Source organism: Brumimicrobium sp., from assembly GCA_023957385.1.
In the GTDB taxonomy this organism is placed as follows: Bacteria; Bacteroidota; Bacteroidia; order Flavobacteriales_D; family Crocinitomicaceae; genus Brumimicrobium.
On the sequence record JAMLGZ010000001.1, the window covers coordinates 634,386 to 692,056 of the forward strand.

The following is a 57,671-nucleotide window of genomic DNA, read 5'->3' on the forward strand; positions in this document are numbered from 1 at the left end:
TTTTGGGAAAAACCAAAAGAAGAGTTGCAACAATTATCAAAAGTAAAAAATAGAGATTTAAAATATCTTAATAATTCTTTGGGTGTAGCATTTCTTTCCTTAGAATCTTTAGATTCTGCAGAATATTATCTTCGTTTAGAAATACAAAATGGAGGCAATCTATCGGAGGCTTATCCTTATTTAAGTTACTTGCTTTATTATCTAAATCGCTTAGATGGAATAGACTCTCTACTTCGAGAATCACCCCAAGCAAAAGAATACATAACCAATGACTTACAGAGCGCTGTTTATTTCTTGAATGGTAATGTTTCTGGTTATATAGGCGCAGTATTTTATTATGTATTCCATAATTTTAATTTTTGGGGTTTTCTGGCAGCGATTTTAATTATGGGGAGCTGGATGATGTATCTACGAAAAGTAGATATCTATGAACCTGAAAAATGGGGTTATGTTTTGTTTACCCTCGGATTAGGGATGATTTTTTCGTTCTTAGTTCATCCAATAACAGATTATTTGAATTTAGTTGAAGGCTTTACTCTAAATGGAGAAATTGTCAATGACTTTTTATATTGTGTGTTTGGTATTGGAGCTATAGAGGAGCTTGTAAAAATCATTCCATTATTCATTATGCTACGCTATACGAAAGAAGTGAATGAACCTTATGATTATATCTTGTATGCATCAATCTCTGCTTTAGGTTTTGCTTTTATAGAGAATTTAATTTATTTGGATTCAACAAGCCTTACTAGTATTCATGGAAGAGCCTTGACTGCTGTTGTCATGCACATGTTTTTATCATCCATAATTGCATATGGAATTATTCTCAATAAGTATAAGCTGAAAAAAAATCCAGCATTCATGTTTATAATTTTCTTCCTTATAGCCAGTATTGCTCATGGTTTCTATGATTTCTGGTTGATTAATTTGAAAGTTGACGATTTTTCATTCTTATCAATAGTCTTATTAATTATAGGAATTATAATCTGGAATTTCTTTAAAAATAATGCATTAAATAACTCTCAGTTTTACGACGAAGAAAAAATAATTGAATCTGATAAATTAGGGAATTACCTCTTTTATTCTCTTGCGGGTATCTTTGCTTTTGAATATGTTGCAATCGCTCTAAAATATGATGCGGAATATGCGAACGATGCCTTGGTTGAATCGATTTACTCAGGGCTCTATTTAATTGTGTTTATTTCAGGTAAGTTAAGTCAAACACATGTAGAACCGGGTAAATGGTTACCGCTAACGAGTGCTTTTAAGGAAAGGCTTGTGGATCAATCTATTGTGGGTACAGAGTTGCAGTTACAAATGATTACAAACAATGACATCACGACTCATTTCCTCCCAAATAACGGCACTATAGCAAAAGTATTTTTCCTTTCTAAAGAACCTTATTATGTAGTAGCTTTAGAAAAGATTCAGCTCAATTCTGAAATCCTCGGAGATAGATTAGTAGTTCGTTTAAAAGATGACCTAATCTTTGAGCAAGATAAAGTTCAGGTAGTAGCAGTCTACACCGCTTTGAAAGATGTATCCTTCAATAATAAGATTCAGAAACGTAATTTCAAATTTGTAGGTTGGGCCAAATCAAAATTAATTACTAAAACTGAGTAAAGATGGATGAAATCTATGTAATTTGGATGAGGCGTTGTATTGAGTTGGCAAGGATAGCTAAAGCAAGAGGCGATAGCCCGGTAGGTTCTATTATCATTAAAAATGGAGAGATTATCGGAGAAGGAGTTGAGGCAGGGAAAACAAGTAAAAATGTTACCCGTCATGCAGAAGTAGAAGCAATCCAAGATGCTATCCAGAAAGGAGTTCAAGATTTTACAGATTGCACCATAGTCACAACTCATGAGCCTTGTATAATGTGTTCCTATGTTATTCGTCACCATAAAATCAGTAAAGTAGTTATGGGTTTGCGTGTAGGAGAAATTGGTGGAGATAGTTCTAGTTATCCTATTCTGCGAGATATATCGATTTCAAGCTGGGGAGAAGTACCAATAGTGGTAAGTGGTATACTAGAAGAGGAGTGTAAATTAATATAATAAAAAAAGGGTTGTCAATTCGACAACCCTTTTCTTACCTTATCTCTTTGAAATTAAAACTTCATAATTTCATTTAATGTAGCACTTGGACGCATAACCTGAGAAAGTGTAGCTTCCGGTGCATGATAATAACCACCTAAATTAGCTGGTGAACCTTGAACACCGTTAAGTTCTGCAACGATTTTAGCTTCATTTTCAGTTAATGCCTTAGCAATAGGTTCAAACTTAGCCTTTAAGTCTGCATCCTCATTTTGTTTTGCTAACTCTTGAGCCCAATATAGAGCCAAGTAGAAGTGACTACCTCTATTGTCTAATTCTCCAATTTTACGTTGAGGAGACTTTTCATTCATTAATAGAGAAACAGTTGCATCATCTAGGCAGTTTGCTAATACTTTTGCTTTTGTGTTTCCAGTAACTTCTGAAAGATGTTCTAGAGAAACTGCTAAAGCTAAAAATTCACCTAATGAATCCCAGCGCAAATAGTTTTCTTCTATTACTTGTTCAACGTGTTTTGGCGCAGAACCTCCGGCTCCTGTTTCAAATAAACCACCTCCATTCATTAATGGAACGATAGAAAGCATCTTTGCACTTGTTCCTAATTCCAAAATTGGGAAAAGGTCTGTTAGATAGTCACGTAACACGTTTCCAGTAACAGATATAGTGTCTTTTCCATCTTTAATTCTCTGTAAAGAATGTTTACAAGCATCATAAGGAGTCATAATGCGAATATCTAAACCAGTAGTATCTAATTCTTTTAAATAAACATTCACTTTTTTAATTAATTCAGCATCATGAGCTCTGTTCTCATCTAGCCAGAATACCGCAGGAGTGTCGCTAGCTTTAGCTCTTTTAACTGCTAGTTGTACCCAGTCTTTGATAGGAGCATCTTTCACTTGACACATTCTCCAGATATCACCTTTTTCTACGTTGTGTTGCATCAATACATTTCCGTTTGCATCGATCACGCGTACAATTCCGTCTGCAGGGATTTCAAATGTTTTATCATGTGAACCATATTCTTCTGCTTTTTGTGCCATTAACCCAACGTTCGGAACACTTCCCATCGTAGCAGGGTTAAATGCACCATTTGCTTTACAGAAGTCAATAGTTGCTTGGTAAATACTAGCATAACTTGAATCTGGAATAACCGCTTTTGTATCGCGTTGAGCACCAGTCTTATCCCACATTTGTCCTGATGTTCTAATCATTGCAGGCATAGAAGCATCTACAATTACATCACTAGGAATATGTAAATTAGTAATTCCTTTATCGGAATTTACCATTGCTAAATCAGGTCCGTTTTGATAAGTAGCATCAATATCTTTTAGGATAGCTTCTTTTTCAGCAGTAGGTAGATTTTCAATCTTATTTAATAAGTCGGCAAAACCGTTATTGACATTAACTCCAAGCTTCTCAAACGTATCGTTATATTTTACAAATAAATCTTTAAAATACGTTTTCACTGCATGACCAAAGATAATTGGATCAGATACCTTCATCATGGTTGCTTTCATGTGTAAAGAAAGCATAATCCCAGAAGTTCTTGCATCGTTGATTTGTTCATTTAAGAAATTTATCAATGCTTTTTTACTCATTACTGTAGCATCAATAATTTCTCCATCCAATAATTTTATCTCTTTTAAGACTTGTTTGCTGCCATTTGAATCTAACTCAATCTTTACAGTAGTGGCTCTCTCAACAGTAACAGATTTCTCATTATGCATGAAATCCCCATCATTCATGGTTGCCACATGTGTTTTAGAATTAGCAGACCAAGCTCCCATTTTATGAGGATGTTGTTTAGCATATTCTTTAACTGCCTTTGGTGCACGTCTATCAGAATTTCCTTGTCGTAAAACTGGGTTTACTGCGCTTCCTTTGGCTACATCATATTTTGCTTTAATTTCTTTTTCTGCCTCTGTTTTTGGTTCTTCAGGATACTCAGGTAAAGGATAACCTTGGGATTGTAATTCTGCTATAGCTTTTTTGATTTGAGCTACAGAAGCAGAGATATTTGGTAACTTAATGATGTTGGCTTCAGGTTTATTTACTAATTCACCTAATTCTTTTAAATCATCGGAAACTCTTTTGTCAGCTGATAGAAGTTCAGGGAATTGAGCTAAAATTCTTCCAGAAAGAGAAATATCTCTTGTTTCAAATTTCAAATCTGCTTGCTTCCCAAATGCTTTAATAATGGGTAGAAGAGAATATGTAGCCAACATAGGCGCTTCATCAGTGATTGTATAAATAATATTTGATTTAATAGCCATATTTTAAATTTTAATAATTGTATTCTTTTCAATTGTCGCATGCAAAGATAATATTTTCTTATAGATTGTGAGGTAAGTAAAAAACTGATTTAAGCTAGTTTATAAAAAAAGCAAGGCTACCCTTTCGAGTAGCCCCACTTTGCACACTATGAAAACTCATCTATTTAATAATCTCAAGTTTACGAATAGAGTTCTCTCCATTTTTAAACTGTATCGTTATAAAATAAGTACCTTGTGTTAGATGTGATACATCAATATTATTAATATTTTCTTGTGATAGCATGAGATCTCCTACTATATTGTAAATAGAAACAGCTTGTACATCATCGCTTCCATTATTTTCAATGATAACTTTATCTTTTGCTGGATTTGGATAGATTTTTAAAATAGTTGTATTTTGTTGATTTATATCAGATGTTCCACATTCAGTACTAGGCTTTAAATTTACTGTCAATGTATTTGAAGTAGAATTATCAGATGTTGGAGTACAAGTGGTTACTAATCTATAATCTGTATTATCTGTAATACCACTTACGGTTAATGTAGTCCCTGTTGCACCACTAATATCTGTCCATGTTCCAGTTCCTGCTGGAATTCTTTGTTGCCATTGAAGTGTAACCCCTAAATCATTAGAAGACCCAGTTGCTGAAAGGATAAAATCTTCATCTGGACATAAGTCTAATGATTCATTAGAAGAAATGATTCCTGCATCTGGCGCGCCATTACAAGTAGGAGTCGGTGTATATGTGCCTATGTGAATCATATAGTCTTCACTTTCACCAAACATATATTGTGTGCAGGCATCCATTGTGCTTACTTGAGTTGAATTATAGAGTAATCTGATTCTCATTCTATAATCTCCAGTAGGTGTACTAGCCGGTACGGTATAGTTAAAGCTAGTATTGCTTCCAGCCATTCCGTTGGAAGTTCCATAAGTTGGTGCTAAATTCTGACCAAACGTAGTTAATATTTCTTCGCTTTCCTCAAATGTTCCGTTGTTGTTTAAATCTAACCATCCTCTTACATCAATCTGCCAGTATAAGTTATAGTCAGTTCCTATCTGAATTGCATACGTGTTTCCTTGCTCCAAATCTGGTGCGGTCAAACTAGTAAAATCCCCATAAGAACCAGAACTACATCCAGAGTTGCTATTATCTAATAAAGTGGTTTCACCTTGAATATTTACAGTTTTGATAGTGATATTTGGCGAACATCCGTTACTGAAATCCGGAGTGCAATAACTTTGTGCGTTTATACTAGATGGTAAGAAGATAAATCCTCCAATTATAATTTGAGAGGCAAAACAAAAAGCATTAAGTCTCCTTAATAATTCCATAATGATGCATTTTTAACAAAATTAAATGAGTAATAATAATAAAATATAATATTTACATAATAGGTAAATATATATTACAAAAGGTTATTAATGATGATTATCGGTAGTGAAGCAAATTCCAATAAAATATACTTGTATATTCCATATTTAAGTATAAATTTGTCATGCTATTTATATGAAACTTAATCTTTTACTATGCTTATGAAAAATATTTTTTTTAGCTTATTACTTATAGTGCTATCTAGTACGCTATATAGTCAATTAACCACCACCTTTCGAATTAACTACAATCAGGGATTGATGAATTTGCCAGGACAAACCATTGAAGGATTAACTCCTGAGACTTATCTAATTGCCGGTACAAATATGTCCTTTTTACCAATTTATGGGACCATTTTACAGTTAGATGCGGATGGTAACTTGATGTGGGCAAAAAGATATTTAGATAATTCTATTGCTTTCCAATTGAGTGATATTAAAAAGGATGTACCAAATAGTCAATATTATGCGTGTGGAGGCAGTTCTTCCAGTGACGCTGTTTTTATTAAAACAGATGCTAGCGGTAATTTAGTTGCTTCTAAAAGATTTGGAATATCCGAGGCTACAGGAGCTTATTTCAATAGAATTGTGAAAGCATCCGATGGTGGATATGTTGCTGTAGGGTATGTTACTGGATATGATCCTGATGGAGTTGGACCTGAACCAAAGTTTAATGCACAAACTTATACAGATGGAGATGGGAATCAACAAACTGAGTCTATCTATTCTCCCTTAATTGTAAAGTTAGATGTGAATGGGAATCATGTTTGGCATAAAGTTTTTCGCTATTATAATAACGCTGCTAAAACACCTCCAGGACATGTGATTTTCAATAGTGCTTCATTTGCTGATATTGTTGAAACAGCAGATGGATATGTAGCGGTTGGGAGATATAAGGTGGCTAATTATGGTTCGAGCACTAATAGTGATGGAGAAGATAACACTGCAACTGATGCACTTGTTTTAAAGACCGATTTTAACGGTAATGTGACCTATCATGTACAGTATGATGCGCTTAATTTTTCTGCTACGCAAGATAGTAAAAGTCTGTATGCAATAAATAAAACATCAGCTGGAACTCCCATAGCCGTTGGAACTTCTAAAACGGATGAATGGATTGTAAAGTTTGGAGCAACTGGAAATTCCTTTAACTCTACCTTTAGTCAAAGTTTCTATATTAGTGGACTGTTATCACGCCATGTTTTTGATGCGGCTAATATATATGAGGTATCAGGAACTACTGATCTCGCGATCACAGGTTTGTACATAAATATGTCTAGTCTTATTCCATCTTTTGGTACTTATACTCATAGAATAAATAGCACAGCAAATACAAATGTGTTTGCAAAATCGTATTCAGCTGGTTTGATAAGCGGTATTTTAGCTAATGGCTCATTAACACAAGATAATAGCTTTATCCTGTGTTCTACAAGCATGGGGATGACTGGATATGATTATCATGTTATAAAGACAGATCCCAATGGAGATGTCCCTTTAGATGCTTGTGCACCAAATAATATTAACCCAAAATCTGCTACAATTTCCCCTACCAATCCATCACCTTATTATAATAGTTGGTCTGGAACAGTAAAAAGTCAGAGCATCAGTATTGTTGTCTCTAATATATCTCCAACACAATCTGTTCAATGTAGAAAAATTATCTGTACCCCACCTCCTGCACCAACAGCAACTGTGGCTTCTCAGCCGGGTTGTGGACAAACAACAGGAAGCGTTACAGTATCAGGGCTGCCTTCTAGTGGAACTTGGACAGTAACTACTTATCCGGGAGCAACAACTGTAACAGGTTCAGGAACTTCTACAACAATCTCAAATTTACCTCCGGGGACATATACTTTTACCGTGACTGTGGCAGGATGTGAGTCTAACGCATCAAATCAAGTAACTATTAATAATCCGCCTGTAACTCCAGTGGCAAATCCATCAGCTACTCCAAGTTCAGTTTGTGAGGGAGAAAATGTGCAATTAAACGCTGGATCATTTAGTTCATATTCTTGGACAGGTCCTGGTGGCTTTACAAGTAATGTACAGAATCCAGTAATTACAAATATTACAAGTACGGGAACATATACCTTGACAGTTACTGCGAATGGATGTACATCTGCGCCTGTTACTGTGACGGTTACTGTAAACCCTAAACCAGCTCCTCCAACAGCTTCAAATCAGAGTTTTTGTGCTTCTGCAACCGTAAATGATTTAACGGCAACAGGAACGGGTGTTCAATGGTATTCTTCGGCTTCAGGTGGAACCGCTCTTTCGTCAGGACAAGCCTTAACAACAGGTACATATTGGGTATCGCAAACATCTGGAGGATGTGAGAGTGATCGAGTGAGTATAAATGTTACGATTAACTCATTGCCAAATGTCAATATCTCTTCTCAAAGTAATGTTACATGTAATGGAGATAACGATGGCTCAGCTACGGTAACCGCTACAGGTGGTGGATCTTTATCTTATTCTTGGAGTCCTTCAGGAGGAAATGGTGCAACAGCATCAGGATTAGCACCAGGTACTTATACCGTAACTGTAACTGATGGGAATACCTGTCAAAACACTGCTTCTGTAACAATCACAGAGCCTTCAGTAATAGCCCTTACTACAAGTTCTTCTACTTCGGATTGTTCAGTGAATAATGGAACAGCAACGGTATCTGTAACTGGAGGGAATGGAGGTAATACTTATTATTGGGATGATCCAAGTCATCAAACAACTTCAACTGCTATTGGCTTAGGTGCAGGAACATATAACGTAGTAGTAACAGATAGTAAGAACTGTTCTCAAACAGCATCTATTGTTGTAAATAATCCAAATGCTCCCGTAATTTCAAATGTAGCTGTAACAAATGCAACCTGTGAAGATGGAACGGATGGAAGTATTGCTATTACTGTTACTAGTGGAACACCAGGTTATACTTATTCATGGTCTCCTAGTGGAGGTACTTCAGCATCAGCTACTAATTTAGCATCTGGTACATATACAGTTACTGTAACAGATAATGCTGGTTGTTCGAAGGATTCAACAATTGCAGTTTCATTCAATAATCCTAAACCTGTGGTTACAGCTAGTGCATTGACTACAACTTTATGTGAAGGAGATGATATAAATCTTGAGGCAAACATTGTTGTAGGAAATAATATTACTTATAATTGGAATGGTCCTGGTGGTTTTACAAGTTCAGACCAAAATCCAACTATTACAGGAGCATCTACAAGCGCTTCTGGAACTTATACAGTGACTGTAACAGGAGATGGGTCTTGTAGTTCAGATCAAAGTTCTGTTGTAGTAACGGTAAACACAACTCCGTTAGAGCCTACTGCATCGAGTTCACAAAGCTTCTGTGGTTCTGCAAGCGTTAGTGATTTATCAGCAAGCGGTTCAAATATTCAGTGGTATTCTTCTGCTTCTGGAGGTACTCCTCTAGCTGGAAGTGATGCATTAGTAGATGGAGATACTTATTATGCTACCCAATCCAATGGAACATGTGAAAGTAATTCAACTGCTGTTACTGTTTCAATTGATGCGTCTAGTGATGCAGGTACAATTAGTGGAGATAATTCAATTTGTGAAGGTGAGTCTATTCAGTTAACAAGCGATGGTGATGCGGGAGGAACATGGAGTTCTAGCAATAATGGGACAGCTTCTGTAGATGGTTCAGGTGAAGTTATCGGAAACGATGTAGGAAGTACCACCATTAGTTATACGGTAAGTGGTTCAGGCGTTTGTCCAGATGTGAGTGCTCAGTTTGTGGTTACTGTTAATCCAAAGCCAATCATCAGTCTAGCAGGTTCATCTAGCTCAGTTTGTGAAGGTGATAATATTCAGCTTTCTGGGGATGTAACTAATAATGTAACAAATCCTGATTATTCATGGACTGGACCAAATGGATTTACTAGTTCATCTCAAAATCCAACTATTCCAGATGCATTTTCATCAGATGGGGGTACTTATACTTTGATAGTTACTTCAGCTGAAAATTGTGGATCGGATAACGGTACTGTAGAAATTATAGTAAACCCTATTCCAGTAATTAATAACGTTGATGAATATACATTAGGTGGATGTGCGGGCAATCCTCTCGAATTAGAAGTTACTAATCCTAATAGTAATTATACCTATCATTGGGTATTTGATAATAATGAGGTGCATAATGGAATCAATTATACACTAGAACCTGTAACAACTCTAAATGCAGGGACTTATTACGTTTATGCACAAACAGATCAGAATTGTGAGGCTTTAGCTGAAATAATTACAGTCAAGGTTGATAATTGTGGCGTTGAAGTTGTCGAAACTTTCTCACCGAATGGAGATGGTGTAAACGACTTCTTCAACATCTCTAATTTAGATGCATATCCTAATACTGAAGTTTGGATTTATACACGTTGGGGCTTTGAAGTTTACCACAGTGAAAACTATCTGAATGACTGGGATGGTACTTCTCAAAGTAAATTAAATGTTGGAAAAGATATTCTTCCGGAAGGTACTTATTACTATATGATTAAATTAGGTGGAGGAGAAGGTATTCCAAAATCTGGTGAAACTCTGAAAGGATTTGTATATTTAAAAAGATAATTATAATTCTTAACCCGTTGTGCATTTAGAATAAAATATAAATGAATAGTATTAGACCCCGACACTCCTTCGTCCGTCGGAGTGACAATTCCTAGGGTGAATAAGGCGGTCGGCTTTGCCGACCGATAGCCTTACCTCACAATTGTCACCCCGAGAACCTTGGTTGCTCGGGGTCTATCTTTTTAAATAATTCTTATTTCTTACATTCTCGCAGATTAAACACAATTCATAAATATAGTATAAATTATTGATTTTATTTATCTTTTGTAAATGTACAACGGGTTATTCTTGCTAGAATATTAAGGAGGTCTTTATAAGATCTCCTTTTTTATTTCTTATAGGAATGATATATGTTAAAAAAATGATATATTTATGACTTAAAGATATTTTAAAACAAACTACTTATGAAAAAGATAATTCTATTTGCGTGGATTCTAATAACTTATGTCATTTCTTATGGGCAATTTGTTGAAAATAGAGGACAGGTTGTTGATTTTAATCAGGATTTTCATCCAGAGGTAAAATTTTATTATGGTGGCTCAGATGCTTCTGTATATTTCCAAGATGATCGGGTTGTTTATAATTTTATTGAAAAAGAAACTATTGATTTTGTCAAGTACGATAATGACAGAGCTGGATATGAAGAAGCTTTGCGCCAACAAAAAGCTACTTATCACCGTATGGATATGGTTTTTCAAAATGCTGAGCTAAATCCAAATTTTTCTACAGGAAAACAAATGCAGGGTGTTACCCATTATTATTTGAATAAACGAAATGGTATCAGAGATGTTCGTTCCTTTGAATCATTTCGATATGAGAATATATATCCAAATATTGATGCGGTTTTTTATTATACTGCGAATGGATTAAAGTATGATTTGGTACTTCAATCGGGTGCTAATATTAATGATATTCGCTTGAAGTTTGAAGGTGCAAATGTTCAAATCAAAGATGAGAAATTAGTTATTTCTACAAGCTATAAGGATTTAACAGAAGAAATCCCCCTCTCCTTCATTAATGGTGATTCCAAGAATGCTGTTGCCGTAGATTATATCTTGAATAATGATGGAACAGTTGGTTTTAGGTTGAAAAATAAAATTACTTATTCCACATTGACCATTGACCCTGTTTTAGAATGGAGTACTTATTATAATCAGGGACCAGGAGGAAGTGGTTATATAGATTACATTTCTAATCACTTAGATGACAATGGAAATTATTTTAGTTATGGAATGGCTCCTAATGCAGCAAATGCTTATCCAGTTGTAGGACCAGGGACTGCTTATACATCTAATCTCAATGGAACAGCTGATGCATATTTAATGAAGTTTAAACCCAATAGGAGTTTGGAATGGGCAACGTATTTAGGTGGTTCTGATTACGAACAAATATATGGAGATTTTCAAATTACTTCTTCAGGGAACATCCTTCATGTTGTCGGAGAGAGAATAACTGCTGGTGCACCCTTTACCAATGGAGGAGGGTATTATGCCAATACAGCAAATCGAAACTTCTGGGCGCGATTTAATATTTCAACAGGTACTTTATTACATTTAACTAGTCTATCTAGTGGCTATCGGCCAAATATTGCTGTAAGTAAAAACAGTGGAAATGTGGCTATTATTAATGACGCTTATGATTTTAACAACCTACCAGTTATGAATCGTACTGGAGCGTATTATCAAGCTACAAGTGGTGGCTCTAGAGATATGGGATTACTAATGTTTAATTCCTCTTACAATCAAATATGGGGTACTTTCTTAGGAGGACCTGGCTCACAAGAAGGATATATGTGTACTTTTGATAACAATGACAACCTTTACTTTGCAGGTGGTTCGGATTGGCTTACAGCCTCAAATCCAACCACCGAAAAATTGCAAAACCTAGCAGGCGCCTACAATAAAACAATTGCTGAGGGAGGAACAAATGTTTCTTTTGGAAAATTTGATGCTAATGGAGCCTTAGTTTGGCATACACTGTATGGTGGTAACGTTAGTGATGGACGAGTGGGCCAGCAAGGAATACGTCCACAAATAACTATTAATCCTTATACCAATGATGTGATTCTTGCTTTTAATACAACCAGTAATAATCTACCCTTGCAAAATATGGGGGGAGGAGCTTATTATAAAGGCGTTCCTACAGATCCAGATTTTAGTGGGGGTGGTAGTTATTGGAATTATGCTGCATATATCGCCATTTTTAATACCAATGGAGTTCGAAATCATGGTACTTATTATTATACAGGAAATGGAGGTGGTGATTTGATTCAAAATATTGCTTTTGGAGGTTGTAATAAGATGTATGTTGGTAGTACAGGAATGTCAACAAGACCTCTTACAGGAGCTTCTTCAGGCTATAACTTACTACTAGGAACCTCAAGTTCAAGAAGTGGGTATATCACGATGTTAGATGCAACTAATTATGGTTTTGAATGGGATAGTTATATAAATACTAATGTATCTTACGAAGCTTTTGTTGCAGCAAATACCAACTTCGCTCCATTTTATACAACAACTAAATTATGGTACAACAATCTACCTACAGTTGATCCAGGGGGTGGAGCATATTTTGAAGGAACTTCTTCCGACCCTACATCAAGTGGTTTAGATATAGCTCAATTCCATCCTTCCTTACCGCCAACTTTAACCGATCAAACAATTTGTGCCGGACAATCGGTGAATTTAACAGCATCCAGTGGTATGGGAGCACCTTATAATTGGTACACTTCACCAGGATCTACAACTCCTGTGCATACTGGATCAACTTATAATGTTTCTCCAGGAAGTACTACTACCTATTATGTATCATCGGGAACAGGCATGTGTGCAAGTCCTAAAGCCCCAGTGACTGTTACAGTAAATCCTGGTCCCAATGCTGGAACTATGTCTGGAACTCCTAGCATGTGTGTAGGAAGTACTTCTAATTTTAGTATTACAGGAGGTGATAGTGGAGGTACTTGGGCATCATCAAATCCAACAGCCGCATCTGTGAATGGTTCAGGTGTTGTAACTGCAAATGCAACAGGTACAGCTACTATTACTTATACTGTAAATGGTACGGGAGGATGTCCAAATGCTGTGGCCCAAATTACCGTTACAGTAAACTCAATTCCTGCAGCGCCAACTGCTTCGAATCAAAGTTTTTGTGGCTCTGGAACAGTTGGTAATTTAGTACCATCTGGAACTGGTTATACGTGGCATGCGAATGCCTCTACACCTGGTATTTTATTACCTGGAACTGCCCTTACAAATGGGAATACATATTATGTACAGCAAACAGTTAATGGCTGTGCAAGCCCTAGAACTCCTGTAACAGTTACTATTACACCAATTCCATCTGCACCAATGGCTGCTAATCAAAGCTTCTGTGGTAGTGCAACAGTTGCTAATTTGACTGCTAGTGGAAGTAATATACAGTGGTATTCAAGTGCTTCAGGAGGTACTCCACTTTCTAGTGGAACAGCCCTTACAAATGGTGGAACATACTATGCCTCTCAGACGGTGAGTGGTTGTGAAAGTACTAGAACTCCTGTAACAGTTACTATTACACCAATCCCATCTGCACCAATGGCTGCTAATCAAAGCTTTTGTGGTAGCGCAACAGTTGCAAATTTAACTGCAAGCGGAAGTAATATTCAGTGGTATTCAAGTGCTTCTGGAGGCACTCCACTTTCCAGTGGAACAGCTCTTACAAATGGAGGAACATACTATGCCTCTCAGACAGTGAGTGGTTGTGAAAGTACTCGAACTTCAGTAACAGTTACTATTACACCAATTCCATCTGCACCTACAACTACTAGTCAAAGTTTCTGTGGTAGTGCAACAGTCGCTAACTTGACTGCTAGTGGAAGTAATATTCAATGGTATGCAAATGCCTCAGGCGGTTCTCCACTTTCCAGTGGAACAGCCCTTACAAACGGCGGAACGTATTATGCTACTCAAACTGTGGGCGGTTGCGAGAGCCCTCGTATCGCCATATCAGTCACTATTACACCAATTCCATCTGCACCAACTGCAACTAACCAAAGTTTCTGTGGGGGGGCTACAGTTGGGGATTTAACTGCTGGTGGAAGTAATATACAATGGTACTCTAGTGCCTCAGGCGGCTCTCCACTTTCCAATGGAACAGCTCTTACAAATGGAGGAACATATTATACATCACAAACGGTGAACGGTTGTGAAAGCACAAGACAATCTATAACAGTTACTATTAATACTCCTGCAAATGCAGGAACAATTAGTGGTTCAACTGCTGTTTGTCAAGGAGGAACTATAAATTTGAGTACAAATGGTGATACGGGTGGTAGTTGGTCTGTAAACAATGGAAACGCTACTGTAAGTAATGGAGTGGTTACTGGAGTGAATTCAGGAAGTGTAACCGTGACTTATACTGTTAATGGAAGTGGTGCTTGTCCAAATTCTACAGCGAATTATTCGATAACTGTGAACTCACTTCCAACTGTTAGCGTAACTGGTGATAATATAACTTGTAATGGTCTAAACGATGGATCAGCTTCTGTTACTGTAACAGGGAATGGTGGATATACATATACTTGGTCACCTAATGTTAGTACTGGATCTACAGCGACTGGGTTAGCACCTGGATCTTATTCTGTCACAGTTAATGATGTGAATGGATGCTCCGAAACTAAATCAATTGTGATTTCTCAACCAGCTGCTATTGTATTAAATGCTAGTGTTGTTTCGGATGCAACATGTGGAGGAAATGATGGAAGCGTTACAGTTAACGCTTCTGGAGGTACGGGAGGATTCACCTATTCTTGGAATGATCCTAATAATCAAACTTCTGCAACAGCTAGTAACTTAGGAGCTGGAACATATATTGTTACCGTAACAGATGCTTCTGGCTGTTCAAATACTGCAAGTGTTGTAATCAGTAATACTAGTGGTCCTTCTGTAACTCTTAATTTACTACAAGCATTATCTTGTAATGGAGATTCAGATGCGATTCTTGAAAGTACAGTTACTGGTGGTCAAACTCCATATACTTACTCATGGAGTAACGGAGCAAATTCGGGTACGGCTATTAATTTAGGAGCTGGAACTTATACATTGTCAGTTACCGATGCTGACGGTTGTTTAACAGCTGAATCTTATACTGTTACGGAACCAGATCAAATTGCGATGACTTTTGCAACTACAGACGCAAATTGTGGAAGTTCAGATGGTTCAGCTACTGTCACTCCTACTGGTGGAACAGGCGCTTACACCTATTCTTGGAATGACCCTAATAATCAAACTACGGCAACTGCAACTAACATGGCTGCTGGAACTTATACAGTAGAAATTACTGATGCAAATGGATGTTCACAAACGGATGATGTTACTATCGCTAATCCAAGTGCACCAACGCTGAATATCTCTACTCAACAAAATGTAAATTGTGATGCAGATGAAACAGGAAGTGTAACTGTTTCTGCAACTGGCGGAACAGGTAACTATACTTATTCTTGGATGCCTAATGTAAGTACTTCCAATAGTGCAACAGATTTAGGTGTTGGGACTTATGAGGTGACAGTAACAGATGATGCAGGTTGTTCTACACCAATTACAATTAATATTACAGCGAATAATCCAACTCCAACAGTTATAGCAAATGCTGTTACATCAGTACTTTGTGAAGGAGAAGACATCTTGCTTCAAGGAGCGGTAGCTAATGGTGGTAGTAATCCAACTTATATCTGGACTGGACCTAATGGATATACTGGAGTAGGACAAAATCAAACTATTCCTAATGCAACTGTAGATGCAGATGGCGAATATAGTTTTGTGGTTATAGGTGCGGGTGGTTGTACTTCAGATACAGCTACCGTTGATGTTACTGTATACGCTAAACCAGTTGCAATTGCTTCAGCTGATGAAACATCTGTTTGCGAGGGAGGAACACTTACTCTTATAGGTGATGGTGGAGCTGCTTATCTATGGACTGGACCAAATGGGTTTACAAGTAATGAACAGAATCCAACTATCTCAAATCTTACTTTGAATGAAGGAGGAACTTATACGCTAACTGTAATCTCTAGCGATGGATGTGAATCTGATGCAGCTACAGTTCAAATTGTTATAACTCCAGCCTCAACTTCATCTGGATATATAGAAACAACAATGTCAGTTTGTGTAGGCGAGAATGTTACTTTACAGGTTACTAATCCTGATAGTTCAATGATATATACATGGATTTTTGATGATAATAGTATTGGGCAAGGAACGAGTATGACGTTCTCTCCTATAAGTCTAGATGATAGAGGAGCTTATCTTATTTATGGAGCTGAAAATGGTAATTGTAGTGCTGTAGTGGAAATCATTAAATTAAATGTAGAGGCATGTAATGTTACAATTTCAGAAACATTCTCTCCAAATGGTGATGGAACAAATGATTATTTCTTTATAGATAATATTGAATTATATCCGAATACTGAATTATGGATTTACAGCCGTTGGGGTCTTGAAGTGTTCCATAGTGATAATTATAATAACGATTGGGATGGTACTTCTCAGAATAAATTAAATATTGGGAAAGATATTGTTCCTGAGGGCACTTATTATTATTTCTTAAAATTAGGAGGAGCTGAAGATAATCCAAATGCTGGTAAAGAATATAAAGGTTTTGTATATTTAAAAAGATAATATTAATACCTCATTTTTTAGGGAAATAAATTTGTATTTCATACGTTTGTACTTATATACTACTTATAATAAAATACACTATGGATTCATATGGATATAAATTATTGAGGAATCTACCACTCATTGTACTATTAATATTATTTTCATTTACCTATAAGAGTTACGCACAAAGCGTAACGGTAATAACAGGTCCAGGTACTGCAAATGTTGGTGATACCAAACAATATAAAATTAGTGGATTTGTTTGTCCTGACGATCCACCCGGTTCTCCAGCACCTTATTATTTAATTCAAATAAGTGGACCACCTGTTACGATTACTAAGCCTAATCCAATTGGTGCTCCCGATATCTATGAAGTTACTTTTCATGGTTGTGGAACTGTTGTTCTAGAAGGCCTTAGACCTTGTCAAAACTTTGTTCCTGGAACAAAAACTATTGTAGTCTCTGGAACTGCAACGAATGCTTCTATATCTTCGGCTCCAACCGCATTGTGCTCAGGTTCTACTTATAATTTTAGCGCTACTCCAACAGGAGGAACTTGGAGTGTATCAGGTGGTGGCTCTATAAATTCATCAGGAGTCTATACAGCTCCAACTGTTGGTACACCAACTAATGTTACAGTTACTTATGACTACCAACCTTCGGATCCCACTTATTGCGCTTCTCAAGATGTTGTAAGTTTTGTAGTAAATCCTAGTCCAGCTGCACCTACAGCATCTAGCCAAAGTTTTTGTGGTTCTACAACAGTTGGTAATTTAGTTCCTTCTGGGGGAGGAATTCAATGGTATTCAGGATCAACAGGAGGAAGTCCATTAGCTGGTGGAACTTCTATTACAAGTTCAGGTACGTATTATGTACAACAAACAGTCAATGGTTGTGATAGTCCTCGAACTCCAGTATCCATTACTATTAATCCTATACCCGTTGCACCTACAGCCTCTAACCAAAGCTTTTGTGGTAATGCAACAGTTGCAAATCTAACTGCTAGCGGAAGTAATACTCAATGGTATGCAAATGCATCAGGAGGTTCTCCTCTTTCCAACGGAACAGTACTTACAAATGGAGGTACATACTACGTTCAACAAACAGTTAATGGTTGCGATAGTCCTCGAACTCCAGTTACTGTGACTATTACACCTATCCCTCCTGCACCCACAGCTTCTAACCAAAGTTTTTGTGGTTCTGGAACGATTGGTAATCTAACACCATCTGGAGCAGGCTATACTTGGCATGCAGATGCGTCAACCCCTGGAATATTATTGCCTGGAACAGTACTTACAAATGGAAGTACATACTACGTTCAACAAACAGTCAATGGTTGTGCTAGTCCTCGAACTCCTGTAACGGTTACTATTAACCCTATCCCTGCAGCCCCTACAGCCTCCAATCAAAGTTTTTGTGGTTCAGGGACAGTTGCTAACCTAACACCGTCTGGAGTTGGTTATACTTGGCATGCAGATGCGTCAACCCCTGGAATATTATTGCCTGGAACAGTACTCATAAATGGAGGAACTTATTATGTTCAACAAACAGTTAATGGTTGTGCTAGTCCTCGAACTCCTATAACAGTTACCATTGATAGCCCGGTGAATGCAGGTGTAATTAGTGGCTTAACAGAAGTATGTGTTGGTCAATTAATTAATTTGTCATCAAACGGAGATTCAGGAGGAACATGGTCAGTTAATAACGGAAATGCCTCTGTTAATAATGGAAATGTAACAGGAATTAACGGTGGTAGTGTTGTTGTTAGTTATACAGTAAATGGGAATGGGGCTTGTCCTAATGATGTAGCCACTTATACAATCACTGTTAATACTTTACCAAATGTTACTCTCTCTAAGAATGATATCACTTGTAATGGTATGAATGATGGCTCTGCAACAGTTACAGTAACTGGTAATGGTGGATTTAGTTATGTGTGGACTCCAAATGTTAGCACTGGTTCAACTGCAACTGGATTAGCAAGCGGATCATATACTGTTTTGGTCACTGATATAAATGGTTGTTCTCATGCTGAATCAATAAATATAACAGAACCTACAGCAATTGTTTTAACTCCAACAAGTACACCGGCATCATGTGGGAATTCTGATGGAACAGCAACAGTTTCAGCTACTGGTGGAGCTGGAGGATACACATATTCATGGGATGACTCTATGAGTCAATCAACTTCAACTGCCGTAAATTTAGCAGCAGGAACATACCAAGTAACTGTAGAAGATGCAGATGGATGTACAAACACTCAAATAGTTGCAGTAGCAAATATGAATGGACCAACAGTTAGTATTTCTACTCAACAGAATGTAAATTGCTCTGATGATACAAATGGCAGTGTAACCATTCAAGCAACGGGAGGTACAGGTAATTATACCTATACATGGCTACCTAATGTAGGTACTACAAATAGTGCGAGTGATTTAGGAGTAGGAGATTACCTTGTTACCGTTATTGACGATGCTGGGTGTGAAACCCCAATTACTATCTCTATAATAGCAAATAATCCAACTCCAACAGTGAGTGCTAATGCTCTTTCCACATCTATTTGTGAAGGTCAAGATATTCAATTACAAGGAAGTGTGTCTGATGGTGGTAGTTCACCTATTTTCCAATGGACAGGACCCAATGGTTTTTCAAGTTTATCTCAAAATCCTATTATAACTAACGCTACTCCGAATGCAAGTGGTGACTATAATTTTGTGGTAACTGGTGATGGAGGATGTACTTCTTCTAGCACACAAGTTACAGTTACTGTTAACGCTAAACCTACTGCGAATGCTTCTGCAAATGAAATATCCGTATGTGAAGGGGGAACAATCATGCTACAAGGTTCAGGTGGAGTATCTTATCAATGGACAGGACCTAATGGTTTTACAAGTACGGATCAAAATCCCACAATTTCAAATGCAGCCATTTATGAAAGTGGAACTTATACATTGATTGTAATATCAGGTAATGGATGTGAATCTGATTCTGCTAGTGTTAATATTATAGTGAACCCCTCAGCTCCATCCACAAATTATATTGAAACAACGCTAACTGTTTGCGCTGGTGAAACGGTTGTTTTAAGTGTCAATAACCCTGATAGTACCCTAATTTATTCATGGGTCTTTGATGAAAACAATATTGGACAGGGTTTAAGTATGACACTCTCTCCAGTGACACTGGATGATAGAGGTGCTTATCTTATATACGTAGCAGAAAATGCTGGTTGTAATTCACTCGCAGAGGTCATTAAATTAAATGTAGAGACTTGTGACATTGTTATTCCAGAAGCTTTTTCACCAAATGGAGATGGTATCAATGATTTCTTCCATATTGATAATATTGAATTATATCCGAATACTGAATTATGGATTTACAGCCGTTGGGGACTTGAGGTATTTTATAGTGATAATTATAAAAATGACTGGGATGGTACTTCTCAGAATAAATTGAATGTAGGAAAGGATATACTACCTGAAGGTACTTATTATTATTACCTTAAATTAGGAGAAGTTAATGGAGAGTCAAATTCCGTGAAAGAATTCAAAGGGTTTGTTTATCTGAAGAGATAGTGTTTCTTTTTGGTAATATCAAATTTATTCTTGATATTCGCGCAAATTTAAACTATGAACATGAAATTGAAAATAGGAATCCTTGTAATGGCTATGATAGTATTGGTAGCTTGTAGCACAAACACAAATGAAGTAGAAACCACAGAAGAAAACGTAGCTGAACAAATAGACTTATCTCAGTACGAAAATTTTGGAGCAAGCTTTACAGCAGATGAATATTTAACTATGCAAGAAATGCAAGAGAAATATCATGCTTTAGAGGTTGGAGATTCAGTAGAGGTAACTTTCTTAAGTACTGTTAATTCCGTTTGTCAAAAGAAAGGTTGTTGGATGAAATTGGATTTGGGCGGAGAAGATGAGCTTTCATTTGTACGTTTTAAAGACTATGAGTTCTTCGTTCCGAAAGATGCAGAAGGAGCAAATGCAGTTGTGAAAGGATGGGCTCATAAAGAAGAAATTTCAGTTGAGGAATTAAGACATTACGCTAAAGATGCTGGTAAATCAGATGAAGAAATCGATGCCATCACTGAACCAAAAACAGAATATACTTTCTTAGCTGAGGGTGTTTTCTTGAAAAAGAATGAGGATGCTGAATAAACTATTCACAGCGTTATTAATTAGTTCTATCCTGTTTTCTTGCTCTTCGGATAAAGAAGTACAAGATGATCCAATTGTTGAAAAAAAGAGTGCTTTTGGTGAGGTGTATCAATATTCGGAGATGGCAGCACTTATGGAGGGAATGTATGAACGCCTGAAATTGGATAGAGAACAAGTTCTTAAAGGAGATACGCTTAAAAATTATCCCAAAGATTTTGAAAGGATTCGTACAGCTGAAATGACGGAAGATTTTGAACACAATGATTTGTTTAAACAATTTTCAGAAGTGTATTTAAATGATCTTCATAATTTATACAATCAGCCGTATAGTCAAATGGAAAGTAAGGAGCAATTTAATACTGTGGTTAATTCGTGCTTGACTTGTCACAAATCTGATGCAGGTTGTGCTGGACCTATTTCTAGAATTTCTAAATTATTGATTCATTAATTAGAAACGTTCAATCACAATTTGTTCTTCTGAAACACCTAGTTCTTCTAAATATTTTTCTATCATGTTGGTCATAGGAAGTGGACCACATAAATAGAAATATTGTGAGTTATCCGTAAGAAGTCGTTCAATTAATTCTTTGGAAATAAAACCAAATTCATAGCCATCTCTTTTTTCTTCGGAAAGTATGCCAATATATTGCTTACCTAAAATAGATTGAAGAGTATCTTCCTCGATAATATCAGCTTGTGTACGATTGGCATAAATTAAATGATTATTTCCAATTTTCCCTTGTTTCTGTATAGAGCGTAGCATGGATATGAATGGCGTAATTCCTGCGCCACCAGCAATAAATACTCCTTCACCTTGATAGGTTACAGTTCCACAAATACTATGAAAGAGAAACTCATCACCTACTTGTAATTGGGTGATTTGATTTAGAAAACCCATTCCATTTTGCTCCTGATAGATCTTTATATTAAATTCAAAGTGATCATCTTCTGGAGTGGATGTAATTGCATAGGTGCGTATTTCATGTTCCCACCCAGTTTTGTGTATGGAGATATTAGCAGCCTGACCTGCTAGAAAATCTATTCCTATTGGTTTTTCTGTTAATATGTTTATGACATCACGTGTAGTATATCTAATAGATAATACTTTAATGACCTGACTCATCTTAGTTTTTTAAATTTTGTACAAAGATGCAAAAATTATCGTTTCAGGTTTAATTCATTTACCTTTTCGAGTAATTCTTCTAATCCTTTTGGCTTATATATGATGTGTTTATCCGAGTCAAGAATAAAAAAGGCAGGAGTTGCTCGCACATCATAATCTTCGGTAAACTTAGCGCGCACGCCAAACATAGCCATTACATGAGTGAAGTTTGGCATCTTTTCAATTTCTTTAAAATATGTGGTGCTATCAGATTCGAATCCTATGGCTATAGTTCTAAAATTAGTTTCGGGGATCTGTTTCATATTCCAATATAGTTCAGGCATCTGCTGTAAACAATGTGAACATTTTGAGTTCCAGAAAGCTAAAATATAATAGTTCGACCCTTTTATGTCGTATAACGTTTTTGTTTGTGGAGAGATACTGTCACCTAAGAAAAAATTAGGAGCTTTAGCCCCAATTGCTAGACGAACATACTTTCTCAACTTTGCAAGTTGATGTAAATCATTTTCTTCTTCTGCCAATGGAATAATTTTATTAGCAAGATATATAGCAGATTTTATCTCTTCCCGTCTAACTAATTCATCCCATAATTCAGACAGTATTTTCTTCTGAAATGTGTGCGTACAATTATTCATGGCAAGCATAATTTGGTCAATAGCATCAATGCCATCCATTTCTTTTGAGTTAATTGCAAAATTATTGTAGAAGTCTTTTGATAATTCAATGGGTAGGTAAGATGCTTGAAAAAAAGAATTGCTAAAATCAAATTGAGAAAAAAAGTGATCTGCTCTGTATTTTTGAAATTCAGATTTAGTGGTAAAATGTGCTGGCAACTTCTGATACAATGATTTTATAAAGAGAGATGCAAAAGTATTTTCTGCTTCTTTTTCGAAAGACTCCTGCATTTGATTGTATTGCTGAATTAAATTATCGATTTGTTTTTTTTCTATTTTGTCTTGAGCAAGATAATAGTCGAATCCATTATAAACAGCGCTCCGTTTCTTTAAATAATCAGCCAAAAGTTTATTTTCTTTATCCTCAAATTGTACTCCCTTGTCTTTGTCAAAGGTGAATGAGATGTCATCTTTTCCATTATATATGATATAAAAGAAGTTTTCATCCATCGGAGTACCATAAATCAATTTATAAACGCCTTTTTCTTTAGTTTTATCTAATTCTGTAATATATACCCCATCGGAATCTCCTTGACTAGAAACATTATATACAATGGCATCTGGTTTTATTTGATACAATAAATTAAAATGAAAACTTTCTTTAGGTGTAAATTTTCCTGTGATAGCATGTTGCGCAAATGCGATATTATACAGTGAGAATAAGATAATAAATAAAAATCTATACATGTTACTTAAATAAATACACTCATTTTGTTGAGCAGGATATAAACAAAAATAATAAGAAATAGTTCTATGTGAAATTGCTTAACAAAATTTAGACCTTTTCATGTAAAAATGAATAGATTTGTATAATACATAAATTGGTATGTCACATTTATTCTCGCCTTATACAATCAAGTCAATTACATTTAAAAATCGAATCGTCACTTCTCCTATGTGTATGTTTTCTGCTGTGGATGGATACACCAATGATTGGCATTTCGTACATTACGGCACAAGAGCTATTGGAGGTTCCGGAACAGTTATTGTCGAAGCAACAGCTGTTACTGCACAAGGTAGAATTGCTAGTGGAGATTTGGGGATATATAAGGAGGAGCATGTTCCAGGGCTAAAACGTATTGCAAATTTTATAAGTGAGAATGGGGCAGTGCCAGGAATTCAATTAGCACATGCAGGAAGAAAGGGGAGCACTTGGATATCAGGAAGAGATAGAGGAGTGCTTTCCAAACAAAAAGATGGATGGGATGTAATTTCTCCTTCTGCTATAAAGTTTGATTCAGATATGCCATTGCCTATTGAAATGACTCTGTCTGATATACAAGAAGTCCAAGAGGCATTTGCGATAGGGGCAAAGCGTGCATTAGAAGCTGGCTTTCAGTTGATAGAAATACACAGTGCTCACGGATATCTCTTGAACCAATTCTTGTCTCCCATTAGTAATCAAAGAGAGGATGAATATGGTGGAAGTATAGAAAATCGTGCACGCATGTTATTGGAGACCGTTCAAGAGGTGAAGCAGGTATGGCCATCTGATTTACCCATATCAGTGCGTATCTCTGCTACAGACTGGGTAGATGAAGGTTGGGGTATCGATGATTCTATATGGTTGACTCACAGATTAGCTGAAGTTGGAGTAGATATTATAGATGTTTCGACGGGAGGAACCTTACCTCATGTGAAGATCCCTGTTGGCCCTGGGTATCAACTTCCTTTTGCAAGTCAGATTAAACGTTCAAATGGAAATAAATTAGCTGTTGCGACAGTTGGAATGATTACAACAGCAGAGCAAGCTGAGTCTATTCTGGTTAATGGTGATGCAGATTTCATTGTTATGGCTAGAGAGTTATTAAGGAATCCATATTTTCCATTAGAAGCAGCTCAAAAACTTCGAGAAAATATTGATTATCCGAAACAGTATGAACAGGCTTATCCCAAGAAAAAATAGAAAGGATTATTATCCTAACTCATTTAGATTACGACCATTCACGATCGGAGATATGAACAGTCCCTTTAAATAAAGCAACGAGTTTTTCCTCTTGGTTATGAATCACTACCTCATAAATTCCAATCGTTTTTCCACGGTGTAATTCTGTACATGTAGAGATTAATGTATCTCCAATTTTTACTGGACGTGTATGGGAAATGGATGTTTCTATACTTACGCACTGTTTTCCGTAAGAGTTTGACGCAAATGCTAATGCAGAATCAGATAAGCTATAGGTGATTCCTCCATGTGCAATGAGAAAACCGTTGACCATTTCAGGAGAGACAGTCATTTTTAATTTGCAATAACCTAGGCGGATTTCAAGAACTTCCAGTTGCATCCATTGTGAGAAGGCATCCTTTTCTAACATTCTTTGAATAATCGCCTCGGGTGTCATGCTTCTGCTTTTATAATAGCTTTATTGATTAATCCGATCATTGCTACGCTCATTACAAAAACCTGGGTAGCCATTTCATCTGAGAATAGCTGTCCCTCTTCATCTGTAGCTTGTATCTCTTGGGCTATAAATGAAAGTAATACGGGTTGATTACAAATAGCGGCAATGAGATCTTCATCATCGGTTTCCATAAATTCATCAAGTGCAGGTATATATTCTTCTTGAAAAGTATCAATCATTGCTTCGTCGATAGTGTTTAATTTAACACCTTGTAAAGAACAAGTTTCTAGAAATAAGTTAAAGTAATAAACTAAGTATTCTCCAAGTTCTTCATTTTCAGACTCAATCACTGAAGCAAAAATGTAACCCATTAACGCTTCTTGTGATAATGTGTGTTTTTCAGAAACCTGCATAGCTTCTTCTTCACTAATAGTATTAAGTTTGTTGATAGCTTCGAGAAGGTATTTTTCTTGTATTTGTATCATATAGAGAGTTATAAATAAACAGCTTTTAGACTAAGATCTAGAGATTTCACCGAATGGGTAAGTGCGCCTGAGGAAATAAAATTAATTCCTGTTTCTGCGTATGCCCGGATATTTTCTTTGGTAATTCCACCAGATGCTTCTGTTTCGATGTGAGATGGAATAGAATGAATTACTTTCTTAATTTGTTCAGGAGTGAAATTGTCAAGCATAATTCTGTCAACTTCAGGCAGTGCTAATACTTGTTTTAATTCATTTTCATCCCTAACTTCAATTTCAATTTTAATAGCTAGCTTACGATCTTTTCTGTATTGATTTGCTCTCCGAATAGCATTTTCAATACCACCCGCATAATCAATGTGATTATCCTTGAGCATAATCATGTCGTAAAGACCCATACGATGATTGTGTCCTCCGCCTATCCGTACAGCCCATTTTTCTAATGCACGTATTCCTGGGGTTGTTTTACGGGTATCTAATAATTTAGCGTTGGTTCCTTGGATAAGTTGTACGATTTCGTGTGTTAGAGTAGCAATACCACTCATGCGTTGCATGAAATTGAGGATTAATCTTTCTGTCGCGAGAATAGAACGAGAAGCACCTTCTACTTCAAAGGCGATATCTCCAAATTTTACATATTCACCGTCTTTCTTATAGATATTAACTTTTAGTTCAGGATCGTAGTAGTGAAATAGTTGTTGAGCGAATTCTACTCCAGCCAATATCCCATTATCCTTTACTAATAACTTAGCTTTTCCTTGTGCTTCTTCTGGAACGCAAGATAAAGAAGAATGATCTCCATCTCCTAAGTCCTCTTTAAATGCTAATTCTATTATTTCATCAATCATGTGTCAAAGGTACTTAGATTTATGAATCACTGTGAAAGATAAATTTATTTTTTCCATGAAATGTCTGTCAAAACTCTAAATTCAGGTTGGTCATTTCCTCCGATTACTTTAAATGAAATATTAACAGGTCTAAATTTATATTTGTCTAGATTCTTTAATAAATCTTCAATAAAAGGGGTTTTTTGTTCTACCATTACTGCAGTAGTATATCGATTCATGGTTTCGGGTTTGTTTTCCCCTAATAATAGAAACAATTGGTCTCCTTTTACAATACTTATAAAATGAGTCTGGAATCTTCCAGTTCCAGAAAGAATTTGTTCAACCTTTTCAAGTGAGTGACTTTCAGTAGGTATTTTCTTCCAAATTGAATCTTGAATAGACTCATAGTAACTGGAACTTCTTTCTTGAGTTAATACTGATTCACCATTTTCAAAGACAGTTCGCTTCTCAATATATTGGGTATTGTATTCATCTACCCAGATATCTTTTTTTTCCAGAAAAGCAATTATCTTGTTATTCTCTAAATAATAGATTCTAGTTCCTTCTGGCTGACCTTCCCCATCTCTAAAATATTCATTAATTTTTATAGGATTTCCATTTTCATCAAGAAAAGCTTCTATTTGCGTAAATTCTGAACCATACTCGGGAGTTTGTCTTTCCCAGCTTAGAGATTCAATACGAGTCATAGAAGTTGCTCTTTCATCTAGATAGGCCATTTTTTTGGCATTCTCATAGTGAATAAAAGGATCCATTAATTCCGTAGTATCTTTTGGATTTTCTTTTACTTCTGTAATGGTTTTAACTTGTTGTTCGCATCCACTTGCAACTATAAAAACTAAAAATATATATATGATATTTTTCATCATCGTGATTTTATATAAAAAAATGCCCATGCACTAACATGGGCATTAAAAGTAATAATTCTTCTTTTATTTAAAAATAATTGTCATTTCCACACGTCTGTTTCTTTGTCTGCCTTCAGGCGTGTCATTTGAATCAATTGGTTGTGTATCTCCAAAGTAAAGCACATTAAATCTCTTCATGTCAATTCCTTGAGCTGATAAGAAATCACGTACAGCTTCGGCACGTTTCTTAGAAAGTACCATGTTGCTTTGTGAGTTACCTACATTATCTGTGTGACCAGAAATTTGAAGATTCCATTCTTCTTTCTTTTTCAGCACTTCTGCTAGATCAAGTAATGAAGGGAATGATGAAGGCCTAATAATAGCCTTACCTGTTTCAAATTCAAGATTATCAAATGCAGTTTGTAACACTTCCTCTACTTCTTTTTCGATAATTGGACATCCATCATTTTCTTTTGGTCCAGGAGTCTCAGGACACTTATCATCTTTATCAGGAACACCATCTCCATCGGTATCAGTATAAGGGCAACCATCATTTTCCTTTGGTCCAGGTATATTCGGACATTTATCGTCTTTATCTAATACACCGTCACCATCTGTATCTTTCCAAGGACAACCATTGTTTTCTTTTGGTCCTGGTTCGTGTGGACACTCATCTAAGAAATCAAGTATGCCATCTCCATCTGTATCTGGACAGCCATCGTATTCTTTTGGTCCAGGAACATCAGGACAAGCATCTTCATAGTCAGGGATACCATCTCCATCTGTATCTGGACAGCCATTAAATTCCGCTAAACCAGCTTCTTCAGGACATTTATCATCTTTATCAGGAATGCCATCTCCGTCTGTATCTGGGCAACCGTTGAATTGTGGTAAACCAGCCACATCTGGACAATCGTCATTCTTATCCGGAATACCATCCCCATCTGTATCGGGACAACCATTGAATTCTTTTAATCCTGGAGTCATTGGACAATCATCTTCAGAATCAGGAATGCCATCCCCATCTGTATCTGGGCATCCCAAAAAGTCCCATACACCTGGCACATCTGGACATACGTCTTTCTTATCCGAAACATTATCTCCATCTCTGTCACTAGGATGTCCATAAGGAATTGGTACACGTAAACCAGCATAAATACCAGCTCCGTTAACTTTTCCAAATGGTATTAACGTCCTAAAATCAGGAACTCCAATAGTTAATGGACCTAATCTCAGACCTAAACCAAACATGAATTTGCTATATGGGCCGTATGAAATAGGGATTCCTATACCGAACCATCTAAAATCATAAGAAGGAGTGATAGAGAAACGGGTTGCATTTCTAACATTGTGTGGATTTTTCTTATTATTCACATTGATAAACGCTGTTGCATTTACATAGAAATCATTCCAAATATGATAATCTACTTGAAAACTTAATGTAGTTGGAGTATGCATATAATAGGTCTGTGCAGTGTCTTCACTTGCTTTCCATTGTGGATCATTTGCTATTAAACTGTCTATAACTTCTCCAAATTTTTTAAGATCATTTGTGCCATCAAATATTTTTAAATCTACATTTTTTGCATCTACTGTAAAATCTCGACTCTTATCTGCCTTGGTAAATCTCATTCCACCTAAATCTAATAAAGAAACTCCTACACGTAACTCATAGGCATTGCGATCCCTTCTCCATAGATTTATTTTTCCATCCATATCATACTTATAATCTTTCCATTTTGGGCGCCATTCATAGACAACTCCTAAATCTCCTCCTACACCAATTTTAGAAGTCATTTTAAAGAAATTATTAAGAGAGAAACCGTCGTCGTCATCCCCTCCGACAAACTTGGTAAAGTTATCAGAATAGCCAAAACTTGCTCTTCCTTTGATATCGGCAGCTAACTTTTTATCGTGTAAATTAAAAGATAAATCCCCTGCATTGATGTAAGAAGAGAAGATTCCTTGATTAAACTTTAATCGCCCTCCTATTTTTAAGAAATGCTCATCCTTATCCATTACAACCTGTGCATAGTTGATACCATATTCCATCCAAGCCAAAGCATTCTGGGAAAGTAAAGAGCCATTGATATCTGTATGCCAAAGTTGTTCATAATCTAACTCTTCTTCAGCTAATTTGAGTACTTTAGGGTGCACATTATCGATGTTATTGATAACTCGAAGCTTAGAAGAAAAACCTAAAGCAATTTTTCGATTAATATGGAACATAAAGTTCAATATATCTAATTGGAAGTTTACATAAGCACCTGCTGGTTTTGCAAGTGGACTATTATAATCTTGATAATTATGAAAATATTTCTCATATAGATTTTTGTCATCCATCCATTTAGTATCCTTTCTCAAGGAATATGGCCAATTTCTTTTTGGAAGGGCTGAAGGGTCAAAATACTTTGCATTTTGAAATGCTTCAAAACTGAAGCTAAATAGATTAACATCTACAATAAATCGACTATCAACAATAGACGCAGGTTGTAGGTCAGCTCCCATGATACCAGCATAGTTGCTATTAATTACCCCTAAATAGTTTTGTGCATTAACTTTTTTTGTTGTTATAAAAAGTAGACTATTTATTCCTAGTAGATATAGTAATATTTTTCTTCTCATAAGAATGTAAAATGTAGTTCAGTCGTAAAAATAGATTTTTTTTTCGAAAAACATTCATATTTATTGGAAAATAGCCTAATGGTCGTGCCCTCCTTCTCCTTTCTTTAATTCCATAAGTAGGGTGTAGGCTCCTTCTAAAACAATCTCTTTTCCTTTTAATTTATCTATATTCTTAATGCTTGTTCTACCATTTCCTATAAGACCTGTTTGTACCTCAATCATTTCAAATGTATGCGCATCTATCTTCTCAAAAACATAATTTTTTCCTTCATAGGATAGAATGGATTTATCAGGTAACACATACGAAGAGTCTCCAATAATTTCAATATTTGCATTCATGTACATTCCTGGAATTAGGTTGTCGTCATATTCATTAAATTTAGCTAGTACTTCAATTGCTCTATCTCTAGAAATATTTTTTCCTACCATAATAATCTGTGCATCATATTTCATGTCGGGGTTACTATTTGTAAAAGCGATAACATTTTCTCCTATTTTTACTTTGTCCCAATCTTTTTCAAAAACAGTTAAACTCAATTGAATATCGTTCGGATTTACTAATTCAAAAATGACGTCAGAAGGAGATACATATTTCCCCACATTCACAAAAATTTCTGTTACATATCCATCAAAAGGCGCATAAATATTACTAGTTCTTTGCAAAGATTCAGCAGAAACAGTAACTGGATTAATAGAGATAGATATGAGCTTTTGTTCTAATCCCTTAACTTGAACCAGGAGTGCAGTATAATTTGCTTTTGCTTGCTGAAAATCTTTATCACTACTTGCTTTACTCTCATTTAATGCCTTTTGACGGTTATATTCAGAAGTGGTTCGTTCTAGTTCAGCTTTGCTTGCTAAATAATCTTCTTGTAACTGTATAAATTGATTATCTTCTATTACAGCTAAGATTTCACCTTTCTTGAATCTTTTTCCAGGCAAGACATGAATCTCTTTGATATATGCTCCATAAGGACTACTCACTGAAACTAAACTTTGAGGTGGTATTTCTACTTTCCCATTCAATTTTAAAGTTTGTGTTACTGTTTGTTGATCTAATTCTGTATAACTAATTTGAATGGTTTCTATCTGTTTTTCAGTTAATACAAGTCTATTTGTATATTCTGAATCATTGGTGTGATCAGATTCTTGATTTGATTTACAGCTTATTAAAAGGAATGAGCATATAAAGAAAATGATGTAATTTTTCATATTTAATTTTATTTTGCTAATAAATAATTGAGTTCAATAATAGTTTGATTAAGTTGGGTTGCTGCCTCAAAATAGTTATTTTGAATTTCAATAGCTTGGTTATTGAGTAACACCCATTCCATAAAACTGATTTCACCACTATCTAATTGCAGTTTGGATAATTCCAAGATTTGTTGTGCTTTTGGCAATTGTAATGATTGATAGCGTTCTATAATTGCACGTTGCGTGTTCAAACGTTCCATTTGAGTTTGTAATTCACTGTTCAGTGTAGCTTTTTTGAGCTCGATTTCATTCTCATATAAAGCTATTTTTTGTTTTGCACCACGCACTTGTGCGCGTTGATTGCTAGTGAAGATAGGAATACCGACTCCAATCTCAATAGAATTATAGCGCTGATTATTTAAATCTCTAAAACTCTGGTTGTAATAACCCAAAGAAAGCTCTGGCCAAAGTTTAGATTTTTCTAATTTCACTTGTGTTTTTATCATTTCTATTTCTTGTTGTGACACCAAAATAGAAGGGTGATTTTCTAAGCTGCTTGTTTTGTCAATAAGCCCGAGTGGTGCAATAATAGAATCGGAAAGAGGTTCGTATCTTATTTGTGAATTTAGCACAAGCTGGAGCTGAATTTTAGTTAATTCTATTTCGCTTTCTAATAAATTTAGCTGATTTCTTACGTTTTCTCGTTGTATTTCTGCGCTGGTTTTTTCTAGAAGATTACTTGCTCCTTTTTCATACTTTAAATTACTTTTTGCAAGAAATTCAGCGTAAATGGTATCAACCTTTATGAGATTTTCTTCTTGATATCTCAATACAATCACATGGTAAAACAATTGACTTATTAATTTATGGGTCTCCAGTTTGTTGAGATTGCTTGAAAGTACAGCAGTCTCCCATTCTTGAGCATATAATTTCTTTTGTTGTCCATAAAAAGTTGGGAAGTTAAATGCCTGAGAAATACCAAGTTTATTATCTATGCTGGGACTGTTAATTTGACCAATTTCAGCAGTTATTTGAGTTTGAGGCATGCTCAAGAAAGCCTTTTTCTGCTTAGCATAATACTCTGCGAGTAATTCACTGCTTTTAATGGAAAGATTATTCTTCTCTGCCATTTTCTGGGCTTGTTCTAGTGTAATAGTTTGTCCAAAAGAATGCATTGTAACAGTCAAACTAACTAAGACAAGAATTATGGGAACTGGTGTTTTCATCTTTTTAAAATTGATTTTCTCAAATTGAATAAAAAGGATTGGTAGAACAATTAGGGTTAAGAATGTAGCTAATAGTAAACCGCCAATTACTACAGTGGCAAGAGGGCGTTGTACTTCAGCACCATTTCCATTACTTAAAGCCATAGGTAAAAACCCAAGAGAAGCTACAAAAGCAGTCATGAGTACAGGGCGTAAACGCGTCTTAGCTCCTTGTAAGGCGATTTTGATTAAATCTGTTTCTCCGTGTTTTTTGAGTCTGTTGAACTCAGAAATCAATACAATTCCATTTAAAACGGCTACACCAAATAGAGCAATGAAGCCAATACCTGCACTAATACTAAAGGGCATGCCACGAAGAGTAAGCAGTATAACTCCACCAATTGTTGATAAAGGAATGGCGGTATAAATTAATAAGCTTTCTTTGATGGAACGAAAGGCAAAAAACAACAATATAAATATGAGCGCTAAGGAGATTGGAACTGCAATCAGAAGTCTTGATTTTGCTTGATTAAGATTCTCAAAAGCACCTCCATAGGTAGTATAATATCCAGTAGGTAATTTGATTTCGGCTTTTACTTTTTGTTGTAATTCTTGAACAATACTTTGTACGTCTCTTCCGCGCACATTGAATCCAACGATAATACGTCTTTTTGCATCTTCACGCTGTATCTGAGCTGGGCCAGAAACGACATCTATATCTGCTACCTGATATAGTGGAATGCGAGATCCGTCTGGAGTTGAAATGAGTAAATTTCGAATGTCTTCAACATTTGTTCGTTGCTTTTCATCCATTCTGAGTACTAGCTCAAAGCGTTTTTCTCCTTCATAGACGAAGCCAGCGGGTTGGCCAGCAAAGGCAGTATTTACGATTGTGTTTACATCCTGAATATTCAGATTGTATTGTGCCATGCTTGACCGGTTGTATTTTACGACAATTTGAGGAAGCCCTGTTACTGGTTCTACGTAGATATCTTCTGCACCATGAACCGTACTGGCAATAGCTCCTAATCGTGTCGCATAGGCAGCTAAGCTATCAATGTTTTCACCGAATATTTTACATACAACATCTTGTCTTGCTCCTGTCATTAATTCATTAAAACGCATTTGAACAGGATACATAAAACCAATGCTTAAGCCAGGAACAGTCTCGAGTTCTTTACTCATTTTTTGAATTAATTCTTGTGTTGTCTCGGCAGAAGTCCAGTCTGTTTTATTTTTTAGAATCACAATCATGTCACTAGCTTCCATAGGCATAGGGTCTGTGGGCACTTCACTATTACCTATTTTGGTTACCACCTTTTCTACTTCGGGAAATTTCTCTAATAAAATCTTAGAAGCTTTCTGCGTGTATTCAATGCTGGTTTTAAGATTACTACCTGGCAGAACACGTGCCTCTATCGCAAAGTCTCCTTCATCTAAAGATGGGATAAATTCCCCTCCCAAACGAGAGAATAAAAAGAGCGCGAAAATAAAAAATACAATTACAGTAGTAATGATAGTTTTCGGATAGTTGATCACCTTCTTTAGCACACGTTGATGAATGTTTTCCAATTTTTTCATGATTTTATCAGAAAAAGTATCCTTGTGCTTGATTCTTTTACTGAGAATAAGCGAACTCATCATAGGAATGTATGTTAACGATAGAATAAAAGCTCCTATTAAAGCAAAGGTCACTGTTTGAGCCATAGGTTTAAACATCTTCCCTTCGATACCCTGCAATGTGAAAATAGGGATATATACAATGAGAATAATGATTTGTCCAAAAACTGCACTGTTAATCATTTGAGAAGCGGAAGTGCTTACTTGCTGATTCATCTCAGCTTGGGTGATTTTATCTTTAATTTGATATTTCCTGTCTAAATGGAGATGATGTAAAACAGCCTCTACTATGATGACAGCACCATCGACAATCAACCCGAAGTCTAAAGCTCCTAAACTCATTAGGTTACCGCTTACACCAAAAATATTCATCATAATAATGGCAAAAAGCATAGATAGAGGGATCACAGAAGCCACAAGAAAACCAGCACGGAAATTTCCTAGGAAAAGCACTAAGATAAAGATGACAATTAGAGCCCCTTCGGATAGATTAACTACAATTGTATGAATAGCGTGATTTACCATCTTAGTGCGATCGAGAAAAGGTTCAATAACCACGCCTTCAGGAAGAGATTCTTGAATCTGCGCTATTCTTTCTTTTACCTTCTTAATTACCTCATTAGAGTTTTGCCCTTTTAGCATCATGACAATAGCCCCGGCAACTTCTCCTTCATCGTTATAAGTTAAAGCGCCGTATTGTGTTGCATGTCCAATTTGTACAGTAGCAACATCTTTGATTAAAATAGGAATGCCTTCTGAAGTAGATTTAACAGGGATGTTTTCTATATCTTCTTTTCCACTAATTAACCCTTCACTTCGTATGAAAAGAACAGTTGACCCTTTTTCGATATAAGTTCCACCTGTGTTTTGGTTATTTTTTTCAAGGGCATCGTAGATTTCATTAACAGATAAATCAAAAGACTGGAGTTTATTGGGATTAATAGCAACTTCAAATTGTTTGAGATAGCCACCAAAACTGCTGACTTCTGCCACTCCTTTTACACCCAGGAGTTGGCGGCGAACAATCCAATCTTGAATCGTTCTCAATTCCGTTAGACTGTACTTATCTTCATATCCTTTTTTGGGTCTAACAACATATTGGTAAATTTCACCCAATCCCGTAGTGATAGGTCCCATTTCTGGTTTGCCTACTCCTTCAGGGATTTCATTGGAGATAGTTTGAAGACGTTCTGAAATTTGTTGTCTTGCCCAATACACATCTGTATGTTCTTCAAATACTATGGTGACTACAGATAATCCAAATCGAGAAAAACTACGAATTTCTTTGATGTCTTTAATGTTACTTGTTTCTTGTTCAATTGGAAATGTAATAAGACGCTCAATATCAGTAGCACCTAAATCTGGAGCAAGTGTTATTACCTGCACTTGATTATTTGTGATATCGGGAACGGCATCAATGGGAAGTTTTGTTACCTCAAAAATCCCGTAAATGATAAGAGCCAATGTAAAAAGCCCGATAATAAGTTTATTCCGAATGGAAAAGTCAATAAATCTATTTAACATATATAAAAAGTTAATCAATAATTAATTATCACCTGAGGGTGAAAGAATAAGCGTGAATGAAAGCTTATAATATGATTAACTTAAACGGGGTGGCTGCCAAATTTTAGTTAGAAAGCTATTGGAGTATTGACTAGGGATATACAAGATATTTCCGTATTCATTATCTATGAACTCATTTTTTTCTATTCCATTAAATAATATAGGGATATCAATGGCTGATTGTGCAAAGTTATGTTGAATAGATTTAAATGGTAATTTATCATGTTCATGACTCGTGTTTTCTTTGTTATGATGAGAGTCAGAATAGTGCATGGCTATGAAATCAATGATGGATTCACCTCCTTCCTCCTCCAAGTGTTCTACATAATGATGTATCAACATGGGGAATTTAGCTAATTCTCTTAGATCTGTATTTCCTGTGAGAAATACGAAAAGAAATGATATGGCTAAAAATTGCTTCACAAATACAAAAATAATGAAAAAACAATTATTATATCACCAAATTTCACATTTACTAATTGAACTTACTATGAACTTACTATGAATTTAGTCTCTAAATCATTGAATATCTTACCATATAACCGCAAAAGGCACTAAGATTTTTGACACAAAGTGCTCAGAGCCTTGCAACTTTCGCGTTAACTTCGTGACCTTTGCGGTTAATCTTTAAACACATCATTCTCTTTCAACCACCAACTTTCTGCTCACCTTCAACTCTCCGTTGTTATAAATGGCAATAATATACACCCCCTGTTTGAATCCTCTAGTGTCTATCACCTCTTCACCTTGATTGGATGAAAGTTTACCTTGTAGTTGCTCCCTACCACTTAAATCCACTACGCTATATCCAGCATCTTTTAAGTTGTCGTAGATATCCCACGATATACTTGTGTAGGAACTTGCTGGATTAGGATAAACTTTTACATTATACAAGATGTTGTTTAATTCTGCTGTGTTTGACGTAAATGATGTAGGTTTTTGTTGTGACGTGTTTGGTAAGAGATTCTTCTCATAGCAGATGCCGTAGAAGAAACAGAGAATGTTTTGAGCATAACCTGCCACTCTTCCTTCCTCGCCTGCTAGAATTTGTAGATAATCAATTTCGGAAACGGTGAGTTGTGCTAGATTTCTGCTGCCAAGGCTTGCTCTAAAGGTGATGTAATTATCCATCTGATTGATAAATGAAGTATTATCTTTCCATCTTTTATCTGTTTTTACAGTTTGTAAGACAGAGTCTGCCTTTTCGAATTCCAGATTTTCAATAAAGAAGTCCATAAGTGCTGTCTTTTGTGATAAATTGTTTCCCATTGAAGCTGTTTCCAAACGTTCCTGATAACTGTATGTTTCTGCTAAGTTTCGAATGTTTTTTACAAAATTTCTCGTACTTACCAATTGAGTATAAATGGAGGCTATTTGGCCTTCTAGTTGGGTGCGTAGAGTGAGTGCATCATAGTTATTCCTTACATAATCTTTCATATAAGCAGGAAATGTATTATGTGTAGATTCATCAAGTTCTTGTAAGAATCGTTCGCCTTTTGTAGCATCTGGATTGGCAAGTAATATTTCCAGTAGCATGCCATTGGGAAGAACTCCGAGTGAAGCTGCATCCAATAACGCTTCCCTAGAAAGATAAGGCGATTATTCCAGTAAATTTCCTCGCAATGTCCAAGCATCCGAAGACCAATAATTTTCGATATACTCTTTTAATTCTTCTGTGTTACCATCGTCAATAAGCGTATGTAACGTATAATTCAAGTTATTGTATGCTAAGGTGTAGTTCTCCAAGGCACTTGCTAAACTGTCTAAACCATTACCGGAAGATTTCATACCCACACTTCCTCCAAAACTGGTGAGGCAAGTGTGTGCAAACGTAGCTTCTTCCACTGTAATTGGCCCTGAATTATTAATAGGTTCTGCATTTGCTCCTTTATAAAAATACCGAATTGCACTTGTATAATTCTCAATATCCATCGTGTTATTGATAAAAGTGTTACCCGCTGAACTCGTAATGTACAAAGGATAGTAAAGACTAACGAAATCTCCCTGATTGTAACGTATGCCGTCATCATTTTGTGTGGTAAATCCGATATATATTGCTTTTCCGTTCTCTTCAAAATTGTTACACAGAAATTGAAGTCCTTTACTATAACCTGTATTATGGTTTACGCCTGTAGCTAAATTTCCATATTCATAGCCGTTTATGCTGTTTTTATATACACGGTTATCGTCCTCTCCACTGTTGCTAATAAAAATTCCAAAATCCACAGGATTAGAAAAATTAGTGGTAAGTGTATTCTCTTCCACGATATACCCGGTAGAAGCATCGATAACAATTCCTGCACCTGTGTTTGAGCCAGTAAGCGTATATCCTGCATCAGCTACTTCAATTTCATTACGGTTAATAGACACATTGTCCATTTCCTCTATCAATATATTCCACAAATTATCGGAAAACTCAGATTGCTCCACCCTAACCGTGTAAGATGTACTTGCTCCGGAAGCCTCCATTGCCATATTAAATCCCGAAAAACTGGATTTTAGTAAATCCTCACTTGGGCAAGGCTGCCCCACTGGCAAAAAAGGGTAATCACATCCTGCTTCTACTTTATATCCTGCGTTAATACTATAAATCCCTCTCATTGGAGCTGTGCTATTGTCTTTGTCTGTGGTGACATTATTTGCAAAATGGCAATTCATAAAACTAATACCATCAACATCCCACATAGTGACATGAGCATCTCTTTGTGGAAAGCCTTCTATATAATCATTATCCGAAAAGAACTCTGTATTTCTAAAAAAGGAATGATTACCTACTTTTATATAAGATTTGGAGGGAGCAAAGTTTTGGTAAGTTGCAAAACCTACATCCACTCGGTTATTTCTAAAGATAGCATCTGTAGCTTGAATAACACCGCCAATTGCATCATAATCATTTGACTTCCAATTAGTAGCTCCCGCGTGCGCATTTTCGATAGTCCCACCATTTCTAACAATTAATATGCCTTGATAGGTTGGCGATCCTTGTGGGTATTGGTTTTTGGTAGATGTACCCCAGACTTCAATGCCTTGCCAGTAGGAGTTATACTCATTCGTTAATGTTCCACCATCAATAATTAATTTTCCTCCTTGTTTAATAATTACTTTGCTGTCTGCTGAAAACCGAACTGTTCCCGTTATCGTCAAAGTCGCTCCTTGTTCTATAATTAATGTGTCATTAATAAATTTATCTCCTGCCCATGAGGTATTGGCTGTTATTGGTGTAACCTTTCCATAAGTAGTTGCCATTAAAACAGCTTTGTATGCATTGATTCTTCCTGTTCCCACCATTCCTGGATAATTTGCTGCATCTGATATTGGGTCTGTTGTATTTTTAAGGATGTACTCAATATCTTGAGGCATCAAACATTGATTAATTGAATAAATTAAAGCTGCCGTTCCTGCAACAATGGGTGTGGCAAACGATGTTCCACCACTACTTCCATAATAAGGCCAAGGTCTATTACCACAATCTGTGAAAGTAGCCCCCATTATACCGTGCTCTGGCGAACAAATATCCACCATAGGATAATGAGAATGAGTGATCTCTTGATTATCAGGATTAAATGTTTGATGTTTATCTTCATCATTCGTACTCGAAACTATAATGACTCTACTATCATAATATGGGGATAGTGGGAAAAAAGCTGTGTGATTATTTGGATCTATAGAAGCACAAAAATTGTGAGTTTCATTTTGCCCATTACCTGCGGGCATTATTATTGTTGTTCCATTATCCAATATTTCTTTAACAACAGCCTCTTCGATACCAGTTAAATCAGGACAAGAACTCCAACCACCTGCTGATGAAGTAATAATATTTGCTTTCATAACCTTTGAAGCGTGATATGCACGTTGCAAATAATTACCTGCCAATGCTTTATATCCAATCATTTTAGTGTTAAACCCAATAGATGACAATTGACCATTACTAGTTCCTCCTTGTTCTGTCGTTTCACCTGCAACCAAACTAGCTACTATTGTCCCATGTCTTGCATCATAGGATGTATCTTGTGTTAAAGGATTAATTCTTATATACCCGTAAGAAGCAAAATAACAATCAAAAATTTCATTATCATAAGGATCATAGTTTAGAATAAATTCATTTGTTAAATCAGGATGAGTTAAATCAAAATATGTATCAATGACTTCACATTCATCCGAAAGTTTTTTAAAATTTGATACAAAACATCCTGTATCGTCCTATTTGTAATAGTCAATAATCATAATGTGAGAAAAAAAGTCAAACAGTTAAAACATTTGGAGTTGTACCGTTGTCCACAAATCATCTTCTGGAGGAGGTTTCTCTGCTTTTTGGACAATCGGTCGGATAGTATTTATAACATAATCTAAGGAAAGATAGAATGGCAGACAAATTCTTATTTTTTCTACAAAGTTTGAAAAAGCCGTTTTCCCTGACACCCCAACTCTTCGTAAAAGTTCAAGTAGTAAATAGGTAATTAATGCAATAAATATTTGTGATTTTACTGCATTTTCAGAAGTTCCTATAAAAGTTTTGACATTGAGATTTTGTTTTAAAAGCTTGAAGAAAGTTTCTATATCCCAACGCCTTCTGTATAGTTCTGCAATTGTTGAAGCTTTCCAAGAAAGATTATTAGTTATAATTTCTATCGTTGTATTTTTCTCTTCATGGTAGGCTACAACCTTTCTGAATTTCATTTGATTTATCCCAACTTCTTTTGCTTTTTGTCCTGTCAAATAAATAATCTCGTCTATTAAAATATGTTGATCCTCATTTTCTGGAAGATCTAATTCTTCAGCTACTTCATAAACAGTGTTTTCTTTTATTCTTGTAACAAAAACATTTTGGGACAACACCCTAGCTTTAATGATGTTAAAATCCCAATATCCTTTATCTTCAACAATAATCGTATCCTTTGGGAAAACAATTTCTTCAAATCCTTTTCTGTCATGAATAGATGCATTAGTGATATTCACAAGGTTAGGCATCATCATCGCCTCATCCCATTGCGTATGGATTTTAATTCCTCCTTTTGCTGTCCGAAACTTTGCCCAATCAAAAAGCCCTAGACACACGCTAACTGTACTGCTATCACGAAGAAGAATAGTTTGATTTTTAACTTCTTCTACTACTTTTCGATGAGTATGTCTTTTCAATAAATTACCGTAGTAGCTTAACAAACTCATATACAGACTCTCAAAGACTTTGTGGCTACGTTTTTTATTCCCATCACTCATCGTTGATTTTGCAGGACTTTGTTTTAAGTCTAAGTCCCGAATAAAGGTTTTCGACACACCAATACCAACAGAAATATCCTCTAAAGTACTACATCGAGACAGCTGTCCGAACAAATTTGCAACAAGTTGGTCATAAGTCTTGTATTTATGGCATCCCTTGTCAGAATTATGCTGTTGAATAACTCTTGCTAATAAATGTTGAGGAATTAAGTCAATAATTTGACGAATTACAGGCTTATTGTTATTTTTGTTCCTACGAAACAGTCCCATTTCATTTGAATTTTGTCGTGATTTTCAAATTTAAGAAGACTGTTTCGGTTTTTTAATTTTTAATATGATTTTCTGAAAAAGTTTCGGATAGTTATGCAATGACTTCATAATCTTATAACTTTTTTTACGATTAATAACTGGCTTTCAGTATTTGAAAGTGTTAAAAAATAGATTCCTCTACTGAGAAGAGTAACATCTACCTGAGCATGGGTTCTGAATTTACCTGAAATTAACATTTCTCCCTTTATGCTTGTTATATAGTAGTGAATCACATCGCTATTATATATATTTGAAATATTTAACATTTGTTCACTGGTTGGATTTGGGTAGATATTAATGTTATGATCTTCTAAAGATTCTAAGCCAACAGTGGTGCACAATCCTGTAAAATCCTGAAAATAGTTAAGACTATCTGATTTTACATGTTTGACAAGAGTTTTATTTTTTGTATTATAAGTATAATCAAATCCAAAATTTGTACCTATACCCTCAATAAATGTCAAGTGTTCATGAGTAAAATCATTTATTAAGTTTCCGAATCGAATATGCTTTTTATTATTTTGGTAAAAGATGCTATCAACAACCACGTTAAAAGTATCAATAATTTGCTCATTTTGAATAGATCTTATAGGAATCGGGAAGGCGTCTCCTAAATTTAAGGATAAATCCATAATCAGCGTTTCTTCATTTACATTTCCATTATAAGGGGGAATAGAGGCAAAAAACCATAATCTTCCATTAGTAGTATCTTCTCTAATAAAATTTGTATGATTATTGAAATCTGAAAAATTATTTAATACATGATATTGGTTGCCATTTATGTTCGTATCATTTATATAAACGATACTATCTATTTGGCAATTGATAAACTCAGGTGTTAACATTACTTTCAATTCAATCCAATGAGAAGATGGTTTTAGAACAGGTTCATACTGTGCAAAACTAACTCCTAAGAAGAGTAGAAATACTAAGAGGAGTGATTTTTTCATAATAGTTATTTTTAATGATTGCCTTACTAATTTACGATAATATATTCAAATAAAAAAATATATTTTGGGGTTTAGGAGTAAGCTATCGTTATAAAGGTTGAATACCGATAGCTGTCGATGGGATAGTTTGGTATTTCTTTGTTATTTTCAAATACTCATTCCATAATTCATTGATATATAGTGATATTTTGTTAATAAAATAGTTAAAATACGGCATATTACGTATTTTTTGTAAAAATCACATTCACTACTTTTGTTCAATTATATAACCTATTAAAATTGATAAATTTATGAAAACAAAAAAACTAATCGTAGGAATTTTTTCTACTATCATGATGGCGTTTAATGTGAACGCTGCAGACTTATGTGTAAGTGAATCTGGTTCAGGAGGATGTTACTCTTCAATCTCGGATGCCATAGCTGCTGCTGCAGATGGAGATAGAATATTAATTCAACCTAAAACTGGAGGGGCTTCCTATACAGAAAATTTCATCATTAATAAATCTGTTCAATTATTGTCTAATACAGAAGGAGTTATGTGGGTAATGACAGGGAATATTACTGTTACGCCTGCAATAGGAAGAAAAATTTCTATCTTACACATGAAAAACAATACTGGGTATATTGCCGCAACTGGAGCTAGTCCTGCAGGAGCGCGTTGTGAAGTCAATATTATGAATTGTGAGTTATTGGGTGGATATATTAATTTCAACTACGATTATTTTAATGCAAATATTATTTCTAATATAATTAATAAGGGATATATAGCCATCCGATTTGGAAATGTGATCGGGAATGAAATTAAAAACACAACTGCTGGTCAAGGATTAAGTAATGGTAGTGGTTATTATCTAAGTTGTATTACTGTTAATACTGATGGACTGGTATCGAATGATACACTTAACATTGTGGGGAATATGATGACAATTGATGCAGGAAATTACCCAAATTTTATCTATTGGAATAATTCTTCCCAATTTTTTAATATTATGAATAATTATGGATACAATTCATCATCTCCATCAAATTATGATACTTACTATTTGACTATTGCTGCCGCTAAAAACTCTGCTTTAACAACTAATAAGATTATTAATAATACGATTTACACTAGGATGTATTATGCAAATAGAGCACGTGGTATTTATTTTCCATTTAATAATTCAAGTTACCCAAATAGTAAATTTGATGTGCTAAATAATTTGTTACTAGGAGATGTGTCAAGTACAGTAATGATTTCGGATAATACCGGAACTAATACAATCTCCTGCTCCTATAATTATTTGAACAATGGAAGTGTAATTTATGGTATAACAGATGATGGCACTAATAATGCCAACTCAAATACAACAATCAATACAACTACTGGTAAAATGAATATTGGTTCTGATGGTTTTAATGCAGGATATCCAGATTTTACTTATTATGATATAGATTTAACTCAGAATGATGTGGGTTGTTATGGAGGTTCATTTACGTTAGATAACTTTTTCCCAATTACAGGTGCAGCTCGTGTATTCTTTGTAAATGCTCCAAGAACTATTCTGCAAAGTGGAACCTTAAACATCAAAGCAAATTCGTTTGACAGATAGTATTCAAAAGAAAATTGAGAATTAATAAACTAAATCTTTTGAATATGAAACGATTGTTTAATCCATACTTTCTGCTGATGGTGCTATTTGTTATGGCTACCAGCTACGGATTTTCTCAGCGAAAACTCGTGGAAGCAGAGTATTTTATCGATGCTGACCCAGGTGAAGGGAGTGGTATTTCGGTAATAGCAAGTGATGGAAATATAGACAATGCAGTTGAATCATTATTTAAAAATGGGATTTCTGTTGGAGCGGTCGGCTTACACACGTTTAACATTCGTGTAAAAGATGACCAAGGCGATTGGGGGCCTATTTTTAAGACTGTATTTTATGCAGCGTCTACACTTACTAAACGTAATATCAAAGTCTCTCAGGCAGAATTGTTCTGGGATGCCGATCCAGGAGAAGGAAATGGTACAACTGTACTGGCTTTCGATGGGAATTTTAGTGATGCCGTCGAAGTACTTGCAGCTACTATTTATACACTTCCTTCAGTTGGAGTTCACACCATGAATATCCGTGTAAAGGATGTGCAAGGAACTTGGGGACCAATATTTACTTCAGTCATAAATATTACCAATTCCATGGTAATACGAACTCCTAAAATAACTGTTGCTGAAATGTTCTTTGATAGTGACCCAGGAGAGGGGAATGGTACTACAGTATTGGCTTATGATGGAAATTTCAACAATGCTATCGAAGCCTTAACTTCTACTATATTCACACTTCCAACAGTTGGTGTACACTCTATGGGTATCCGTGTGAAAGATGCGCAAGGAATCTGGGGTCCTGTTTTTACCACAGTGTTAAATATTACGAGTCCGCTTGTGAAACGTAATCCAAAAGTAACATTAGCTGAGTTATATTGGGATACTGATCCAGGAGAGGGTAGTGGTACTCCATTATTAGCTTTTGATGGTAATTTCAATGACGCTATTGAGGCCTTGACTGTATCTAACCTGACTATTCCAGGAACAGGTATTCATACATTGAATGTTCGTGTGAGTGACGGTAGTAATTGGGGTCCTGTTTTTACCACATTGATGAATATTACATCTCCTTTGGTATTGAGAGACATAAAAATTACTGCCGGCGAATATTTTTGGGATACAGACCCAGGACAAGGTAATGGTTCACCGTTGTTAGCTTTTGATGGGAATTTCAATGATGCAATTGAATCATTGTCAGAATCAGGAGGAAGCTTACCTGCTTATGGTGTTCATTTATTTAATGTTCGTGTCAAGGATGCTCAAAATAATTGGGGCCCTGTTTTTAAAACGATTATTGATATAACTACGCCATTGGCTTTACGTGGAATTAAAGTGAAGAAAGCAGAGTTCTTCTTTGATAATGATCCAGGACAAGGTAACGGAAATCCTTTATTGGCATTTGATGGTAATTTTGATAATGTCATTGAAGACCTTCATCAGTCATGGGCATATATCCCTGATACAGGCTTACATGTTTTAAATGTGCGTGTAGAAGACTTTAATGGGAATTGGGGACCTACCTTTAAAACAGTAGTTAAAGTAGAGCCATGTTTAGCACATCCAACTATTGCGATTACACCTAGTTCCACTCAGTTAATTTGTCCGGGTGATGAGGTGAATTTCTCAGCAGATGCTGGATTTTCGTCTTATACTTGGTTTAAGGGTGGAACAATAGTAGGAACAGGTCAGACATTTGATGCTGATACTTCTGGTTTCTATCGTGTTTACGCTGTGGATAATGACGGTTGTGGTGTATTCTCAGACTTTACTGAGGTAAAGATTAGCTATTATGATGCTTCAATTACGGCAAATGGTCCAACTACTTTCTGTCAAGGAGGTAATGTTGTGTTAACTGCTGCAAGTGGTGCTACTTCCTATTTATGGAACACAGGTGCTACTACTCAAGGTATTAATGTAGCTTCCTCAGGAACGTATGTAGTAACTGTTTCAAATGGAAATTGCTTAGGTACAGATACGGTTAATGTAGTAGTAAATCCTAATCCAAGTACTCCTGTGATTACGGCTAATGGAGCTACTTCATTTTGTGCTGGAGGTGACGTAGATTTGACTTGTATTACACCAGCAGCTGCTTATTCTTGGAGTACCAATGAATATACACAGACTATTACTGCTAGTAGTCAAGGTACATATACAGTTACCATATTTGATGCAAATAATTGTAAGAGCACTTCTAGTATCAATGTTTCTATATTCCCTAACCCAATTTCAAGTGTTAGTGGTAACGTGAATATTTGTCAGGGAGATGATGCGCAATTATTTGTAAATGGTGGTTCTTCTTATGTATGGTCGCCTGCAGTTGGTTTAAGTGATCCAACTATTTCAAATCCAATTGCTAATCCTTCTTCTTCTACACAATACAAAGTTGTGGTAACTGGAATAGGAGGATGTGTAGATTCGGCTACTGTAAATGTATTTGTGAATCCAGCTCCAATAGTGACAGCCTCTGTAAGTGCAACTACTTTATGTACAACAGAGTCTCTTCAACTATCTGCCTCTCCTAACGGAGCGACATCTTATGTGTGGACTGGCCCAGGAGGATATTACAGTACGAGTCAGAATCCAATGATTCCTTCAGTAAATAGTTCACATAATGGAACGTTTTCGGTTACAGCTTACTATCCTTCTGGTTGTTATACAACTGGTTCAGTAAGTGTAACGGTAAATCCAGGACCAACAGCGTATGTTTCGGCTAACAAAACCGACTTCTGTGTGGGTGAGGATTTGAATCTTTCAGTGCTACCTAATGGAATGACTTATTCTTGGGTAGGACCAAATGGATTTATGAGTACAGATCAAAATCCAAGTATCACTGGTCTAGATGGTTCAAATGATGGAGCGTATGTCGTAACAGTTGATAATGGATTGTGTAGTTCTACTGCAACTATTCAAATCAATGTGGCAGGTTCAATATCAGTTAATGCGAGTTCCAATCTAACTACTTTATGTACAGGAAATACTTTACACTTAACTGCTTCTGCAAGTGGTGCAACAGTATTTAGTTGGACAGGTCCGAATGGATTTACAAGCTCTCAACAGAACCCTAGTTTTGTTACGAGTTCTGCGAGTCAAAGCGGTATTTATACTGTAGTAGCTTCCAATACTGCCGGATGTTCTGTATCTAGTAGTGTAAATGTAACGGTGAATCCTTCACCAACTGCATTTGCTTCTATTGGTAGTCCAACAATCTGCTCAGGAGAAGATATTGAATTATTTGCTTTGCCAAATGGTTTGAGTTATGCTTGGACAGGTCCGAATGGATTTACGAGTACAGATCAAAATCCAGTTATCCTAAATGCTACAGGAGCTAATCAAGGTTCTTATACATTGGTAGTGGATAATGGTTCTTGTAATGCTATTAGTTCAGTTTCCGTAATTGTAAACACATCACCAACCATTACTGCAGGTGTTAATTCATCAAATGTATGTGAGGGAAGTGTGTTAAGCTTTACAGCAACTCCTAGTGGGGGTACATCTTACTTATGGACAGGTCCAAATGGATTTAATAGTTCTAATCAAAATCCGATTATTAATGCAACAAATGCAAATCATAGCGGAAAATATGTGGTAACTGTTGAAAATTCATTTGGTTGTAAGGCAAAAGACTCTGTTACTGTAACAGTACATAATGCTATAGCTCCATCTATCTCAGCTAATTTCACAGATATCTGTGAAGGACAAACTTTAAGTTTAGTTGGATTGCCAAGTGGTATGTCATCTTATAGTTGGGTAGGTCCAAATGGTTATACAAGCAGTAGTCCTGCACCAAATATTACAGGAATTTTACCAACACAACAAGGTAAATATTTTGTAACCATGACTAATGGTATTTGTACTGCAACAGATTCTATCCAGATTACAGTAAAAGCAACACCAACTATTTTTGCGACGGCAAATGATAATACGCTTTGTGAAGGAAGTGTATTGATTTTATCCGCTACAACGAATAGTGGAACTAGCTTTAGTTGGACAGGACCAAATAGTTTTGCTAGTTTGGATCAATATCCAAGTTTTGCTTCTGTTTCTATGGCAAATGCAGGTACTTATTCTGTTACAACGACACACCCAAATGGGTGTCAGGCAACAGATGATATTACCATTATCATTAGTCCAGTACCAAATGTTTCAATTTGGGCAAATAGCTTGACACTTTGTGAAGATGAGACATTGAAATTGTATTCTGGACCAGATAGCATGTATTCGTATGATTGGACAGGACCAGATGGATACAATATATCTACTCAAAATCCACAGTTGTCTAGCCTACAGTTTGCGCATCAAGGTATGTATGTAGTAACAGTTAGTGATAGTATTTGTAGTGCTTCAGATTCTCTTTATGTGACAATTAAGTCACTACCAGAGATTCATGCAACAGCGAATAACACTTTGTTATGTGAAGGAAGTGTATTGAATTTAAGTGCCAGTCCATCTGGAGCAGTTAGCTATGAATGGAATGGACCAAATGCATTTAACGCAAATACACAAAACACTACATTAACAGCAGTGATACCAACAAATAGTGGTGATTATATTGTTACAGCATATAATTCAGATGGTTGTTATAACAGTGACACCATTGCTATTTCTGTGGTAAATGGAATTCAAGCAATTATCTCAACTGACGCTTCCGTTTGTGAAAAAACAGACATTGAATTGTTTGGTTTACCGAATGGTATGGTGAGTTACCAATGGTCAGGTCCGGATGGATTTACTAGTTCAGACCAAGACCCGATAATAGCTGCTGTAGGAATGGCTGCAAATGGTATATACTCTTTGACAGTGTCTTCAGACGTATGTAGTTCTACAACAAACTATACCGTTACAGTGAAGCCAGCACCAAATACATCTGTCACTCAGATTGGTTCAGTATTAAATGCAGATTTAAATAATGCTAATTATCAATGGGTAAGCTGTGATAATGCATTTGAATCAATTGTTGGCGCAACAAGTCAAACATATACAGCAACTGAGAATGCAGATTTTGCGGTTATAATAGTATATGACGGTTGTGTAGATACTTCTGATTGTTATTCTATTACAGGATTAGGATTAGAAGAGCTATCATTGGATGGTTGGGGTATTTATCCAAATCCAAACAATGGTACATTCTACATTACAGCCAATAAAGAAGCTGTTTTTGAATTACATGATATGAATGGCAAACTCGTAGCTGTTTACGATGCAAAAACATATCCACAAGAGGTGAAACTAGAGGTGGAACCTGGAATGTATTTTGTGCGTGAAAAAGAAAGCGGGGAAACCAAGAAAGTAATCATTAAATAGTCTTAAGTTTATCAATTAGAAAGCCGTCTCTAAAAGAGGCGGCTTTTTTAATGGTAAATCTTTTCTATCTTCTATTTCCTCCTTACCTTTGCATCATGTTAATACAAATTGGAGATAAAATAGTAACAGATGAGCTTTTCACACGAAAGTTCATGTGTGATTTGAATAAATGTAAAGGTGCTTGCTGTGTAGAAGGAGAGGATGGAGCACCGGTAACAACAGATGAAATCAAAATCATAGAAGAGCTATTACCGAAAATAAAACCCTATATGATTCCAGAAGGGATTGAGAAGGTAGAGAAAGATGGAGTGGCTCATGCTGATAAAGATGGTGATATGGTTACTAATCTCGTGAGTAATGGGGCATGTGCTTTTGTTTTTTATGATGAGAGAGGAATAGCTAAATGTGCTATTGAGAAAGCATATCGCAATGGAGATATTAATTGGAAAAAACCTATTTCATGTGAACTTTTCCCTATTCGAGCCAAGAAGTTCCCTGAATTTACTGCCTTGAATTATGAAGAAATTGACATATGTAAACCTGGCTGTATTTTGGGCGAAAAGATGAATATCCCTTTATACCAATTCTTAAAAGATGCTATCATACGTGCTTATGGAGAAGAATTCTATCAGGAGTTAGATAAAGTATTCCTAGAAATTCAAAAAGAAGAGAACGAATAAATGATTCCAAAAATTTATAGTAACAACTGGGCCGATTATGAACTGATCGATGCTGGATTTAATAAAAAACTAGAGCGTTGGGGCAAAGTAATTACCATTCGCCCTGAATTACAGGCATATTTCCCCCCAGCTTTATCTGCTAAAGAGTGGAAAGAGAAGGCTCATCTTGAATTTATTGAGAAAAGTTCAACTAATGGAGAATGGAAATTGCTCAAATCTCTACCGACAGGTGATTGGAAAATTCACTTTCAAGGATTAAGTTTTTTACTTGAACGAACAAAATTTAAACACGTTGGTCTTTTTCCGGAGCAAGCAACAAATTGGGAACTTATATCCGATTTCTTACAGCCTGGAATGAAGATGCTTAATCTTTTTGCATATACAGGAGCTGCTTCTGTTGTAGGTAGGAATACAGGAGCTGAAGTTACGCATGTAGATTCAGTTAAGCAGCTAATTACTTGGGCTAAGTATAATATGGAGGATTCAGGATTATCTGATATTCGTTGGATACATGAGGATGCTCTTAAATTTGCTCAGAAAGAAGAGAAGAGGGGAAATACCTATGATTTAATTGTTATGGATCCACCTGCTTGGGGAGTTGGAACAAAAAATGAAAAATGGAAACTCGAAGACCAATTGGAATTTTTGATTGAATCGGCAGCTATTCTTCTTAAACAAGATGGTTTGCTAATTTTAAATACCTACTCACCCAAAATTACATTAGAAGAAATTCAAGAATATGCTGAACCTTATTTTCGCAAAATTGAATTGGCAGAATTGTGGAAAAAAACTACTACGGGAAAAGAATTATTTTATGGCTTTTTGTTAAGGGCATATAAATAAAATTATATATTTACTCCACACTTTAAATTTAAAATTATGATTTTTGATACTGCTACTGCATTCCTGATTGAACAAAGTATCACTGAATTAGGGGTTGATGCAGCTTTGTGTCGGGGAGATAAAGATGGTCAGTGGACACTAACGTACAAAGGCTCTACAGTCTATATTGATTTATTTTCTTTTCCAGAAAAGCCTAATCAATTTTATTTCCAAGTAATGAGTCCATTGATGAAAGTTCCCGATAGAAATAAAGAAGCAATTTATTTGAACCTTTTAACTATTAACTTTGAATTGTATGGTTGTTCTATTTGTGTAAAAGGAGAATGGATGTATATGATGAGTTTGCGTGAGGCTGATAATTTAGATAAGAGTGAGATTGATGCAACTATTGATCGTATAGCATTTTACTCAGCTGATTATTATAGTAAATTATTGTTCAAATACGAGGGATCTTGGGATTCTAAGCCAACGGATTCAATGCCAAATAATAATTGATTTCCTAAAAATCTAAATACCAAGAAGCGATACTAAAATATATCAGTACTCCGCTAATATCAGCAATGGTTGTAATAAGAGGCGCACTTGCTGTTGCGGGGTCTATCTTTAGTTTAGTAAAGATGAATGGTAATAAGAGTCCTACGACACTACCCATTAAGACAATTGCCAACATGGTTAAGGCAACAACTACAATTACTTCTGGTGCACGAAAACTAGCTACAAGAGAAACACCTAAAGCCATTGTTAGACCTAATATTAAAGACACTGCAAATTCTTTAGTAATTAGGCGATACCAATCACTCATTTTGACATCTCCCATTGCAAGTGAACGTATCATTAAAGTAGCTGTTTGCGATCCTGCATTTCCACCACTATCAATGAGAAGAGGTAAGAAAAATACAAGTGCTACATATTTACCTATAACGTCTTCAAAACTAGCAAGGATTCCACCAGAAAATAGATTCATGAAAACTAAAGCTATCAGCCAGAAAATACGATTTTTGTATAAATCAAAAATACGTGCAGTTAATGGATTGGAAACGGCACTTTGAAAGGCTCCAAATTTATGGAAGTCCTCAGAAGATTCTTCTTCCTGAACGTCCATAATATCGTCAAAAGTTACAATACCTAACAAAACACCTTTGTCATCCACTACTGGAAGAGCCACTCTATTACAATCTTTAAAAATTCGGATGGCAGTTTCTTGGTCTTCAGAAGCCTTTAACGAAATAAACTGATGGTTTACTAAATCGTCTATTATTTGCTCTGGCTCTGCTAGAATTAAATCTTTTATAGTAATATCATCAACTAATTTCCAGTCCTTATCAACAATATAGATTACGTTAAGTGTTTCGGAATTATGTCCGAATTTTCGTATATGTTGAAAGGTTTTTTCTACGGTGAAAGTAGGTCGTATAGCTACAAATTCTGTAGTCATCAAACGCCCAATACTGTCTTTGGGATAGCCTAATAATTGATTGGTGATATTGCGTTGTTCTTCTGATAATTGTTTGATAAGACGTTGTGCTACTTCACCTGGTAATTCTGCTAAAAATGCAGTACGGTCATCTGGGTCAATATCGTTTAATAGTTGAGCAATTTTATTGGCGTTTTCGGCTAAATCTTCGATAATTTCTTGTTGTCCTTCAAGTGAAAGAAGTTTAAACACTTCGCGAGTTTGATCATTGTTTAACAATCGGAAGAGAATGATTTTATCTCTTCTTGAAATTTCTTCAAAAAGTTCAAATACAGAATATGGCTCAAGGTTTTCAACTTCTTGCTTGAGTTTTTTCCATTCTTGATTTTCAATCATGGATAGTATCTTTTCTATCTCTTCTACCATAATTGGTTCTTTAGTCGGCACAAAAATAAGCCGTTCAAATGAAAAGAGGATCATTTTTGATAAAAATATTTATCCTTACCCACTAATCAAAATATTTATAATCTCTTAATTTGATTACTCGAATGAAATTTGTGTTCAGATCTTGGATTAAAATATCATTGATGAAATTGCTATCATCTTTATATATTATCTGATATTGTGTTGTATATTCATTATTTCGATGTATTTCTTTTTTCAATAATTTCCCTGTGTCATCGTAAGAAAAGACATATAACAAATTATTGTTGTCGTTAAGCTTTGAAGAAATAATGAGTGTATCTAATTTCTTTTTTTCATTGTAATGATAGCTTGTCCTAGTAGTTTGAGAAGTACGTAGTAGGCGTTCCAACTTCCCTTCTAATTGATTGTCAGATGTGTAATATGATATGGTTTCTTTGTATGGTAGATTACTTTGGTTATATGTAATTTGTTTTATTTGATTATCATATTTTTCATAACTGTAGGTCTCCATAGCAATGATATCATCATCATCTAAAGAAATTTTGTCGGGTGAAAGATAGCATCTGTCATAGCTTCGTTTATAAATATAGCGAACAACTTGGTGGTCTTTGTTGTATTCGTATATGTGGAAATAGTAGCCATATTTATCTCGTACTTTGATACTTTTTAAATCACCATTCTCAGTGTATTCAAATTTCTGAATGAGTGTATCATTTTTGGTATTTTGTAAACTCTCATAGTCTGCAATTAATTGTCCTTTTTGGTTAAACTCAAAGTATTTAAAATATTCTGTATTCCGAAGTTTATCTCCTAATTTATAATTCCAAAATAAGCCTGATATGCTTTTAATTTTCATTTTTTGGATGAAGTTTTCATTGAAATATGGTTTGTCTGTGAATACTTGTCCATAGGAATTATCAATCATCTGACTATATACTTGCGTGTTTAGCAGTATGAGTAGGAAAATGCTATGGAAAAATGTTGCTGATTTCACGAATTTAGAAAGAAAAACCTCTGTAATTACAGAGGTTTCCATTTATTTGTTTGTTGTTGTTTGCTATTTATTAAGTTCTTGTTTAACTATGTCAGAGATGAGTTTCCCGTCTGCTTTTCCTGCCAATTCTTTCGTAATTTTTCCCATTACTTTTCCCATATCTTGTGGGCCTGATGCTCCTACTTCTGATATGGTTTTTTTGACAATCACCCTGATTTCATCCTCGCTCATCATTTGTGGCAAGAAGACTTCAATAATCTTGGCTTCAAAAAGTTCTGTGCTTGCTAAATCATCACGACCTTGTTGTTTATATAACTCATAAGATTCCATTCTTTGTTTATATAATCGAGCTACAATCTTATTTTCAGCAGCTTCATCAACTTCTCCGTGACCAGCAGTAGCCTCTAGTAATATTTTAGCTTTGATGTCGCGCAATGCCGTTAGCTTTTCTTTTTCTTTTGCTAACATAGCTTCTTTTATCTCTTGATTTATTTTGTCTGTTAAACTTGCCATTTTATTCCCTTATTTTATCTAATCTACGTTATCGTGCAAGAAAGAATTGGTATCTCTTAAACCTTTCTGATTTTCATTATCAGTGATCTCAAATCGAGAGATATTATTTTCTGAAGAATAAGTTTTATCTTCAATTTCAATATTCCTTCTTTTATAAGCAGGTTCTTGTTCTAATTCATTCAATCCTTCAGCACTGCTTAAATGGGAGGTGTAATTGCGAATTCTATCCATTCTTTCATTCGCACGTTTTTGCATTTCTTCTTGAGATAATTTATGAGGTTTTGAAGTGTTTTCGTCTGTTAATTCAATATTTTGGTCTTCATCTAAGAAATAACGTTTCACTTCTTCTTTCTCTTCTGTTTCTACTTCTGATTTGATTTCAAACGAAAATAATTCATTGGATTCAAATGATTCATTGGATTCTACAGACTCTGAAGAGACTTCAAAATTTTCCAAAGAATTTGCCTCAAAAATATCAGATGAGTTGGCTTCAAAGCTTGCAAATCCTTTTTGTGAATCTTCTACTTCTTCAATTGAATCTAGAGGAGATTCGTATGTTGAATTAATAGGTTTTATTTCCCAGTTAAAGCTTCCTTGCGTTGATTCATTTTCAGTTTTAGCTTCTACCTCTTCATTGGATTTAAGATAAGGCTCTTCTTCCAACATAGGGGCAACATATTCATTCTTTTTTACAGGATCCGTTAGAGGAGCGACAATTTCTTTTTTAGGAGTATCTTCCAAAACTTGCATTGTCTTTTCTGGAGCTCTTTCAAATCCTGTTACAGGAGAGTGTTTAAAACCAGTAGCAATGATCGTAACACATAAGCTTTCACCTAAAGATTCATCATATCCATGCCCCCAGATAACATCTGCTGTTGATCCTGCTTCATCTTGAATATAATCAGTGATATCAGATATTTCATCCATTAATACTTCTTGACTTCCATAAGTGATGTTAAGGAGTACATATTCGGCACCTTCTATATCATTATCATTTAAGAGTGGAGAAGCTAAAGCAGCTTGTACCGCACGGATAGCTCTGTTTTCACCCTCTGCTATTGCAGAACCCATAACAGCTACTCCACTATTTTTCATTACCGTATTGACGTCATTAAAATCTACGTTGATAGCTCCTGTTACGGAAATCACGTCAGATATTCCTTTTGCAGCAGTCGATAAAATGTTATCTGCTTGTGCAAAGGCATTACCTATGGTTAAGTTACCAGAAATCTCACGTAATCTTTCGTTGTTAATAACTACTAAGGTATCTACTGCATCTCTAATTTTTTCTAGTCCTAATTCAGCTTGTTGGCGACGTTTCTTACCTTCAAATCCAAAAGGGACTGTTACAATTCCGACAGTTAAGATACCCATCTCTCGTGCAGTTTTTGCAATAACTGGCGCTGCACCAGTACCTGTACCACCTCCTAAACCGGCAGTGACAAATACCATCTTTGTGTCATTAGATAAGATTTGTCGAATCTCTTCAATGTTTTCAATTGCTGCATTCATTCCGATTTCAGGGATAGAACCAGCTCCACGGCCTTCAGTTAGAGAGATCCCTAATTGAACTTTCAATGGAACAGGAGATGCATCTAAGGCTTGTTTGTCTGTGTTGCAAACTATAAAGTCAACACCTTTGAATCCTGATTTATACATGTGGTTAACAGCATTACTACCTCCACCACCTACACCAATAACTTTGATGATTGATGAGTAATCTTTTGGGATATCGAATTCCATATTCATTGTTTTTTGGTTGCTAATTATTGTTCTATATCTTCTTCAAACCAACTCTTTCCTTTTTCTAATAGTTTATCAAAGAAAGAGCCTTTCACTTTCTTAGAATGAGTTTTAACGGTGGTTAAAGATTTATTTTTACGTTCTTTAGTTTCAAATCCTTTTAAAACTAAACCAATCCCTGTGGCGTAAATTGGACTAGTTAATTTTTCGTTTAAAGGAGAAGGACCTAAATGTTCGTTTGGATACCCAACACGAGATCCCATTCCAGTTACATAATCAAATAATTGAGTAATGTTCTTTAATTCTGCACCACCTCCTGTGATAACAATTCCACCAATTAATTTTTTTTCATACCCTGAATTTTTGATTTCGTAGTACACATGTTCTACGATTTCTTCCATTCTAGCTTGGATAATTCCAGATAAACTTCTGATAGTTATTTCTTTTGGTTCTCTACCTCTTAATCCTGGGATACAAACAACTTCATTTGCTTGAGATTCACTGGCGATAGCACTTCCAAATTTTCTCTTTAGTGCTTCTGCTTGTCTATGAAGAATGGTACAACCTTCCTTAATGTCTTCTGTGATGATGTTTCCACCAAATGGAATTACTGCAGTATGACGGATAATCCCTTCGTGAAAAATAGCGATATCAGTTGTTCCACCGCCTATATCTACTAATACAACTCCTGCTTCTTTTTCTTCTTCTGATAAAACTGCAGCAGCACTTGCAATGGGTTCCAGAATCATCTCTTCAATCTCAATATCTGATTTATTCACACATTTTTGAATATTCTTTGCAGCTGAGATTCTTCCCGTAATGATATGAAAATTGGCTTCCAACCTTACGCCAGACATTCCAATTGGATCAATGATGCCTTGCTCACCATCCACAATATATTCTTGAGGTAATACATGAATGATTTCTTCTCCAGGTTCCATTACCAACTTATACATGTCCTCAATTAATGCATCAATATCTACTTGAGAAATTTCCTCTGTAGTTGAAGTACGGGTGTAAATACCGCGATGTTGTAGGCTTTTAATATGTTGACCTGCAATGCCAACATTTACTACTCCAATTGTCAATTCACCTTCAATATTATCTTCGGTTTGGCGTACTGCTTCTTTTATCGAAGCTACTGTTTTTTCAATGTTAGATACAACTCCTCGAGTTACACCATTTGATTCGGTGTTTCCTAAAGATAGAATCTCTATCTTTCCATGCTCATTTCTTCTTCCAACGAAACATGCAATTTTGGTTGTTCCTATATCAAGTCCTACAACTATTTCTGACATCTTATTGTTTTTTCTTTGCTACAATTTGGTTCTTAAACTTTAAATTAATCGTTTCATACTTTTCCCACCCCTCGTATGGTATCACCTTTTCGTAGAAGGTGGTTAATTTTTTAAACTTTTCTTCTACAATTTCCTCTGATTCAGCAAACCCAAAAATGATCTTTTGTAAGCCAACTCTCGGTACTAGTAGGAAACCATCTTCTTGCGAGTAATGAACCTGAACTATCTGCGCGTTATAAAAAGTATCATTGCAAACATACTTCGAAATGCGATAGATCTGATCTAGCATTAATTTAGTTTTCAAACTGTCGTTGTTAATTATTTTGGAATAACTCAAATCATTAGTAATCAGCTGATCTAAGCCTGAAAAAACTAGTATTCTAGGTTTTATGTAGGGAGATAAACGCATGAAAGTAAAATCATTATCTATATAGAAATCACTTATCTTATTACTTAGGATACGGGCTATTGGTCGTTTTGTCTTTACATCAATATACCAATCTTTAGTCAAACCTGTATATACTTGAGTTGTTAACACTTCATTTGAGTGTTTAAGGTATTTTTCAATTTCTTTAATTTTTAAATCTGATTTTTTGGTTTCATCTGTAAAGAGATTGTATTTATATAATTCTCCTAAGATTTCTGATTCGGTTATTAATGGTATCTCGTCTTGTAATTTTAGATGGATAACCGGTTTGTTCATTATCTGATTTTCTACCTCTTTATTGGCTGCAATCAAAAGATAGACTATACTTCCTATAAAAATAATAATAGCTAATATTTTTAATAC

At 35.5% G+C, this 57,671-nt stretch carries 35 protein-coding genes (2 of these 35 cut by a window edge); 13 read left to right on the forward strand and 22 right to left on the reverse strand.

Annotated features, from left to right (window positions below; all coding sequences use genetic code 11):
- Positions 1–1,620, forward strand: partial view of a PrsW family intramembrane metalloprotease gene (locus tag M9897_02745; GenBank protein MCO5267795.1) — the 3' portion only. Its footprint begins 351 nt before the window's first position; the window shows 1,620 of its 1,971 coding nt (coding positions 352–1,971); its start codon lies off the left edge, out of view; its stop codon occupies positions 1,618–1,620.
- A 2-nt stretch (positions 1,621–1,622) separates the two neighbouring features.
- Positions 1,623–2,054 (forward strand): nucleoside deaminase, encoded by a 432-nt coding sequence (locus tag M9897_02750; protein MCO5267796.1) that lies wholly within the window; start codon positions 1,623–1,625, stop codon positions 2,052–2,054.
- A gap of 53 nt (positions 2,055–2,107) precedes the next feature.
- Here M9897_02750 and M9897_02755 read toward each other — a convergent pair whose 3' ends face one another.
- Both M9897_02755 and M9897_02760 read right to left on the reverse strand, forming a co-directional pair.
- Positions 2,108–4,324, reverse strand: coding sequence for an NADP-dependent isocitrate dehydrogenase (locus tag M9897_02755; protein ID MCO5267797.1), 2,217 nt, complete (start codon positions 4,322–4,324; stop codon positions 2,108–2,110).
- A 160-nt stretch (positions 4,325–4,484) separates the two neighbouring features.
- Positions 4,485–5,660 carry a T9SS type A sorting domain-containing protein gene (locus tag M9897_02760; protein MCO5267798.1) on the reverse strand — a complete coding sequence of 392 codons (1,176 nt, stop codon included), beginning with the start codon at positions 5,658–5,660 and terminating at the stop codon, positions 4,485–4,487.
- A gap of 201 nt (positions 5,661–5,861) precedes the next feature.
- Between M9897_02760 and M9897_02765 the strand changes: the two genes are divergently transcribed.
- The 5 genes from M9897_02765 to M9897_02785 all read left to right on the forward strand — a co-directional run bounded on the left by M9897_02765 (position 5,862) and on the right by M9897_02785 (position 21,538).
- Positions 5,862–10,289 (forward strand): gliding motility-associated C-terminal domain-containing protein, encoded by a 4,428-nt coding sequence (locus tag M9897_02765; GenBank protein MCO5267799.1) that lies wholly within the window; start codon positions 5,862–5,864, stop codon positions 10,287–10,289.
- A 404-nt stretch (positions 10,290–10,693) separates the two neighbouring features.
- Complete coding sequence (locus M9897_02770; protein MCO5267800.1) at positions 10,694–16,939, forward strand: gliding motility-associated C-terminal domain-containing protein; 6,246 nt, start codon at positions 10,694–10,696, stop codon at positions 16,937–16,939.
- A gap of 80 nt (positions 16,940–17,019) precedes the next feature.
- Positions 17,020–20,493, forward strand: a complete 3,474-nt coding sequence (locus tag M9897_02775; protein ID MCO5267801.1) for a gliding motility-associated C-terminal domain-containing protein — start codon at positions 17,020–17,022, stop codon at positions 20,491–20,493.
- 60 nt (positions 20,494–20,553) lie between these two features.
- Positions 20,554–21,090 (forward strand): DUF4920 domain-containing protein, encoded by a 537-nt coding sequence (locus M9897_02780; protein ID MCO5267802.1) that lies wholly within the window; start codon positions 20,554–20,556, stop codon positions 21,088–21,090.
- Positions 21,080–21,538: a hypothetical protein gene (locus M9897_02785; GenBank protein ID MCO5267803.1), complete on the forward strand. Its 459-nt coding sequence runs from the start codon at positions 21,080–21,082 to the stop codon at positions 21,536–21,538. The genes M9897_02780 and M9897_02785 overlap by 11 nt, the downstream gene beginning before the upstream one ends.
- On the opposite strand, the gene M9897_02790 is transcribed toward M9897_02785, so the two are convergent.
- Together M9897_02790 and M9897_02795 are read right to left on the reverse strand one after the other, a co-directional pair.
- Entirely contained in the window at positions 21,539–22,213 is a 675-nt protein-coding gene (locus M9897_02790; protein ID MCO5267804.1) for an FAD-binding oxidoreductase, read from the reverse strand. It abuts the gene before it with no gap.
- Between the two features lie 35 nt (positions 22,214–22,248).
- On the reverse strand, positions 22,249–23,574 hold the full coding sequence (locus tag M9897_02795; protein ID MCO5267805.1) for a redoxin domain-containing protein: 1,326 nt from the start codon (positions 23,572–23,574) through the stop codon (positions 22,249–22,251).
- A 139-nt stretch (positions 23,575–23,713) separates the two neighbouring features.
- On the opposite strand from M9897_02795, the gene M9897_02800 reads away from it, so the two are divergent.
- Complete coding sequence (locus M9897_02800; protein MCO5267806.1) at positions 23,714–24,793, forward strand: NADH:flavin oxidoreductase/NADH oxidase; 1,080 nt, start codon at positions 23,714–23,716, stop codon at positions 24,791–24,793.
- A gap of 28 nt (positions 24,794–24,821) precedes the next feature.
- On the opposite strand, the gene M9897_02805 is transcribed toward M9897_02800, so the two are convergent.
- From M9897_02805 to M9897_02860, 12 genes are all read right to left on the reverse strand, one after another.
- Positions 24,822–25,229 (reverse strand): PaaI family thioesterase, encoded by a 408-nt coding sequence (locus M9897_02805; GenBank protein MCO5267807.1) that lies wholly within the window; start codon positions 25,227–25,229, stop codon positions 24,822–24,824.
- Positions 25,226–25,714 carry a hypothetical protein gene (locus tag M9897_02810; protein MCO5267808.1) on the reverse strand — a complete coding sequence of 163 codons (489 nt, stop codon included), beginning with the start codon at positions 25,712–25,714 and terminating at the stop codon, positions 25,226–25,228. The genes M9897_02805 and M9897_02810 overlap by 4 nt, the downstream gene beginning before the upstream one ends.
- Positions 25,715–25,722: 8 nt before the next feature.
- Positions 25,723–26,559 (reverse strand): carboxylating nicotinate-nucleotide diphosphorylase, encoded by an 837-nt coding sequence (gene nadC / locus M9897_02815; protein ID MCO5267809.1) that lies wholly within the window; start codon positions 26,557–26,559, stop codon positions 25,723–25,725.
- Positions 26,560–26,603: 44 nt separating this feature from the next.
- On the reverse strand, positions 26,604–27,422 hold the full coding sequence (locus M9897_02820; GenBank protein MCO5267810.1) for a hypothetical protein: 819 nt from the start codon (positions 27,420–27,422) through the stop codon (positions 26,604–26,606).
- A gap of 66 nt (positions 27,423–27,488) precedes the next feature.
- On the reverse strand, positions 27,489–30,029 hold the full coding sequence (locus M9897_02825; GenBank protein ID MCO5267811.1) for a DUF5723 family protein: 2,541 nt from the start codon (positions 30,027–30,029) through the stop codon (positions 27,489–27,491).
- Positions 30,030–30,104: 75 nt separating this feature from the next.
- Positions 30,105–31,241 (reverse strand): efflux RND transporter periplasmic adaptor subunit, encoded by a 1,137-nt coding sequence (locus M9897_02830; protein MCO5267812.1) that lies wholly within the window; start codon positions 31,239–31,241, stop codon positions 30,105–30,107.
- An 8-nt stretch (positions 31,242–31,249) separates the two neighbouring features.
- Entirely contained in the window at positions 31,250–35,572 is a 4,323-nt protein-coding gene (locus tag M9897_02835) for a CusA/CzcA family heavy metal efflux RND transporter (protein ID MCO5267813.1), read from the reverse strand.
- A gap of 75 nt (positions 35,573–35,647) precedes the next feature.
- Positions 35,648–36,034 carry a hypothetical protein gene (locus tag M9897_02840; protein ID MCO5267814.1) on the reverse strand — a complete coding sequence of 129 codons (387 nt, stop codon included), beginning with the start codon at positions 36,032–36,034 and terminating at the stop codon, positions 35,648–35,650.
- A 213-nt stretch (positions 36,035–36,247) separates the two neighbouring features.
- A complete protein-coding gene (locus tag M9897_02845) occupies positions 36,248–37,183 on the reverse strand; it encodes a T9SS type A sorting domain-containing protein (protein MCO5267815.1) in 936 nt (311 codons plus the stop codon).
- A gap of 27 nt (positions 37,184–37,210) precedes the next feature.
- The gene (locus M9897_02850; GenBank protein MCO5267816.1) at positions 37,211–39,706 is read right to left on the reverse strand and encodes a S8 family serine peptidase; all 2,496 of its coding nucleotides are present in this window, start codon (positions 39,704–39,706) and stop codon (positions 37,211–37,213) included.
- 153 nt (positions 39,707–39,859) lie between these two features.
- Positions 39,860–41,098 carry an IS4 family transposase gene (locus tag M9897_02855; protein ID MCO5267817.1) on the reverse strand — a complete coding sequence of 413 codons (1,239 nt, stop codon included), beginning with the start codon at positions 41,096–41,098 and terminating at the stop codon, positions 39,860–39,862.
- A gap of 104 nt (positions 41,099–41,202) precedes the next feature.
- A complete protein-coding gene (locus tag M9897_02860) occupies positions 41,203–42,087 on the reverse strand; it encodes a T9SS type A sorting domain-containing protein (protein MCO5267818.1) in 885 nt (294 codons plus the stop codon).
- A 290-nt stretch (positions 42,088–42,377) separates the two neighbouring features.
- Between M9897_02860 and M9897_02865 the strand changes: the two genes are divergently transcribed.
- The 5 genes from M9897_02865 to M9897_02885 all read left to right on the forward strand — a co-directional run bounded on the left by M9897_02865 (position 42,378) and on the right by M9897_02885 (position 50,988).
- Positions 42,378–43,679: a hypothetical protein gene (locus M9897_02865; GenBank protein MCO5267819.1), complete on the forward strand. Its 1,302-nt coding sequence runs from the start codon at positions 42,378–42,380 to the stop codon at positions 43,677–43,679.
- 44 nt (positions 43,680–43,723) lie between these two features.
- A complete protein-coding gene (locus M9897_02870) occupies positions 43,724–48,970 on the forward strand; it encodes a T9SS type A sorting domain-containing protein (GenBank protein ID MCO5267820.1) in 5,247 nt (1,748 codons plus the stop codon).
- Positions 48,971–49,065: 95 nt separating this feature from the next.
- Positions 49,066–49,650, forward strand: a complete 585-nt coding sequence (locus M9897_02875; GenBank protein MCO5267821.1) for a DUF3109 family protein — start codon at positions 49,066–49,068, stop codon at positions 49,648–49,650.
- Positions 49,651–50,493, forward strand: a complete 843-nt coding sequence (locus M9897_02880; protein MCO5267822.1) for a class I SAM-dependent methyltransferase — start codon at positions 49,651–49,653, stop codon at positions 50,491–50,493.
- A gap of 36 nt (positions 50,494–50,529) precedes the next feature.
- Positions 50,530–50,988, forward strand: coding sequence for a YbjN domain-containing protein (locus M9897_02885; protein MCO5267823.1), 459 nt, complete (start codon positions 50,530–50,532; stop codon positions 50,986–50,988).
- Positions 50,989–50,992: 4 nt separating this feature from the next.
- On the opposite strand, the gene mgtE is transcribed toward M9897_02885, so the two are convergent.
- From mgtE to M9897_02915, 6 genes are all read right to left on the reverse strand, one after another.
- Positions 50,993–52,333, reverse strand: a complete 1,341-nt coding sequence (gene mgtE / locus M9897_02890) for a magnesium transporter (protein MCO5267824.1) — start codon at positions 52,331–52,333, stop codon at positions 50,993–50,995.
- Positions 52,334–52,415: 82 nt separating this feature from the next.
- Positions 52,416–53,369: a hypothetical protein gene (locus tag M9897_02895; protein ID MCO5267825.1), complete on the reverse strand. Its 954-nt coding sequence runs from the start codon at positions 53,367–53,369 to the stop codon at positions 52,416–52,418.
- Between the two features lie 21 nt (positions 53,370–53,390).
- Positions 53,391–53,840 carry a GatB/YqeY domain-containing protein gene (locus tag M9897_02900; protein MCO5267826.1) on the reverse strand — a complete coding sequence of 150 codons (450 nt, stop codon included), beginning with the start codon at positions 53,838–53,840 and terminating at the stop codon, positions 53,391–53,393.
- 18 nt (positions 53,841–53,858) lie between these two features.
- Positions 53,859–55,583 (reverse strand): cell division protein FtsZ, encoded by a 1,725-nt coding sequence (gene ftsZ / locus M9897_02905; protein ID MCO5267827.1) that lies wholly within the window; start codon positions 55,581–55,583, stop codon positions 53,859–53,861.
- A gap of 23 nt (positions 55,584–55,606) precedes the next feature.
- Positions 55,607–56,881 carry a cell division protein FtsA gene (gene ftsA / locus M9897_02910; protein ID MCO5267828.1) on the reverse strand — a complete coding sequence of 425 codons (1,275 nt, stop codon included), beginning with the start codon at positions 56,879–56,881 and terminating at the stop codon, positions 55,607–55,609.
- Position 56,882: 1 nt separating this feature from the next.
- Positions 56,883–57,671 carry the 3' portion of a hypothetical protein gene (locus M9897_02915; protein MCO5267829.1) on the reverse strand. 9 nt of this gene lie beyond the right edge of the window, so only the last 789 of its 798 coding nucleotides appear in the window; its start codon lies off the right edge, out of view; the stop codon is at positions 56,883–56,885.

Bases quoted from the DNA above. Each gene is read 5' to 3' on its own strand.
- M9897_02750 (MCO5267796.1), top strand. From the start codon at position 1,623: ATGGATGAAATCTATGTAATTTGGATGAGGCGTTGTATTGAGTTGGCA.
- M9897_02755 (MCO5267797.1), bottom strand. From the start codon at position 4,324: ATGGCTATTAAATCAAATATTATTTATACAATCACTGATGAAGCGCCT.
- M9897_02760 (MCO5267798.1), bottom strand. From the start codon at position 5,660: ATGGAATTATTAAGGAGACTTAATGCTTTTTGTTTTGCCTCTCAAATT.
- M9897_02765 (MCO5267799.1), top strand. From the start codon at position 5,862: ATGAAAAATATTTTTTTTAGCTTATTACTTATAGTGCTATCTAGTACG.
- M9897_02770 (MCO5267800.1), top strand. From the start codon at position 10,694: ATGAAAAAGATAATTCTATTTGCGTGGATTCTAATAACTTATGTCATT.
- M9897_02775 (MCO5267801.1), top strand. From the start codon at position 17,020: ATGGATTCATATGGATATAAATTATTGAGGAATCTACCACTCATTGTA.
- M9897_02780 (MCO5267802.1), top strand. From the start codon at position 20,554: ATGAAATTGAAAATAGGAATCCTTGTAATGGCTATGATAGTATTGGTA.
- M9897_02785 (MCO5267803.1), top strand. From the start codon at position 21,080: ATGCTGAATAAACTATTCACAGCGTTATTAATTAGTTCTATCCTGTTT.
- M9897_02790 (MCO5267804.1), bottom strand. From the start codon at position 22,213: ATGAGTCAGGTCATTAAAGTATTATCTATTAGATATACTACACGTGAT.
- M9897_02795 (MCO5267805.1), bottom strand. From the start codon at position 23,574: ATGTATAGATTTTTATTTATTATCTTATTCTCACTGTATAATATCGCA.
- M9897_02800 (MCO5267806.1), top strand. From the start codon at position 23,714: ATGTCACATTTATTCTCGCCTTATACAATCAAGTCAATTACATTTAAA.
- M9897_02805 (MCO5267807.1), bottom strand. From the start codon at position 25,229: ATGACACCCGAGGCGATTATTCAAAGAATGTTAGAAAAGGATGCCTTC.
- M9897_02810 (MCO5267808.1), bottom strand. From the start codon at position 25,714: ATGATACAAATACAAGAAAAATACCTTCTCGAAGCTATCAACAAACTT.
- nadC (MCO5267809.1), bottom strand. From the start codon at position 26,559: ATGATTGATGAAATAATAGAATTAGCATTTAAAGAGGACTTAGGAGAT.
- M9897_02820 (MCO5267810.1), bottom strand. From the start codon at position 27,422: ATGAAAAATATCATATATATATTTTTAGTTTTTATAGTTGCAAGTGGA.
- M9897_02825 (MCO5267811.1), bottom strand. From the start codon at position 30,029: ATGAGAAGAAAAATATTACTATATCTACTAGGAATAAATAGTCTACTT.
- M9897_02830 (MCO5267812.1), bottom strand. From the start codon at position 31,241: ATGAAAAATTACATCATTTTCTTTATATGCTCATTCCTTTTAATAAGC.
- M9897_02835 (MCO5267813.1), bottom strand. From the start codon at position 35,572: ATGTTAAATAGATTTATTGACTTTTCCATTCGGAATAAACTTATTATC.
- M9897_02855 (MCO5267817.1), bottom strand. From the start codon at position 41,098: ATGGGACTGTTTCGTAGGAACAAAAATAACAATAAGCCTGTAATTCGT.
- M9897_02860 (MCO5267818.1), bottom strand. From the start codon at position 42,087: ATGAAAAAATCACTCCTCTTAGTATTTCTACTCTTCTTAGGAGTTAGT.
- M9897_02865 (MCO5267819.1), top strand. From the start codon at position 42,378: ATGAAAACAAAAAAACTAATCGTAGGAATTTTTTCTACTATCATGATG.
- M9897_02870 (MCO5267820.1), top strand. From the start codon at position 43,724: ATGAAACGATTGTTTAATCCATACTTTCTGCTGATGGTGCTATTTGTT.
- M9897_02875 (MCO5267821.1), top strand. From the start codon at position 49,066: ATGTTAATACAAATTGGAGATAAAATAGTAACAGATGAGCTTTTCACA.
- M9897_02880 (MCO5267822.1), top strand. From the start codon at position 49,651: ATGATTCCAAAAATTTATAGTAACAACTGGGCCGATTATGAACTGATC.
- M9897_02885 (MCO5267823.1), top strand. From the start codon at position 50,530: ATGATTTTTGATACTGCTACTGCATTCCTGATTGAACAAAGTATCACT.
- mgtE (MCO5267824.1), bottom strand. From the start codon at position 52,333: ATGGTAGAAGAGATAGAAAAGATACTATCCATGATTGAAAATCAAGAA.
- M9897_02895 (MCO5267825.1), bottom strand. From the start codon at position 53,369: ATGGAAACCTCTGTAATTACAGAGGTTTTTCTTTCTAAATTCGTGAAA.
- M9897_02900 (MCO5267826.1), bottom strand. From the start codon at position 53,840: ATGGCAAGTTTAACAGACAAAATAAATCAAGAGATAAAAGAAGCTATG.
- ftsZ (MCO5267827.1), bottom strand. From the start codon at position 55,583: ATGGAATTCGATATCCCAAAAGATTACTCATCAATCATCAAAGTTATT.
- ftsA (MCO5267828.1), bottom strand. From the start codon at position 56,881: ATGTCAGAAATAGTTGTAGGACTTGATATAGGAACAACCAAAATTGCA.